Origin of the sequence: Pseudomonas sp. BE134 (genome assembly GCF_031456105.1) — a bacterium.
GTDB lineage: Bacteria > Pseudomonadota > Gammaproteobacteria > Pseudomonadales > Pseudomonadaceae > Aquipseudomonas.
Genome location: NZ_JAVDUA010000036.1, coordinates 1 through 57,270, shown reverse-complemented (window position 1 = coordinate 57,270; position 57,270 = coordinate 1). Strand labels below are relative to the sequence as shown.

The following is a 57,270-nucleotide window of genomic DNA, read 5'->3' as shown; positions in this document are numbered from 1 at the left end:
ACGCCAGGCCCACCAAGCAAGCGCTTGGCTTGTGTAATCCGAATTTTCAGCCATCCTTGCCGGGCCGATAGGTGTCGGACTGGCGAAAGGGTTGTTCCAGAGTGGTCGCAGGTGCAAATCACACTTTAGAGGGATCAAGCGCTACTACCTGCTGGCTATAGTCCGCTCACGGATTTTTAAGAACGGAGCAAGCGCACAACAGGGGGCGATGCAATTTGGAGTGACTTCGGGACGCCTTGGCTCCCCGTCACCCAGAACGTTTTTAGAAGTGCTCACAGCCATAACAATAATGCACATGGAGTAGCGTCGATGACATCAGTAAACAAGTTCTGGCGCCGGGCGAAATTGCCCCTGGCGGTCAGTCTCGCCTCTTCGCTCGCCGGGCCTGCATTCGGCGTCAGTTTCAACGTTGGTGAAATCGAAGGTCAGTTCGATTCGTCGCTCTCCCTGGGTATGAGTGTGTCTACCCAGTCGCCGAACAAGAACCTGATCGGTGTCAACAACGGCGGGAAAGGCTTGTCCCAGACCTCCGATGACGGTCACTTGAACTTCAAGAGTGGGCAGGCGTTCTCGAAAATTTTCAAAGGTATCCATGACCTTGAACTGAAATACGGCGACACCGGCGTCTTTGTACGTGGCAAATATTGGTACGACTTCGTTCTGAAAGACGAAGACCTGGAATTCAAGAACATCAGCGACAACGGCCGCAAGGAAGGCGCCAAATCCTCCGGCGGGCAAATCCTCGACGCCTTCGTTTACCACAACTACGCCGTTGCCGATCAGCCGGGTTCCGTGCGTCTGGGCAAGCAGGTGGTGAGCTGGGGTGAAAGTACTTTCATCGGCGGTGGCATCAACTCGATCAACCCTATCGACGTGTCCGCGTTCCGTCGTCCGGGTGCCGAAATCAAGGAAGGCCTGATTCCGGTCAACATGTTCTACGTGTCCCAGAGCCTGACCGAAAACCTGTCGGCTGAAGCGTTCTACCAGCTGGAATGGGACCAGACCGTCGTCGATAACTGCGGCACGTTCTTCTCTCAGCCAGACATCGTTGCCGACGGTTGCGACAACAATCTGCGCGTGCTGAACAAGCGCTCGACGATTCCAGCCATCGCGCTGGGCCCGTTGGCCGCCAACGGCGTCGACGTCAACGAGGAAGGTGTGCTGGTTCGACGTGGCGGCGACCGTGATGCACGGGACGGCGGCCAGTGGGGCGCGTCCTTCAAGTACATGTTCGACCCGCTGGACACCGAGTTCGGTGCCTACTTCATGAACTATCACAGCCGGGCACCGATCTTCAGCGCCACCGGTGCGCCGCAGTCGGTCTATAACACTGCTGCGTCGTTGCCAGGCCCGTTTGCCGCGCTTGCACCTCTGTTGGTAGCCGGTAACTCGCAGTACTTCATCGAATACCCTGAAGACATTCGTCTCTATGGCCTGAGTTTCTCCACCACCCTGTCGACGGGTACGGCGTGGAGCGGTGAAGTCAGCTACCGTCCGAACGCGCCGGTGCAGTTGAACTCCACCGACATTCTGTTTGCCGGTGTACGTCCTTTGGGCGGTGTCCTGGGCAACGCTTCGCTGCTCTCTGCCGCACCGGGTACTGATCTGCATGGCTATCGCCGTAAAGAAATCACCCAGTTCCAGAGCACCCTGACGCACTTCTTTGACCAAGTGATGGGCGCGAGCCGCCTGACCCTGGTCGGCGAAGTGGGCGTGACCCATGTCGGCGGCCTGGAAAGTACCTCTGACGTCCGTTATGGCCGTGATCCGGTCTACGGCCCAGGTGCATTGCCAGCCACTGGCGCTATCGACACTTGCGTGGCGCTCAACACCAGCACCATCAACGGTGCCGGCCCGGGCACTCCCACCAACAACCGCAGCCGCAACTGCGATAACGACGGCTTCACCACGGCGACTTCGTGGGGCTACCGCGGTCGTGCGATCTGGGACTACAACGACGTGTTCGCCGGTGTGAACCTCAAGCCGAACGTGGCCTGGTCCCACGACGTAAACGGTTACTCGCCAGGCCCTGGCGGCAACTTCGAGGAAGGTCGTAAAGCAGTGAGCCTGGGTGTCGATGCTGAATACCAGAACACCTACACCGCGAGCCTGGCTTACACCAACTTCTTCGACGGCAAGTACACCACCGTAGATGACCGCGACTTCGTTGCGCTCAGCGTCGGCGTGAACTTCTAAGCACTGTTTTTTCAGGACAAACACACATATGAAAATAACAAAGAGTCTGTTCAAAGCTGGTGTTCTGGGGCTTTCGCTGCTGGCGACCAGTGTGATGGCGGCGGTCCCTGCGGCCGAAGCCGACAAACTGGGCAAGAGCCTGACCCCAATGGGCGCCGAGATGGCGGGCAACGCCGACGGTTCAATTCCATCCTGGAAGCCAATGGCGAAAAACATCGGCACCGTCGACAGCAAAGGTTTCCTGTCCAACCCGTACGCCAGTGAAAAACCACTGTTCACAATCACCGCGCAGAACGTTGAGCAGTACAAAGCCAAGCTCGCCCCGGGTCAGTACGCGATGTTCAAGCGTTACCCGGAAACCTACAAGATTCCGGTTTACCCGTCCCATCGTGGTTCCACTGTGCCGGCGGACGTGTTCGCTGCCATCAAGAAAAACGCCACCGATACCAAGCTCGTATCCGGCGGCAACGGCCTGGAAAACTTCGAAACCGCGATCCCGTTCCCGATCCCCCAGAGCGGCATTGAAGTCATCTGGAACCACATCACCCGCTATCGCGGTGGCAGCGTGACTCGTCTGGTAAACCAGGCCACACCGCAGCCGAACGGTTCGTACAGCCTGGTGTACTTCCAGGATCAGTTCGTGTTCCGCGACAAGATGAAGGACTACGATCCGAAAAACCCGGGCAACATCCTGTTCTACTTCAAGCAGAAAGTGATCGCGCCGGCACGTCTGGCCGGTGGAGTGCTGCTGGTGCACGAAACCCTCGACCAAGTGAAAGAACCACGTTCGGCGTGGGTCTACAACGCCGGTCAGCGTCGTGTGCGTCGTGCTCCACAAGTGTCCTACGACGGGCCGGGTACCGCCGCGGATGGCCTGCGTACCTCCGACAACCTGGACATGTTCAACGGTGCGCCGGATCGCTACGACTGGAAGCTCGAAGGCAAAAAAGAGATGTACATTGCCTCGAACAGCTACAAGCTCGATTCGCCTACCCTCAAGTACGACGAGATCATCAAGGCCGGTCATATCAACCAGGACCTGGCACGTTACGAGTTGCGCCGGGTCTGGCATGTGGTGGCCACCTTGAAAGAAGGCCAGCGTCACATCTACGCCAAACGTGACTTCTACATCGACGAAGACACCTGGCAAGCTGCAGTGATCGATCACTACGACGGTCGTAATCAGCTGTGGCGTGTGGCAGAAGCGCACGCCGAGGATTACTACAACGTTCAAGTGCCGTGGTACGCCCTGGAAGCCCTGTACGACCTGCAATCGGGTCGCTACCTGGCGCTGGGTATGAAGAACGAAGAGAAGTCTGCTTATGACTTCGGCTTCACCGCTACCACCAGCGACTTTACACCGGCGGCACTGCGTCAGGACGGGGTTCGCTAACCTGCACTGAAAAGAGGTCGCCTCCTCGAAAAACGCCCCGACTGGTTCGGGGCGTTTTTTTTGGAAGTTCATAAAATTCCAGGTAGCAGCTACCGAGCCTGCGAGGCTGCGTCCAGCTGCGGAGCAGTCGTGAAAGCTGATTACGCGGTCTGCCCGAAACACCGCGGTGACCTATTTGACGACTGCTGCGCAGCCGGACGCAGCCTCGCAGGCTCGGCAGCTGCTACGAGTCAAGTGTGGCTATCTGGATTGGCCGCAGCGTCTGCTCGGATACTTTTTGTAGCCATTTGTAGCAATGACCTTCATTCCCTATCCGTTTACCGCTAGTCTGCGGACATCTGCAACGCCGCCATTCGCAATTCAAACAAGAGCTGGCCATGACTGATCTGTCCCCACACCCGGGCCCTGCAACCGTATCCATCGCGGCATTGGACGGGCGCTTTTTTCGGCCCCCGCTGCCCGACGGCCATGTGCTGCGGCCTCGCCTGTGCGAGCGCCTGAGTGCCGGCCTCGGTGGCAGGCTGTTGCTGGTCAGCGCACCCGCCGGGTTCGGCAAGAGCTCATTGGCGGTGGAGTTCTGCCAGGGGCTGCCGGCCCATTGGCAAAGTCTGTGGTTGGGATTGAGCTCTCGAGACAGCGATCCGGGGCGTTTCCTTGAGCGGTTGCTCGAAGGGCTCCAGGATTACTTTCCGACACTGGGCAGCCAGGCGCTGGGGCTGCTGAAAATGCGCCAGCGCCATCAACCGTTCGCCTTTGAAGAATGGCTGGACGGGTTGCTGGACGAACTGGCGATATACCTGTCGCCGAGTACGCCTTTGCTCTTGGTGCTCGATGACTATCATCTGGCGCAAGGCCCGGTACTCGATCGTTGCCTGCAATTTTTCCTCAATCATTTGCCTGATGGCTTGCTCGTCATGGTCACCAGTCGACAGCGCCCGGATTGGCATCTGGCGCGTCTGCGGTTGTCGCGCCAACTGCTCGAACTGCATGAACAAGACCTTCGAATGACCCATGATGAAGCGCTCACATTGCTTGATCGCCACAGCAGTTCCTTGCGGGGCGAGGCGCTGGAAAGTCTGATTGAACGCAGTGAAGGCTGGGTCGCGGGTCTGCGATTCTGGCTACTGGCGGCTTCCGAGGCAGGCAGTGAAGGTGCATTGCCGCAGTCGCTGCACGGTGGGGAAGGGCTGATCCGTGATTACCTGCTGGAAGAAGTCATCGATTGCCTGCCGGCCGAAGTGCAGCAATTCCTTTACGACACGGCACCTCAGGAACGTTTTTGCAGCGAGCTCTGCGATGCGGTTCGCGAAGCCCATGACAGTGCCGAAATTCTGCGTTTCCTTCAGGCACACCAGGTATTCCTGGTACCGCTGGATGAACACGGCCACTGGTACCGCTATCACCATCTGTTTTCCGACCTGCTGCGCACTCGGCCCACCGCCCAGACGATAGTGCCGGCCGCCAGCCTGCATTTGCGTGCGTGTCGCTGGTTCAATGCCCAGGGGCTGCTCGATGAAGCGGTGGAGCAGGCGTTGCGTGCCGGGCATCTGGACGTTGCGGCGAACCTGGTGCAAAACCTTTCGGAAGAACAACTGCTGGCCGAGCAGAACGCCGGCATGTTGCTGCGCTGGAAAATGGACTTGCCCGACAGCTTGCTGATCAGCACACCCAGGCTGATCGTGCTCTACAGCTGGGCGCTGGGGATGGCCTGTCAACTGGATGCGGCGGAGGAACTGGCTGCCCATTTGAGCCGCTTCCTGCCGGCCCCTTCGGCCACCGCGCAGAAGTCGATGCTGGCGCAGTGGCTGGCCCTGAGGGGCATCATCGCCCGGGGGCGTGGCAACCGCGAGCAGACGCTTCTCTATTGCACTGAAGCGTTGCAAAGCCTGCCGGCCAAACGCTACGGACAACGTCTGATGTGTCTCTCGACCCTGTCCAACCTGGCCATCGCCGACGGCGATTTGTGGCGTGCGCGCAGTTTGAACCGTGAGTCGCTGGAATTGGCGCAGCGGGTCGGCAATCCGTTGTTTGAAGCGCTGGCCCATTACGACCGCGCCCGGGTATTGCAGGCACGCGGGGAAATCCTGCGCTCGTTGCAAGAGGTTCGTCAGGGGCTGCAACGCCTGCAAGGGTTATCCGCGCAACGACTTTATGCCATACGCGCTCGCCTGACGTTGTACGAGGGGCTCTTGCTGGCCTTGCGCTTGCAACCACAAGCTGCGCGAGTCCGTTTGCAAGCCGGTTTGAGTGAGGCTCGCGCCTGTCGCGATATCAGCGTATTGATCGGTCATTGCGTGATCGCGCGGCTTGAAGGTAACAGCGGCGAGTTCGCTAACGCCTTCGCCGAATTGGCTGAAGCCGAGCGCCTGATGCACATCTGGGACGTGCCGCCCATTTACTATCTGGCGATGATTACCATGGTCAAGTGCGAGCTCTGGCTGGCCCAGGGCCGCACCGATCTGGCCGAAGCCTGGCTCTCCCGGTTGGGGCAGACCTATAACGGCGAGCACCCGGCAGCACCGCCCGAATTCCATCCCCAGCTGCCGTTGCATATCGAATTGCAACAAGCCTTACTGGACGTCATTCAGGGTCAGCCAATGCTGGCCGAAGGCCGCTTGAATACGCTGCTTGAGCATGGGCAGCAAACGGGGCGGCAGATGCTCAGTGCCATGGCGCTGACTCAGAAAGTGGCCCTGTTACTCGTCAGTGGGCGTGAGCCCGAAGCCCGCAAGGTGCTGGCACAGGCATTGGATGCGTCGACCGGCGGCGCCTTGCAACCGTTCGAGGGGTTGCTGGCTGAACACCCGGACTGGCTACGTGGGCAATTGCAACTGGTTGCTCCGACGGCTGTTTCGCAGAGTCTCGTCGAACAACTGCCGGTCCTGATCGCTCGCCCGGTATTGGAGTCGTGTTCGGGGGCAGAGCAGCTCAGTGCGCGTGAACAGGCGGTTCTGCAACTGATTGCCCAAGGCTGTTCTAACCAGCAAATCAGCGATCAACTGTTCATTTCGCTGCATACGGTGAAGACCCACGCCAGCCACATCAACAGCAAGCTGGGGGTTGAGCGGCGCACGCAGGCGGTGGCACGGGCGAAAGAATTGGGACTGCTCCGGTAGTCTGTTCAAGAATGGCCAGGCGCTTAAAAGACTGCTGCAGTTTTGTGCCAGAATTGCCCATCTCTGATTTTCGAGCTTGTCCCGATGACCCAGCTACCCAGTCTCATTCGCGAAACCTTCCCCGTCGGCCCTTTGCAGTGCAACTGCACCATCATCGGCGACCCGATCAGCAAAAAAGCGATCGTGGTCGACCCGGGCGGCAATCACGAACTGATCCTGGCGCGCCTCGATGCCCTGGGCTTGAAGGTGGTCAGCATCATCCATACCCACGCGCATCTGGATCACTTCCTGGCCTCCGGTCAGTTGAAGGAGAAAACTGGCGCCACCCTGCACCTGCATAAAGAAGATCAGTTCCTCTGGGACAACCTGGAGATGCAATGCCAGATGTTCGGTGTGCCTTACACGCCCGTGCCACCGCCGGATCGCTGGTTGGCCGATGACGAAGAATTGGCCTGCGGTTGCGGTGTAGCGTTGCACACGCCGGGTCATACACCGGGTTCCATGAGTTTCTGGTTTTCAGAAGCCAAGCTGCTGATTGCCGGTGACACGCTGTTTCGGCGTGGAGTAGGGCGCACGGATTTGTGGGGCGGCGATCAGGCGACCATCGTGCGGTCGATCAAGCAGCGGTTGTATACGCTCGACGAAGAGGCGACTGTGGTCACCGGCCATGGTCCGGACACGCGTTTGGGCGATGAAATGCGCGAGAACCCGTTTGTGCGGGCTTGATTTGTAACACGTTTTTCACGCGGGGAATTTTTGACCTGTGCGATGATCCAACCCCGCGCAAAGGTCCAATGCTTAAATCCGTTGCACCACAGAATGCAAAAAAAGTAGGAGCTCTAATGTTCACCACGCGTCGTTTGATTATTGTCGCTACCGCAGTGGCCTTGCTGTCTGGCTGTGCCGCACCTGGCCCTTACGATAACCAGAGCCAGGATACTGGCGGCTCTCAGGGTATGAGCAAAACCGCTAAATATGGTGGTCTCGGTGCTTTGGCCGGTGCTGTGGCGGGTGCCGCCATTAACCATGACAACCGTGGAAAAGGCGCGCTGATCGGCGCAGCGGTGGTGGGTGCTTCCGCCGCCGGTTACGGCTATTACGCCGACCAGCAAGAGAAAAAGCTGCGTGCCAGCATGGCCAACACCGGCGTTGAAGTGCAGCGTCAAGGCGATCAGATCAAACTGATCATGCCAGGCAACATCACGTTCGCCACCGATTCGGCGAACATCGCCCCAAATTTCTATCAGCCGTTGAACAGCCTGGCGGGCTCGCTCAAAGAGTTCAACCAGAACCAGATCGAGATTGTCGGCTACACCGACAGCACCGGCAGCCGCCAGCACAACATGGACCTGTCCCAGAATCGTGCACAGAGCGTGGCGACTTACCTGACGTCGCAAGGCGTGAGCGGTGCCAACCTTTCGGCTCGCGGTGCCGGCCCGGATAACCCGATTGCCAGCAACGCTGATACCAATGGTCGGGCACAGAACCGTCGCGTTGAAGTCAACTTGAAAGCGATTCCGGGTCAGCAGTATCCTCAGTAATACCAGTTTTACCTTTACCAACCTGACTGAACCCCAGGCGTAAAAAAAGAGCCCGCCCGATCCTCAACAGATCGGGCGGGCTTTTTTGTGTCTGTGGGAGTGAGCCTGCTCGCGATGAGGCCGGCGCAGACAACTAAATCATCAGCAATAAAAAGCCCCCGGACAATCACTCGTCCGAGGGCTTTTTGTACAGTCCGAAACCTGATTACTTCTTCAGGCCGTAATGCTCGTCGAGCATGCCCGGCGCGTTCGGGGTCTTGGGCGCGTAGTCGCGAGGAGGCTCCTGGTTGCGCGGCGGTGTCAGGCGTTCGCGTGGGGCCGCTGCCGTATCGGCTTGCAGAGAGGCCAGCAAGCGTTGACGAGTCTGCTCGTCCAGGGCCAGTCGGTTTGCGCCGTCAGCGAGATGATCCTGCACTTCCTGATAACTCTGAGTCATTTTCTTGACCAGGGTTGCAGTGCTGTTGAAGTGGGTGACCACCTCGTTCTGATAACTGTCGAAACGTTCCTGAATGTCATCCAGTTGACGTTGCGTGCTGCTGGGCACGGCACTCGGCACCAGGCGAGCGATCAGGAATCCAATGGCGACACCCACAACCAGGGCAAGAGTCGGTAACAACCAAACTAAGAGCGAGTGTTCCACGAGTCCTTCCTCTATAAACGGCTTTGCTTTACGTTAACGGCTCGAACCTGCGCTGTATACCGCGATTCACTCGCAATAGATTGGCACAGACAATTTGCTAGACGAGTCGACCCGATTCGAGGTCACGGAGTTCCTTCCTTGCTTATGCGCGAAACCCCTGTAGTGATTGATGGCCCGGTCGGCCAACTGGAAGCTCTGCTTCTGGAAAATAAGAGCCTGGATAATGAGCAGCCGCGCGGCCTGGCGCTAATCTGCCATCCCAATCCGGTGCAGGGCGGCACCATGCTCAACAAAGTTGTCTCGACCCTGCAGCGCACCGCGCGCGACGCCGGTTTGATTACCCTGCGGTTCAACTACCGTGGCGTCGGTGCCAGTCAAGGCGCACACGACATGGGCACTGGTGAAGTCGACGATGCTCAAGCCGTCGCCGAATGGCTGCGGGCCAGACACCCGGACTTGCCACTGACGCTGTTGGGTTTCTCCTTCGGCGGTTTTGTTGCAGCAAGTCTCGGCGGACGCCTGGAAGCCAAGGGCGAAACACTGAAACATTTGTTTATGGTCGCCCCTGCGGTCATGCGTCTGGGCGATCAGGATCAACTGCCGCACCAAAGCGAGTTGACCCTGATCCAGCCGGAAACCGACGAAGTGATCGATCCGCAGCTGGTTTACGACTGGTCCGAAAAACTCGAGCGCCCCCATGAGCTGCTGAAAGTGGCAGAATGCGGACACTTTTTTCATGGCAAGCTGACCGATCTCAAGGATCTGATCCTGCCGCGTCTTTCGAATTGATTGCAGTCTGACAAGCGATTACCCATGACGACTCGTACCCGTATCCTCACCGGCATCACCACCACCGGCACGCCACACCTGGGCAACTACGCCGGCGCCATCCGCCCGGCGATCGTCGCCAGCCGTGACAGCAATGCCGATTCGTTCTATTTCCTGGCCGACTACCACGCCCTGATCAAATGCGATGACCCGCTGCGCATCCAGCGCTCGCGTCTGGAAATCGCCGCGACCTGGCTGGCCGGTGGCCTGGATGTGGACCGCGTGACGTTCTATCGCCAGTCCGACATTCCGGAAATTCCCGAGCTGACCTGGCTGTTGACCTGCGTCGCCGCCAAGGGCTTGCTCAACCGTGCACACGCCTACAAGGCTTCGGTGGACAAGAACGTCGAGACCGGCGAAGACCCGGACGCCGGTATCACCATGGGCTTGTATAGCTACCCGGTGCTGATGGCTGCAGACATTCTGATGTTCAACGCGCACAAGGTGCCGGTCGGTCGAGACCAGATCCAGCACGTGGAAATGGCCCGTGACATCGGCCAGCGCTTCAACCACTTGTTCGGTCAGGGCAAAGAATTCTTCACCATGCCCGAGGCGCTGATCGAGGAAAGCGTCGCCACGCTGCCAGGCCTCGACGGTCGCAAGATGTCGAAGAGCTACGACAACACCATCCCGTTGTTCAGCAGCGCCAAAGAGATGAAGGACGCGATTTCGCGGATCGTCACCGATTCGCGCGCGCCGGGCGAAGCCAAGGACCCGGACAATTCGCACCTGTTTACGCTGTTTCAAGCGTTCGCTACGCCGACGCAGTCCGAGGAGTTCCGCAGCGAACTGTTGCAGGGCCTGGGCTGGGGCGAGGCGAAGAACCGTCTGTTCCAACTGCTGGACAGCGAGTTGGGCGAATCCCGCGAGCGTTATTACCAGCTGATGGAACGTCCGGCGGACCTGGAAGACATGCTGCAGATCGGCGCCCAAAAGGCCCGTGCCGTGGCCACTCCGTTCCTCAACGAACTGCGTGAAGCGGTCGGCTTGCGTTCTTTCGTGGCGCAGACGCAAGTCGCCGCTACCACCAAGAAAAAAGCCGCGAAAGCCGCACGTTTCGTCAGCTTCCGTGAAGACGACGGCAGCTTCCGCTTCCGTCTGCTGGCGGCCGATGGCGAGCAACTGCTGCTGTCGCGCAACTTCGCCGACGGCAAAACCGCCGGGCAGGTGACCAAGCAGCTGCAAGCGGGCCAGCCTCTGGACGTGCGCAGCGAAGACCTGAGCTTCAACGTCTGGCTGGAAGGCGAGTGCGTGGCAGACAGCCCGACATTCACCGACAGCGCAGCTCGCGACGTTGCCATCGACGCCTTGCGCGTTGCGCTGACGCCGGTTCAGGAATAAATCAGCGGCTCGGCCCGACCAAGGGCTGATTGCCATTCCCCGGGGCCGTCGCTACAGTGACGGCCCGTTTTTGTTGCCTTGCTAACGAATTATGACGCCCCTAGAACGATATCAAGCTGATCTGAAGCGCCCGGAATTTTTCCACGATGCTGCGCAGGAAACTGCTGTGCGCCATTTGCAGCGCCTGTACGACGATCTGGTCGCGGCCTCGCAGAACAAGCCAGGTCTGCTCGGCAAGCTGTTTGGCAAAAAAGAGCAGGCGCCGGTCAAGGGCCTGTACTTCTGGGGCGGCGTGGGTCGCGGCAAGACTTACCTCGTCGACACCTTCTTCGAAGCGCTGCCTTTCAAGGAAAAGACCCGAACTCACTTCCACCGCTTCATGAAGCGTGTGCACGAAGAGATGAAAACCCTCGGCGGCGAGAAAAACCCGCTGACCATCATCGCCAAGCGTTTCTCCGACGAGTCGCGAGTGATTTGCTTCGATGAATTCTTCGTCTCCGACATCACCGATGCCATGATCCTCGGCACGCTGATGGAAGAGCTGTTCAAGAATGGCGTGACCCTGGTTGCGACCTCGAACATCGTGCCGGACGGTCTGTACAAGGACGGCCTGCAACGCGCGCGCTTCCTGCCGGCCATCGCGCTGATCAAGCAGAACACCGACATCGTCAACGTCGACAGTGGCGTCGATTACCGCCTGCGTCATCTTGAGCAAGCGGAGCTTTTCCACTTTCCGCTGGATGACGCCGCTCAGGACAGCCTGCGCAAGAGCTTCCGCGCGCTGACGCCGGAATGCACGGCCGCAGTCGAGAACGACGTGCTGATGATCGAGAATCGCGCCATCCGCGCCGTACGCACATGCGATGACGTGGCCTGGTTCGACTTCCGCGAACTGTGCGATGGCCCGCGTAGCCAGAACGACTACATCGAGCTGGGCAAGATCTTCCACGCAGTGTTGCTCAGCGATGTCGAGCAGATGAGCGTAACCACTGACGACATCGCCCGTCGCTTTATCAACATGGTCGACGAGTTTTACGACCGTAACGTCAAACTGATCATTTCTGCCGAGGTTGAGCTCAAAGACCTCTACACCGGCGGCCGCTTGAATTTCGAGTTCCAGCGTACGCTCAGCCGACTGCTGGAAATGCAATCTCACGAATTCCTGTCCCGGGCGCACAAGCCGTAGGACTTATTCGAAATACAAACAAGGGCCTGCAGATGCAGGCCCTTTTTTTGTGTGCCGGGTCTAATCGTTCCCACGCTCTGCGTGGGAATGCCGCCATGGACGCTCCGCGTCCGCTTCGAATATGACGCGGAGCGTCACGCGATGCATTCCCACGCGGAGCGTAGGAATGATCGGTCTGTGGATTAAGCGGCTTGCTGAAACTGCTGCCGATACTGGTTCGGCGACAACTCGGTGTGCTGACGAAAGAGCCGAGCAAAGAAGCTCGCATCGTCGTAACCGACCTCGTAACTGATGGTCTTGATGCTCTTGCGGCTGGCGGACAGCAGGCCCTTGGCGGTTTCGATGCGCAGTCGTTGCAGGTAATGCAGCGGCTTGTCCCCGGTCGCGGTCTGGAAGCGGCGCATGAAGTTGCGGATGCTCATGCCGTGTTCGCGGGCTACGTCTTCGAAGCGGAACTTGTCGGCAAAATGCTCTTCGAGCCAGTGTTGGATCTGCAGGATGATCACATCCTGGTGCAACTTCTGGCCGCCAAAACCGATACGGCCCGGGGAATAGCTGCGCTGTACTTCGTAGAGGATATCCCGCGCCACGGCTTGCGATACGTTGGCGCCGCAGAAACGCTCGATCAGGTAGACGTAAAGGTCACAGGCCGACGTCGTGCCGCCGGCGCAATACAGGTTGTCGGCGTCGGTCAGGTGTTTGTCCTGTTTGAGGTGAACCTGTGGGAAGCGCTCGGCGAAGGCGTTGAAAAAACGCCAGTAAGTGGTCGCTTCCTTGCCATCGAGCAAGCCCGCCTCGGCGAGCCAGAACACCCCGGTAGCTTCGCCGCACAACACTGCGCCGCGGGCATGTTGCTCACGCAACCACGGCAGGACCTGGGGGTAACGTTTGCAGAGCGTGTCGAAGTCATCCCAGAAGGCGGGGAGGATGATGATGTCAGTGTTTTCCAGGCCGCCGTCTACCGGAATGATCACATCGCTGAAGCTATTGACCGCCTTGCCATCGGGACTGACGAGTCGGATTTCGAACGACGGTGTCAGGCCTTGGCCCAGTTGTTTGCCATGGCGCAGGCTGGCCATGTGGAAAAAATCTTTGGCTTGCAGAAGGGTGGAAGCGAAAACCCGGTCGATCGCCAGGATGCTGACGCGCCGCAGGGGCGTGGAGACTTGCTTAGACATAATTCAACTTTATTTTTATAGGAGAAAGTGGTCATCAAACGGCTGGATCGTCTTATTTTTTGTCTGATGTGTCCAGTGTCCTGTGTCGAATGCGGGGCTTAGTCTCTGAAGATCAACTCCTCTAACAATAACGACAGGTGCCGCATGATCCCCAGAACCTTGTTCAGCTCCGATCACGAACTTTTCCGTGACAGCGTGCGAACGTTCCTCGAGAAAGAGGCTGTGCCGTTTCATGGACAATGGGAAAAACAGGGCTATATCGACCGCAAACTCTGGAACAAGGCAGGGGAGGCGGGGATGCTGTGTTCGCATCTGCCGGAGGAATACGGCGGGCTGGGAGCGGATTTTTTGTACAGTGCGGTAGTGATCGAGGAGGTCGGGCGCCTGGGGCTGACCGGGATCGGTTTTTCCCTGCATTCGGACATTGTGGCGCCGTATATCCTGCATTACGGCAGTGAAGCGCTGAAGCACAAGTACCTGCCGAAACTGGTGTCGGGCGAGATGGTCACGGCGATCGCCATGACCGAGCCAGGGGCTGGTTCCGATCTGCAAGGGGTGAAAACCACGGCGGTACTGGATGGCGATGAGTACGTCATCAATGGTTCGAAAACCTTTATCACCAATGGCTTTCTGGCTGACCTGGTGATTGTCGTGGCCAAGACCGATCCAAAGGCCGGCGCCAAGGGCACCAGCCTGTTTCTGGTGGAGGCGGGTACGCCGGGTTTCGACAAAGGCAAGCGCCTGGAAAAGGTCGGGATGAAGGCGCAGGACACTTCGGAGCTGTTCTTTCAGGACGTTCGTGTGCCCAAGGAAAACCTGCTGGGGCAGGCCGGGATGGGCTTCGCTTACCTGATGCAGGAATTGCCGCAAGAGCGTCTAACCGTGGCCATCGGCGGGCTTGCGTCGGCTGAAGCGGCGTTGCAGTGGACGCTGGACTACACTCGCGACCGCAAGGCGTTCGGCAAGGCCATTGCCGATTTCCAGAACACTCGCTTCAAACTGGCGGAGATGGCGACCGAGATCCAGATCGGCCGGGTTTTCGTCGATCGCTGCCTGGAACTGCACCTGCAAGGCAAGCTGGATGTGCCAACGGCGGCGATGGCCAAGTATTGGGGCACGGACCTGCAATGCAAGGTGCTCGACGAGTGCGTGCAGTTGCATGGCGGCTATGGCTTTATGTGGGAATACCCCATCGCCCGGGCATGGGCGGATGCGCGGGTGCAGCGGATCTATGCCGGCACCAACGAGATCATGAAGGAGATTATTGCGCGGTCGCTGTAATGCTGCGTGATCGTTCCCACGCTCTGCGTGGGAATGCCGCCATGGACGCTTTGCGTCCGCTTTGGAAGTGACGCGGAGCGTCACGGGATGCATTCCCACGCAGAGCGTGGGAACGATCACCGTCTTGGATTACGGTGCCGGGTTCGGGTGATCCTTGTGAATCGCCTCAATCCCTTCCAGCACTTCGTCCGAAAGTTTCAGCTCGAAGCTCGCTAAATTGCTTTCAAGCTGCTCAAGCGTCGTTGCACCGATGATGTTGCTGGTGACGAACGGCTGTTGATTCACGAATGCCAATGCCATCTGTGCCGGGTCCAGGCCGTGTTCACGGGCCAATGCCACGTAACGGCTGCACGCCGCTTCCGATTGTGGATTGAAATAGCGGCTGAAGCGGCTGTAGAGGCTCAGGCGGCCCTTCGGCGGGCGCGCGCCACCTTCGTACTTGCCTGACAGGAAACCGAACGCCAGCGGCGAGTAAGCGAGCAAGCCGCATTGTTCACGAATGGCAATTTCTGCCAAACCGACTTCGAAGCTGCGGTTGAGCAGGTTGTAGGGATTCTGGACCGACACGGCGCGCGGCCAGCCGCGGGCTTCGGCCAAGGCGAGGAAGCGCATGGTGCCCCATGGTGTTTCATTGGACAGGCCAATGTGGCGGATCTTGCCGGCCTTGACCTGCTCGTCCAGTGCTTCGAGCGTATCTTCCAACGGCGTGAGGTTGGCTTCGCTCTTGTGTTTGTAGCCCAGCTGGCCGAAGAAATTGGTGCTGCGTTCCGGCCAATGCAGTTGGTAAAGGTCGATGTAATCGGTTTGCAGGCGCTTGAGGCTCGCGTCCACGGCTTCAGTGATGTGCTGGCGGTTGTGACGCAGGTTTTTGTCGCGGATGTAGTCGATGGTGTTACCGGGGCCGGCTATCTTGCTGGCCAGGATCCAGTCGGCGCGATCGCCGCGAGTTTTGAAGTAATTGCCGATATAGCGCTCGGTGGTGGCGTAGGTGTCGGCCTTGGGCGGCACCGGATACATCTCGGCAGTGTCGATGAAATTGATCCCGGCACCTTTGGCCCGTTCAATCTGGGCGAAGGCTTCAGCTTCGCTGTTTTGCTCGCCCCACGTCATGGTTCCGAGGCAGATAGCGCTCACGTTCAGATCGGTTCGGCCTAGCTGTCGATAGTCCATCAGGTGCTCCTTGGGCAAAACAATCATAAAAGCAGGTTGAAATATTTTTCGCAATCTGCATAATTGCGCACCTCTTTCTGCAGTGGAAGTGATGCGCCGCCGCCGAAGAATCTTGCCGTTGAACGGACGCGCCGACCCGAGCCCCCGAAAGCGTCTGTATCCGGCTGCCTTTGACTTGTCAAAGTACGCACTATTCAGTAAGATCCGCCGTCTAATTTACAGGGCGGCCCCTGAGGCTATAAAGAATGAAAACTTTTACTGCTAAACCGGAAACAGTACAGCGCGACTGGTTTGTCGTCGACGCTGCAGGTCAGACCCTGGGTCGTCTGGCCACCGAAATCGCGAGCCGTCTGCGTGGCAAGCATAAAGCTGAGTACACTCCTCACGTTGACACCGGCGATTACATCGTCGTTATCAATGCCGAGCAGATTCGTGTAACCGGTGCTAAAACCACCGACAAAATCTACTACTCCCACTCCGGTTTCCCGGGCGGCATCAAGTCGATCAACTTTGAAAAGCTGATCGCCAAAGCCCCTGAGCGCGTGATCGAGACCGCGGTCAAAGGCATGCTGCCTAAGAACCCGCTGGGTCGCGACATGTATCGTAAGCTGAAAGTCTATGCGGGCGCTGTACACCCTCATACTGCTCAGCAGCCCCAAGAACTGAAGTTTTAACGGAATAGTTCATTATGTCGGCGACTCAAAATTACGGCACTGGCCGTCGCAAGACCGCAACCGCACGCGTTTTCCTGCGTCCGGGCACTGGTAACATCTCCATCAACAACCGTTCGCTGGATAATTTCTTCGGCCGCGAAACTGCCCGCATGGTAGTTCGTCAGCCGCTGGAATTGACTGAGACTGTCGAGAAGTTCGACATCTACGTCACCGTGATCGGTGGTGGTGTAAGTGGTCAAGCTGGCGCAATCCGCCACGGTATCACTCGCGCACTGATGCAGTACGACGAAACCCTGCGTGGCGCTCTGCGCAAAGCTGGCTTCGTTACTCGCGATGCTCGTGAAGTTGAACGTAAGAAAGTCGGTCTGCGTAAAGCGCGTAAGCGTCCGCAGTACTCGAAGCGTTAATTCGCTTTCACGTTCAAAAAAGAACGCCCAGTTTCCTCACGGAGCTGGGCGTTTTTTTATGCGTGCGATTTAAAAAAGAATTGCGCTGTGACAACTTGCCACATCCGTAGAGCCCCTATACTACAGGGCTTGGCAGTGGAGCCCTTCGGTAATTACCTTGTCAGAATTGGGGCTTTTCATTACCATTCGGCAAAATTTTTATAAGTGCATAGATTTACTTAGTAGATGCCTGATTTAACAGGCCACAAAGCTGATGGGAGAGGACTGAATGAGCAATGACGGCGTGAATACAGGCCGGCGTCGCTTCTTGGTAGCAGCCACATCCGTGGTGGGTGCTGCAGGAGCGGTGGGGGCTGCGGTCCCGTTCGTGGGGTCATGGTTTCCCAGTGCCAAGGCGAAAGCCGCAGGTGCACCGGTGAAAGTGAATGTCAGCAAAATCGAGCCAGGCCAGCAGATGATTGCTGAGTGGCGCGGCCAGCCGGTGTTCATTGTCCGCCGTACAGAGGAAATCCTGGGGAATCTGAAAAAGATCGAAGGCGAGCTCGCCGATCCTGAGTCCAAGCAATCGACGCAACCGGACTACGTCAACCCCGAAACACGTTCGATCAAGCCAGAAGTTCTGCTGCTGATCGGTATTTGTACCCACTTGGGTTGTTCGCCTACTTTCCGTCCGGAAGTGGCCCCTGCGGATCTTGGTCCGAAATGGGTAGGTGGATATTTCTGCCCTTGCCACGGCTCCCATTACGATCTGGCTGGCCGCGTCTACAAGTCGCAACCTGCGCCTTTGAACCTGCCAGTTCCACCGCATTCCTATGAGACCGACGAGATCATTGTCATCGGCGTCGATACGGAGAAAGCGTGATGAGCAAGTTCATGGATTGGGTTGATGCGCGCTTTCCCGCGACCAAAATGTGGGAAGACCATCTCAGCAAGTATTACGCCCCGAAGAACTTCAACTTCTTCTATTTCTTTGGCTCCCTGGCGCTGCTCGTTCTGGTTAACCAGATCGTCACCGGTGTCTGGCTGACCATGAGCTACACCCCGTCGGCAGAAGAGGCGTTTGCTTCCGTCGAATACATCATGCGCGACGTCGAGTACGGCTCGATCCTGCGTCTGCTGCACTCCACCGGAGCTTCGGCGTTCTTCATCGTGGTTTATCTGCACATGTTCCGAGGCTTGCTCTACGGTTCGTACCAGAAGCCGCGTGAGCTGGTGTGGGTCTTCGGCATGCTGATCTACCTGGCGCTGATGGCCGAAGCCTTCATGGGGTACTTGCTGCCGTGGGGTCAGATGTCCTACTGGGGCGCCCAAGTGATCATCTCGCTGTTCGGTGCCATCCCGGTTATCGGTAACGACCTGACCCAGTGGATTCGTGGTGACTACCTGATTTCCGGTATTACCCTGAACCGCTTCTTCGCCCTGCACGTTGTTGCCTTGCCGATCGTGATCCTGGGTCTGGTGGTGCTGCACGTTCTGGCGTTGCACGAAGTCGGTTCGAACAACCCGGACGGCGTCGACATCAAGAAATACAAAGACGAAAACGGCGTACCGCTGGACGGCATTGCCTTCCACCCGTACTACACCGTGAAAGATATCGTCGGCGTTGTGGTGTTCCTGTTCATCTTCTGCTCGATCGTGTTCTTCTTCCCGGAAATGGGCGGTTACTTCCTCGAGAAGCCGAACTTCGAAGTGGCGAACGCCTTCAAGACCCCAGAGCACATCGCTCCGGTCTGGTACTTCACCCCGTTCTACGCGATTCTGCGAGCGGTTCCGGACAAGCTCCTGGGCGTTATCGCCATGGGTGCAGCCATCGCCGTGCTGTTCGTCCTGCCGTGGCTGGACCGCAGTCCGGTCAAGTCGATGCGCTACAAAGGCTGGCTGAGCAAGATCTGGTTGTGGGTGTTCTGCATCTCGTTCGTGATCCTGGGTGTGCTGGGCGTGTTGGCTCCAACGCCAGGCCGGACGCTGTTGTCGCAGGTGTGTACGTTCCTGTACTTCGCCTACTTCATTCTGATGCCGTTCTACACCAGGCTTGAGAAGACCAAACCGGTTCCGGAAAGGGTGACTGGCTGATGAAAAAGCTATTTGCTGTACTGATTCTTGCGGCTATGCCTGCTCTGTCCTTCGGGGCGGAACACGGTGGTCCTGAGCTGAAAAGCGTCGACATCGACGTTTCTGACAAGGCAGCCTTGCAGGATGGCGCACGTACATTCGCCAACTACTGCATGGGCTGCCACAGCGCCAAGTTCCAACGGTACGAGCGTGTTGCCGATGATATTGGCGTTCCCCATGATCTGATGCTCTCGAAGCTGGTGTTCACTGGTGCCAAGATTGGCGACCACATGAACATCGGCATGCAGCCGGCGGACGCCAAGGCCTGGTTCGGCGCGGCTCCGCCCGACCTGACGCTGGTGGCTCGCGTTCGTGGTACTGACTGGCTCTACGGCTACCTGACGTCCTTCTATGAAGACCCGTCGCGTCCATGGGGCGTGAACAACAAGGTCTTCCCGAACGTCGGTATGCCTAACGTCATGGCCGCCTTGCAAGGTCGTCAGGTCGTGGGATGCAAACAGGTTCAGATCGTCGAAGACGGCAAGAAGCAATTTGATCCACTGACCGGTACCGCGCTGACCCATGAAGCGTGCGATCAGTTGACCATCGTGCCGAAAAGCGGTGCTCTGACCGAAGAGCAGTTCGATGAGAAGGTCAAGAATCTGGTAACCTTCCTGGCTTACTCGGCTAACCCGGTTAAGCTGCAACATCAGCGCATCGGTACCTACGTCTTGCTGTACCTGGCGTTCTTCTTCGTATTCGCTTATTTGCTCAAGCGCGAATACTGGAAAGATGTGCACTGATAAAGCTTCAAGCAATTGCTGTTAATCGCGCGCGCCCAAGGGCGCCTCTGAAGGTGTAACGAGCCTGGTGATCCAGGCGTTACGGGAGGCGTCCTCTGGGCGCGCTCGTTTTTCCGCTTCCGATAATTTCAACAAGCGAGGAGGACCGCCATGGGCGTGACCAATCGGTTGGCCTGTTACTCCGACCCCGCCGACCACTATTCCCACCGAGTGCGTATCGTACTTGCAGAGAAGGGTGTCAGCGCCGAGATCATTTACGTGGAAGCTGGTCGTCAGCCGCCTAAACTGATTGAGGTGAACCCTTACGGAAGCCTGCCTACCCTGGTCGATCGTGACCTGGCGTTGTGGGAGTCGACCGTGGTGATGGAATATCTGGATGAGCGTTACCCGCACCCGCCTTTGTTGCCGGTTTATCCAGTGGCGCGTGCCAACAGCCGTCTGCTGATTCATCGTATTCAGCGTGACTGGTGTGGCCTGGTGGATCTGATCCTGGATTCACGGACCAAGGAAGCAGCCCGGGTCGTAGCTCGTAAAGAGCTGCGCGAAAGCCTGACTGGCGTGTCGCCGTTGTTCGCCGACAAGCCGTTTTTCCTCAGTGAGGAACAAAGTCTGGTGGATTGCTGCCTATTACCAATACTCTGGCGCTTGCCGATTTTGGGTATTGAACTGCCGCGGCCAGCCAAGCCGCTGCTTGATTATATGGAGCGCTCGTTTGCGCGTGAGGCTTTCCAGGCAAGTCTGTCTGGTGTCGAACGCGATATGCGCTAAGGCTTAAGGAGCCGCTATGAACTCCAGTCGACCTTATCTGGTCCGCGCGCTCTACGAGTGGATTGTGGACAACGATTGCACCCCGCACATGCTGGTCAATTCCGAGTATCCGTCGGTGCAGGTACCTCAGGGTTTTGCCAGTGACGGACAAATTGTCTTGAACGTGTCGCCGCAAGCCGTGCGTCATCTGCACATGGATAACGAGGCGGTCAGTTTCGAAGGGCGTTTCGGTGGCGTGCCGCACACCTTGTACGTGCCTATCGCCTCGATCCTGGGGATTTACGCCCGGGAGAACGGCCAGGGCATGGTGTTTGATCTGGAATCGCCTATGGAAGACGAGGAAGAGATCGAGCCGGATGATGATATTCCGCCACCCGACAGCGAGCCGCCGCGTCCCAGCGGTCGACCCAGTTTGAAAGTGGTGAAGTAAAAAAAAGGCGATCCGGATGGATCGCCTTTTTTATGTCTGCGGTTTGGGTATCAGTCGATGTACTCAAACAGCTTCACAACCTTCTGCACACCGGAAACGCCCTGTACCAGGTTGGTAGCCTGAGTGGCTTCCTGTTTGGTCAGCAGGCCCAGCAAGTAGACGATGCCGTTTTCGGTCACAACCTTGATGCGCGAACCAGGAATGTAGGGGTCGGTGAGCATCTGGGTCTTGATCTTGGTGGTCAGCCAGGTGTCGTTCTGGCGCGCCAGCAACGAGGAGGGCGGCAGAATCTGCAATTCGTTGTGGACGGTTTTTACGCGTTGCACAGCGGCAGCAGCCTGTTCGGCTTTAGCCTTGAGGTCGGCGCGAGGCGTCTGACCGGCGAGCAATACCACGCCGTTGAAGCTGGTGACGACAATATGCGACTCGTTGTCCAGGGCGGGGTCGGCCTTGGCCACGTTTACGCCGACTTTGGTATCGATCAGGGAGTCGTCGATCTTGCTGCCAAAGGTGCGCGTGCCACGGTCATCTTCAATCGGCGCTTCACGGCTGGCGTTAACCACCGAAGTGCAGCCGCTGATGCCGAGGCACAGGGTCAAGGCCATCAGGCCTAGGCGATTAGGGGTCATTCTTCACTCCCGAACAATTGGCTGTCGATCAGATCGCAAAGGCAATGGATCGCCAGCAGGTGGACTTCCTGAATACGTGCGGTGACATTGGCCGGTACGCGAATCTCGACGTCCTCGGGCAAAAGCAGTGACGCCATGCCGCCGCCATCGCGACCGGTCAATGCTACGACAACCATTTCGCGATCATGTGCGGCCTGGATCGCCTGAATTATGTTTGCCGAGTTACCGCTGGTGGAAATCGCCAGCAATACGTCGCCCGGTTGACCAAGCGCGCGGATCTGTTTGGAGAAAATTTCGTTGTAGCTGTAGTCGTTGGCAATCGAGGTGATGGTCGAACTGTCAGTGGTCAGCGCGATGGCGGGCAGGCTCGGGCGTTCCCGTTCGAAGCGGTTGAGCAGCTCCGACGAAAAATGCTGGGCGTCGCCAGCGGAACCGCCGTTACCACAGGAAAGCATTTTGCCCTCATTGAGCAGGGCGTTGACCATCACTTGGCTGGCTTGCTCGATGTGCGGTGCAAGTACGTCCATCGCCATTTGCTTGGTGTCGATACTGGCCTGAAAAAGCTGGCGAATTCGGGATTGCATGTCCATCTGTGTGACCTTAATTAGCGCGGCTACTCGGCACATGAATGTGCAGCCCGCAATGCAAAGAGCAAAAGTGTTGGGTGAAGATGTCCGGCTCGGCGCGCAAGCGATCAGCTGTCGAAGGCATTCTGCAACCAGTTCAACTGATCAAGGTTGCTGTCGATGGCAACCACGTCGAAGCGGCAAGGGGAATGGGCCCAACGCGACTCGCGCTGAAGAAAATACTGCGCAGCAAAAATCAGTTTTTGCCGTTTGCGCTCATCGATGCTATCGAGCGCGCCACCCCATTGGGTGTTTTTTCTGTAGCGGACTTCAACGAATACTACTGTATCGCCATCAAGCATGACCAGATCAAGCTCGCCGCGTTTACACAACCAGTTCTGCGCCAACAGGCGCAGACCTTGTTGTTGAAGATGCTCGAGCGCATGGCGCTCGGCATCTTTACCGCTTTGCTGGCGTGACCGGTCGGGCATCAGTTCGGGGTGCCTGGCAGGCGTTGAACCTGGCCATTGACGAACTGAGCCCACGGCAGCTGACGCACGACGCGTTGGTTCTGGGTCAGGCTCAGACTGCCCGACTGGCCTTCGAGGCGGCTGTCCGGCAAGGCTTTGAGTTGCCCCAGGCGTGGTGCCAGGCGGTAAGCATCGACGCCCATGGCATACAGGCGACCGAGGCTGCCGGCGGCTTGAGGCCATTGAGCCGTAACCTGTCTGCGCAGTGGATCATTGGCGTCCAGCAACCACGGGGTTTCGCAGAAGCGAATGCCGTTCATGTCGTTGTACTGATTCACGTCGCCGCTGGCGCTGTACACGTGGGAGGTGGCGTAGACCGGTACGTCACCGGCGTATTGGAAGTTGAGGGTCGGTTTGATCTGTTGAGCCTGTTGCGGAGTGGAGGCCAGGAAGATGAATTCGATGTCCTGGCTGCGTGACGGCTGGGCGGCAACTTGCGAACCGACGGTGCTTTGCAGGCTTTTTGCGCGGCCTTCGCTCTGGCGCAGCTGGAACATGTCAGCAATCTGCTGGGCCAGTTGAACCGGCTGGTCTACGCGTTCGGTGGCAACGATAGTGCCGCCGTTGGCTTGCCAGTCCTGGCTGAATGCCCGGATCACGCGATCGCCCCATTCGCCTTTGGGCACCATGATCGCAGCGCGATGCAGGCCATCGGCGCGCGCGCGGCGAGACACTTCGCGGGCTTCGTCTTCAGCGGCCAGACCAAACTGGAACAGTTGGGGTGGGCCTTGTTCGCCTTCGCTGTAGTTCAGTGCCAGGGTGGTGATCGGCAATTGCGGGCGGGCGCTAAGCTGTTTAACCAGTGGTTTTTCCAGCGGGCCGACCACCAGTTGCACGCCGTCGGCCTGGGCCTTGCGGTAGAACTCGTCCATCGACGTCAGCTTCGAACTGTCATAAAACTCGATGGCGGGTGGCTTCTGTCCGGTTTGCTGAGCCTGGTAGTAAGCAGCCATGAAGCCTTCGCGCAATGCTTTGCCGACCGATGCCAGCTGGCCGTCTTGTGGCAGCAGCAGGGCAATCTTGCTCAGGGGTTGGCTGGCCAGCTCCTTGAGGTTGGTCAATGCCTGCGGCAGTTGAATGGCGGCCGGGTGTTTAGGGTTTTGGGCGCGCCAGTTATCGATTGCGGCTTGCTGTTGCTCCAGTGTCCCGGCCGTTTTCACCGCCAGTGCCAGGCCCATCCAGCCCCCGAGGTCGTCGGAGGTGGTTGGCTGCAGTTGTTCGACGGGCAGGGAGGCAATCAGGGTCCAGATCGCATCGTGGTTTTTGCTCGCCGCGTCACCGCTCAGCATGGGAGCAATGAAAATACGCACCCGTGCGGCGGCCAGCGTCTGGCCATCTGCTTCGAGGGCGCGGGCGTGAACAGTGCCGGTGCGAACCTGTTGCTCGGCCGGCAGTTCACCCAGGCGTTGCAGGCTCGGATGGCTCAAAGCCGTCAGTGCTGCTTTGGGCTGATTGCGCACCATGGCCAGCTCCGCCGCCAGTGTACTGGCGAAGACTTGTGGGCCTGGCTTGAGTTGCTCGACCGGAACCTGCTGCAGGATTTGCGCGGACTGGCCGGCGTTCCCTTGGCGGTAGGCCACGTCTGCGGCGCTCAGGCGCAACAGGGCAGCTTCCTCCGGATCTTTGCTTTGATTGGCCTGCGCGAGCAACTGCTCGACGCTGGCATTCGGGGTCCGTGGAACTTCGCCAAGGCTGGAGGAGGGCGAGCTGGCGCAAGCCGCCAGCAAGGCAGCGAGGCAGAGGGCAGTGAACAGCCGCAGGCAAGCGATCATGTAGTGTTCCTGTTACTCGATCAAATTAGCGTGGAATTGTACCCAAGCACTGGCCGGGGCGCGATGTTGCTGGCGTGAATCGATCAATTTAGCTCGTGTAAATGTTGCAGTACTGCACAAACGGCGAAAAAACCCGGGAAGGGCCAAGCGTATCGCAAGCGCCGCTACGCGCTACAATGTCACTTTTTACCGATCATGAGGTGTGCGTTTTGACTGCTCCAGGTGCTTTGAATTCCGCTGCTGGCTCGCTTTATGTGGTGGCGACGCCCATCGGCAACCTGGACGACATCAGTGCGCGTGCGCTGAAGATCCTTCGTGAGGTGGCGTTGATTGCCGCTGAGGACACTCGCCACTCCCAGCGATTGATGCAGCATTTCGGTATCCCTACACCCTTGGCCGCCTGTCATGAACACAATGAACGGGATGAAGGTAGTCGCTTTATTACGCGTCTGCTGGCAGGCGACGATGTGGCGCTGATATCCGATGCCGGCACTCCGTTGATTTCCGATCCCGGTTATCACTTGGTGCGTCAGGCCCGTGCTGCTGGGATCAATGTGGTGCCAGTGCCGGGAGCCTGCGCGTTGATCGCGGCGCTGTCGGCGGCGGGTTTGCCATCCGACCGGTTTATCTTCGAGGGCTTCCTGCCGGCCAAGGCGGTCGGTCGCCGGGCTCGTCTTGAGCTGGTAAAGGAAGAGCCGCGCACGCTGATTTTCTACGAGGCTCCGCACCGCATTCTTGAATGTCTGCAAGACATGGAGCTGGTGTTCGGCGGCGAGCGTCAGGCGTTGCTGGCTCGTGAGATCACTAAAACCTTCGAAACCCTCAAAGGCCTGCCATTGGCCCAATTGCGCGAGTTCGTCGAGTCGGACAGTAATCAGCAGCGCGGTGAGTGTGTGGTGCTGGTGGCTGGCTGGGCCGCGCCCGAGACCGAAGATGCGGTCAGTAGCGAAGCGATGCGCATCCTCAACCTGTTACTCGAAGAGATGCCGCTCAAGCGTGCGGCCGCCTTGGCCGCGCAAATCACTGGCGAGCGCAAGAATGTGCTGTATCAGGTCGCTCTCGATAAACAGAAGGGCGAGTAAAACCCGACGTGCTGGAGGGGTCAAAGGCGTTTAGCGCTTGTTCTTCGGCCGCTCTGCCGTTAACCTTCGCGGCGGAGAGTCGATCGGACAGTCGCTGCCCTCTATGAAAATTAGGGGGGGGAGGAAAGTCCGGGCTCCATAGGGCGAAGTGCCAGGTAATGCCTGGGAGGCGTGAGCCTACGGAAAGTGCCACAGAAAATAACCGCCTAAGCGCTTCGGCGCCGGTAAGGGTGAAAAGGTGCGGTAAGAGCGCACCGCACGTCTGGCAACAGTTCGTGGCTAGGTAAACCCCACTTGGAGCAAGACCAAATAGGGTCCCAAGGCGTGGCCCGCGCTGGGACCGGGTAGGTTGCTAAAGATGTCCAGTGATGGCCATCGTAGACGAATGACTGTTCAAGACAGAACCCGGCTTACAGATCGACTCTCCACCTTTTTTTCCTCCCTGTTTGAATCTTTGAGCAGGGCGCTGGTGATTGCATTTCCCCTCCTTTCAGAATCATCAGCAGAAGCACTTTCGTAAGACCAAAAAAATCTTACTCTTAACAAACTACTTTAACTTTCGAGCGCAGCCATCTGAGTTGTCTCAAGTTATTGGGTGCAATGACACGTCAGATTTCCGTATCACCCCCTCCTACGCTCCTAAATCTCAGTTCTGTAAGGGTTTTCCTTTAATCCGCGCCTTGACGGTGCGGTGGCCGCATTCCTATAGTGTGCGCAAGTGGCGGAAAGTGGCATGAAGTGGGTTTTTTGAACGTAAAACGCTAAAATTTGGAGAAACGCTGACGTGTTTCGCGGAGCTAACGCTATCAGTCTCGATGCAAAGGGCCGTCTCGCCATGCCGAGCCGGTACCGTGACGAGCTCGTTTCGCGTAGTTCCGGGCAGTTAATCGTCACAATCGACGCCGTTGATCCATGTTTGTGTGTTTACCCCCTCGATGAGTGGGAAGTTATTGAAACCAAACTGCGCGCACTGCCTTCGCTTCGCGAAGAGAACCGCCGCCTGCAACGTTTACTGATTGGTAATGCCGTCGACCTCGAACTCGATGGCAGTGGTCGTTTTCTGGTTCCACCGCGTCTTCGTGAATATGCCAAGTTGGATAAGCGCGCGATGTTGGTAGGCCAACTGAACAAGTTCCAATTATGGGACGAGGATGCCTGGGATGCGGTTTCTGCCGCTGACCTGGCTGCTATTCAACAACCGGGCGCCATGCCTGATGAACTGCGTGATTTGATCCTGTGACTATTGATAGCGGCTTTAACCACATCACCGTGCTGCTTGACGAAGCCGTCGAGGCTCTCGCCGTACGTCCTGATGGCTGCTATCTGGACGGCACGTTCGGGCGCGGCGGGCACAGCCGGCTGATCTTGAGCCAGCTGGGGCCTGATGGTCGGTTGCTCGGATTTGATAAAGATCCTCAAGCAATTGCCACCGGGCAGACGCTAGCGGCCGAAGACGGCCGCTTTGTCGTTGTGCAGCGCAGCTTTGCCGAGCTGGGTTCGGAAGTCGCCGAGCGCGGCCTGGCGGGCAAGGTCAGCGGCGTTTTGCTCGACCTCGGCGTGTCTTCGCCGCAGCTCGACGACCCTGAGCGCGGCTTCAGCTTCCTCAATGACGGCCCGCTGGACATGCGCATGGACCCTTCCCGTGGGATCAGTGCTGCGGAGTTCGTCAACACCGCACCGGCGGAAGAAATCGCCCGCGTGTTCAAGGAATACGGTGAAGAACGGTTCTCCGGTCGCATGGCCCGAGCCGTGGCCGAGCGCCGCGACATCAAGCCGTTCGAACGCACCGCTGATCTGGCCGAAGTCCTGAAAGTCGCCAACCCGGCGTGGGAAAAAGGCAAGAACCCGGCGACCCGTGCGTTCCAGGGTCTGCGAATTCATGTCAACAACGAACTGGGCGATCTGGAAGCCGGTCTCGAAGCCGCACTCGAATGCCTGGAAGTCGGCGGCCGTCTGGTCGTTATCAGCTTCCACTCCCTGGAAGATCGCATCGTCAAATTGTTCATGCGCAAGCTGGTTAAAGGCGAAGCCGACAACCTGCCGCGCAACTTGCCGGTTCGCCACGTTGCGTTCGAACCGAAAATCAAAGTCCATGGCAAAGCGCAGACGGCCTCCGACGCCGAACTCAAAGCCAACCCACGTTCCCGTAGCGCCGTCATGCGCGTGGCGGAGAAGCTGCGGTGAGCAAGCTTTTCGCCAAGCCACTGCCCGGCGGAAGCTTTTTCATGCTGCTGTTGTTTGCCGGCGTGCTCGTTTCAGCGATCGGCGTGTCGTACAGCGCTCACTGGAACCGTCAACTGTTGAACTCGCTGTATAACGAGTTGAGCGTGCGCGACAAGGCGCAGGCCGAGTGGGGTCGTTTGATCCTTGAGCAGAGCACCTGGACCGCCCATAGCCGTATTGAAGTGCTGGCCTCCGAACAGCTGAAGATGCGCATTCCAGGCGCAGCTGAAGTGAAGATGGTGGCGCCATGATGAAACTCGAAGGCGCAATGTTCCCATGGCGTTTTCGCGTGGTCGTGGGTTTGCTCGGCATCATGGTCGCGGCGATTTCCTGGCGCATCATCGATCTGCAAGTCGTCGACCGGGCCTTCCTTAAAGGTCAGGGCGATGCGCGCAGCGTTCGTCATATTCCGATTCCGGCGCACCGTGGCCTGATCACCGACCGTAACGGCGAGCCTTTGGCCGTGAGTACCCCGGTCACCACGCTGTGGGCCAACGCCAAGGAAATGCAAACGGCCAAAGAGAAGTGGCCGGCACTGGCGGCTGCCCTGGGTCAGGACCCCAAAGCCCTGGCTGAACGTCTCGAAGCCCAGGCCAACAAAGAATTCATTTACCTGGTTCGCGGGCTGACTCCGGAGCAGGGCCAGTCCGTGCTCGACCTGAAAGTACCGGGCGTCTACGGCATTGAAGAATTCCGGCGTTTTTACCCGGCCGGTGAAGTCACCGCGCACATGGTTGGATTCACCGACATCGATGACCACGGTCGAGAAGGGGTCGAACTGGCCTATGACGAATGGCTCGCCGGGGTCCCCGGCAAGCGTCAAGTCATCAAGGATCGGCGCGGAAGGCTGATCAAGGATGTCCAGGTCACCAAAAACGCCAAGGCCGGCAAGCCCTTGGCGTTGTCCATTGACCTGCGCCTGCAATACCTGGCCAACCGCGAACTGCGTAACGCGATCATCGAGAACGGCGCCAAGGCGGGCAGCCTGGTGATCATGGATGTGAAGACCGGCGAGATCCTGGCCATGGTCAACCAGCCGACCTACAACCCGAATAACCGTCGCAACCTGCAGCCGGCGATGATGCGTAACCGCGCGATGATCGACGTGTTCGAGCCGGGTTCGACCATGAAAGCCGTTTCCATGAGCGCCGCGATTGAAACCGGGCGCTGGAAACCCAGCGATACCGTCGAGGTGTATCCAGGCTCCTTGCAGATTGGCAAGTACACCATCAAGGACGTATCGAAGACCGAAGGTCCGGTACTCGACCTGACCGGCATCCTGATCAATTCCAGTAACGTCGGCATGAGCAAGGTCGCGTTCGATATCGGCGGCGAGACGATTTACCGTCTGGCGCAAAAACTTGGCCTCGGCCAGGACACCGGTCTCGGCTTCCCGGGCGAGCGCGTCGGCAATCTGCCGAACTACCGCGAATGGCGCAAGGCTGAAACCGCCACGCTGTCCTACGGCTACGGGGTTTCCGTGACTGCGATTCAACTGGTCCACGCCTTCTCGGCGCTGGCCAACGACGGTCGCCTCGCACCCTTGACCCTGATCAAAACCGACAAGGCGCCGCAGACCACGCAGGTGCTGCCGGAAGCCGTCTCGAAAACCATGCAAACCATGCTGACCCAAGTGATCGAAGCGCCGCGCGGTGTCTTCCGTGCGCAAGTGCCGGCGTATCACGTGGCTGGCAAGTCGGGTACTGCGCGCAAGACCTCTGTCGGCAGCAAAGGCTACGCCGAGAACTCTTACCGCTCGCTGTTCGCAGGCTTCGGACCGATGAGCGATCCGCGTTACGCCATCGTCGTGGTTATCGATGAACCGACCAAGGCCGGTTACTTCGGTGGTCTGGTCTCGGCGCCAGTGTTCAGCAAGGTGATGTCCGGGACACTGCGCCTGATGAACATTACGCCGGACAACCTGCCACCGACTGAAACTGCGAATGCAACTCCCGTCGTACCGCTGAAAGCCAATGGAGGGCGCGGCTGATGTCTCTGAGTCTGAACAAGATTTTTGCCCACGCCGGTCGCGATCTGCTGATCCGCGAATTGGCGCTCGACAGCCGCAACGTGCGCGCTGGCGACCTGTTTCTCGCCGTCCCGGGCGGGCGCTTCGACGGTCGCGCGCACATCGCCGATGCCCTGCAACGCGGCGCTGCCGCCGTGGCTTATGAAGTCGAAGGTGCGACTGTATTGCCGATCACCGAGGTCCCGCTGATTCCGGTCAAAGGCCTGGCGGCGCAACTGTCGGACATCGCCGGACGCTTTTATGGCGAGCCGAGCCGTCACTTGAATCTGATTGGCGTGACCGGCACCAATGGCAAAACCAGCGTGACTCAACTGGTGGCACAGGCGCTCGATCTTCTGGGTCAGCACTGTGGCATCGTCGGCACGCTGGGCTCCGGTTTCTACGGCGCGCTGGAAAGCGGCTTGCACACCACACCGAACCCGATCGCCGTGCAAGCGACCCTGGCCGACCTGAAAAAGGCCGGCGCCAAAGCCGTTGCCATGGAAGTCTCTTCTCATGGTCTGGATCAGGGCCGCGTGACCGCACTGGCGTTTGACGTGGCGGTGATGACCAACCTGTCCCGCGATCACCTCGATTACCACGGCACCATGCAGGCCTACGGCGAAGCCAAGGCCAAGCTGTTTGCCTGGAACGATTTGAAGTGCCGGGTGGTGAACCTGGACGACGAATTCGGCCGCCAACTGGCCGCCGAAAAGTGTGAGTCGCGTTTGATCACCTACAGTCTGGAAGACACCAGCGCCTACTTGTATTGCCGTGAAGCGCATTTCGACGATGAAGGCGTGCGCGCTACGTTGGTCACGCCTCAGGGCGAGCACCATTTGCGCAGCACCTTGCTCGGTCGCTTCAACCTGAGCAATGTGCTGGCCGCCGTCGGCGCCTTGCTCGGTCTGGACTATGCGCTGGACGAAATCCTCCACGTCCTGCCGAAGCTCGAAGGCCCGGCCGGTCGCATGCAGCGCCTGGGTGGCGGTACTCAGCCGCTGGTGGTGGTCGATTACGCGCACACTCCGGACGCGCTCGAAAAAGTCCTGATGGCCCTGCGTCCACACGCCAAAGGTCGCTTGCTGTGCCTGTTCGGCTGCGGCGGCGATCGTGATCGCGGCAAGCGTCCGCTGATGGCTGAAGTGGTTGAACGTCTGGCCGACGGCGTGCTGGTGACCGATGACAATCCGCGCACCGAAGACCCGGCTGTGATCTTCGATGACATCCGCGCCGGTTTCAAGGCTGTGGATAAAGTGACTTTCGTGGCTGGCCGTGGCCAGGCGATTGCCCAGTTGATCGCCGGCGCTTCGGTGGATGACGTGATTGTGCTGGCCGGTAAAGGTCATGAGGACTATCAGGAAATCAACGGCGAGCGTCACGCCTTCTCCGATCTGGTCGAGGCCGATCATGCCCTGAGCGCGTGGGAGGTGGCCCATGCTTAAAGCCTTGAAACTGAGCGAACTGACCGGCGCGCTGAATGCTCGCCTGATTGCTGCGGACGCCACGTTCGAAGGCGTCAGCATTGACAGCCGCGCGATCCAGCCCGGCCAACTATTTATTGCCCTGACCGGTCCGCGCTTCGACGGTCACGACTACTTGAACGACGTCGCGGCCAAAGGTGCCGTCGCTGCGTTGGTCGAGCGCGAAGTCGCCGACAGCGCAATGCCACAGCTACTGGTCAAAGACACCCGTCAGGCGCTCGGTCAACTGGGCGCACTGAACCGTGCCGGGTTCACCAACCCTGTCGCGGCCATCACCGGTTCCAGTGGCAAGACCACGGTCAAGGAAATGCTCGCCAGTATCCTGCGCACGCGCGGTCCGGTATTGGCCACCCGTGGCAACCTGAACAACGACCTTGGCGTGCCGCTGACCTTGCTCGAACTCGCGCCGGAACACACCGCTGCCGTGATCGAACTCGGTGCCTCGCGCCTTGGCGAAATTGCCTACACCGTGGGCATGACCAAACCTCATGTGGCCATCCTCAACAACGCCGGTACCGCCCACGTTGGTGAGTTTGGCGGGCCGGAAAAAATCGTTGAAGCCAAAGGCGAAATTATTGAAGGGCTCGAGGCCGATGGCATCGCCGTTCTTAATCTCGACGACAAGGCCTTTGAAATCTGGAAGGCTCGCGCGGCCGGTCGCAAAGTGCTGTCGTTTGCCCTGAGCAATCTCAGTGCCGACTTCTACGCCAGTGACCTGGACCGCGATGCTCGCGGCTGCCCGGCGTTCAACCTGCACACGCCTGATGGGGTGGAGCGCGTTCAACTGAACCTGCTCGGTACGCATAACGTCGCCAACGCCATGGCTGCTGCCGCTGCCGCTCATGCCCTCGGCGTTTCGCTGTTTGGCATCGCCACGGGGCTGGCCGCCGTGCAACCGGTCAAGGGTCGCACCGTCGCGCAACTGGCCACCAACGGCATGCGCGTTATTGATGATACGTACAACGCAAATCCGACCTCCATGTGCGCCGCCGTTGATATACTCGCCGGCTTTTCCGGTCGCACCGTCCTGGTGCTCGGGGATATCGGCGAGTTGGGCGATTGGGCGGAGCAGGGGCACCGCGATGTGGGTGAATACGCCCGCGGCAAGGTGTCTGCGCTGTATGCCGTCGGACCCAACATGGTTCACGCCGTAAACGCTTTCGGTCCACAGGCCTTTCACTTCAGCACTCAGGCTGAACTGATCAAGGCCTTGGGCGCCGAGCAAGACACCAACACCACTATTTTGATCAAGGGTTCGCGCAGCGCTGCGATGGAAAACATCGTCGCGGCTTTGTGCGGGTCCAGTCTGGAGAAACATTAATGCTGCTGCTGCTAGCGGAGTATCTGCAACAGTTCTACAAAGGCTTCGCGGTCTTTCAGTACCTGACCCTGCGCGGGATTCTCGGTGTGCTGACCGCGCTGGTTTTGTCCCTGTGCTATGGCCCGTGGATGATCCGTACCTTGCAGAACCGTCAGATCGGTCAATCCGTACGCAACGACGGCCCACAATCGCACCTCTCCAAGTCCGGCACGCCAACCATGGGTGGCGCGCTGATTCTGTCGTCCATCGGCGTCAGCACCTTGCTTTGGGCTGACCTGAGCAACCGTTATGTCTGGACTGTACTGTTGGTGACGTTGCTGTTCGGCGCCATCGGCTGGGTCGACGATTATCGCAAAGTGATCGAGAAGAACTCCCGTGGCTTGCCGAGCCGCTGGAAGTATTTCTGGCAATCGGTATTTGGTCTGGGCGCAGCGATCTTCCTTTATATGACCGCCGCTACCCCGGTAGAAACCACCCTGATCCTGCCGATGCTCAAGGATTACAGCATTGCGCTGGGCGCAGGCTTTATCGTGCTGACCTACTTCGTGATCGTCGGTTCGAGCAACGCAGTCAACCTGACTGACGGCCTCGATGGTCTGGCCATCATGCCGACTGTAATGGTCGGCGGCGGTCTGGGGATCTTCTGCTACCTGTCGGGTAACGTGAAATTCGCTGAGTACCTGCTGATCCCTTATGTGCCGGGCGCGGGTGAACTGATCGTGTTCTGCGGCGCGTTGATCGGTGCGGGCCTCGGGTTCCTGTGGTTCAACACCTATCCGGCCCAGGTTTTCATGGGCGATGTCGGCGCACTGGCGCTGGGCGCGGCGCTGGGCACCATCGCGGTGATCGTCCGTCAGGAAATCGTCCTGTTCATCATGGGCGGCGTGTTCGTGATGGAGACCCTGTCGGTGGTCATTCAGGTTGCTTCTTTCAAGATGACCGGTCGCCGGGTGTTCCGCATGGCACCGATTCACCACCACTTTGAACTCAAGGGCTGGCCCGAGCCACGCGTGATCGTCCGTTTCTGGATCATCACCGTGATTCTCGTGCTGGTTGGCCTTGCCACTCTGAAGCTGAGGTAGAAACTCGTGTCTCTGATCGCTTCTGACCACTTCCGCATCGTTGTCGGCCTCGGCAAGAGCGGCATGTCCCTGGTTCGCTTCCTGGCGAACCGGGGCACGTCGTTTGCTGTGGCCGATACGCGGGAAAATCCACCGGAACTGGCCACGCTCAAGCGTGACTATCCGCACGTGGAAGTGCGTTGTGGCGAGCTGGACGTCGAGTTCCTGTGCCGTGCCGACGAGCTCTACGTGAGCCCCGGCCTGGCGTTGGCGACCCCGGCCCTGCAGGCTGCCGCTGCCCGTGGCGTGAAATTGTCCGGCGACATCGAGTTGTTTGCGCGTAACGCGAAGGCACCGATTGTCGCCATCAGCGGTTCCAACGCGAAAAGCACCGTCACCACCCTGGTCGGCGAGATGGCGGCTGCGGCAGGCAAGCGCGTGGCCGTCGGTGGCAACCTCGGTACGCCGGCACTGGACCTGCTCAGCGATGACATCGAGCTGTACGTGATGGAACTGTCGAGTTTCCAGCTGGAAACCACCGATCAACTTAACGCCGAAGTGGCGACCGTGCTCAACGTCAGCGAAGACCACATGGATCGTTACAGCGGTCTGCCGGCCTATCATCTGGCCAAGCACCGGATCTTCCGTGGCGCCAGGCAGTTTGTGGTCAACCGTCAGGACGCCCTGAGCCGTCCGTTGATGGGCGAGGGCCAGCCGTGTTGGACCTTTGGTCTGGGCAAGCCTGATTTCAAGGCCTTCGGTATCCGCGAAGAAGAGGGCGAGAAATACCTGGCCTTCGAATTCCAGAACCTGATGCCGGTGCGCGAACTGAAAATCCGTGGTGCCCACAACCAGTCCAATGCCCTCGCGGCCTTGGCGCTGGGCCACGCTGTCGGTCTGCCATTCGACGCCATGCTCACGGCCCTGCGCTCCTTCGCCGGACTTGAGCATCGTTGCCAGTGGGTCCGTGATCTGGATGGCGTCGGCTATTACAACGACTCCAAGGCCACTAACGTCGGCGCTGCACTGGCGGCCATCGAAGGCCTGGGTGCGGACATCGAAGGCAAGATCGTGCTGATCGCCGGCGGCGACGGCAAAGGTGCAGAGTTCAATGATCTGCGCGATCCGGTGGCTGCCAACTGCCGCGCCGTGATCCTGATGGGCCGTGACTCCGACAAGATCGGCGAGGCCATCGGCGATGCCGTGCCGCTGATTCGCGTCAGCTCGCTGGTTGAAGCCGTAGCGAAATGCCGTACGGCTGCCGAACCCGGTGACGTGGTGCTGCTGTCACCTGCCTGCGCCAGTTTCGACATGTTCAAGAACTACGAAGACCGCGGTCACCAGTTCGTCCAGGCAGTGGAGGAACTGGCATGAGCCTGAAAAACATCATCAAGCCTTATCCGTCGCCCATCATCACCGGGCGCGGCATCGACCTCGATTTTCCGATGCTCGCCGGTTGCCTGGCATTGATCGGCCTGGGGCTTGTCATGATTGCATCTGCATCGACCGAGGTAGGGGCGGTGCAGTCGGGCAGTGCCCTGTATTACATGATTCGCCACCTTATTTACGTGGTGCTGGGCTTGGGTGCCTGCATCGTCACCATGATGATTCCGATTGCCACCTGGCAACGCCTGGGCTGGCTGATGCTGCTGGGTGCGTTCGGTCTGCTGGTGATGGTGATCGTTCCGGGGATTGGCCGTGAAGTGAACGGTTCGATGCGCTGGATCGGTTTCAGTTTCTTCAACGTCCAGCCTTCCGAGATCGCCAAGGTGTTCGTGGTGATCTACCTCGCCGGTTATCTGGTGCGTCGCCAGAAAGAAGTGCGTGAAAGCTGGATGGGCTTCTTCAAGCCGTTCATCGTGCTGTTGCCGATGGCGGGGCTGTTGCTGATGGAGCCGGACTTCGGTGCCACCGTCGTGATGATGGGGGCGGCTGCGGCGATGCTGTTCCTGGGCGGGGTCGGACTGTTCCGGTTTTCCTTGATGGTGGCCCTGGCCGTCGGGGCGGTGGTGTTGTTGATTCAAATGCAGCCGTATCGAATGGCGCGCCTGACCAACTTTGCCGATCCATGGGCCGACCAGTTCGGTGCCGGCTATCAGCTGTCGCAGGCATTGATCGCCTTCGGTCGCGGCGAGTGGCTGGGTGTTGGCCTGGGCAACAGCGTGCAGAAACAGTTCTACCTGCCTGAAGCCCACACCGACTTCGTGTTCTCGGTACTGGCCGAAGAACTGGGTGCCGTGGGTTCGTTGTGCACCGTGGCGCTGTTCACCTTTGTCTGTATTCGTGGCATGTACATTGGTTATTGGGCCGAGAAGGCCAAGCAATTCTTCGCTGCCTACATCGCGTACGGCCTGTCGTTCCTGTGGATTGGTCAGTTCCTGATCAACATCGGCGTGAACGTCGGTCTGCTGCCGACCAAAGGCCTGACGCTGCCATTCCTCAGTTATGGCGGTAGCTCGCTGGTGATTTGCGGTGCCTGTCTCGGCTTGTTGCTGCGCATTGAGTGGGAGAGTCGAACCCACCTGGGCAGTGAAGAGATGGAGTTCCATGAGAGCGACTTCGCCGAGGAGCCGACCCATGGGCGCTAACGTATTGATCATGGCCGGCGGCACCGGGGGGCATGTATTCCCTGCGCTGGCCTGTGCTCGCGAATTCCAGGCCCGCGGCTACACCGTGCATTGGCTGGGGACGCCGCGTGGCATTGAAAACGACCTGGTGCCGATGGCCGGTATCGAGCTGCATCGGATCAACGCCAGCGGTCTGCGCGGCAAGGGCAAGCTGTCCTTCCTCAAGGCACCGTTCATGTTGCTCAAATCCGTCTGGCAAGCGCGGGCGATCATTCGTCAGCTGCGGCCGGTGTGCGTGGTGGGCTTCGGTGGTTATGTGACCGGACCTGGCGGTGTTGCTGCCAAACTGTCTGGTGTACCGGTGATCGTTCATGAGCAGAACGCCGTGGCCGGTACCGCCAATCGGTTGCTGGTGCCGTTGGCCGCCCGGGTCTGTGAAGCGTTCCCCGACACCTTTACCCTGTCGGACTGCCGTCGGACCACCGGTAACCCGGTGCGCACCGAGCTGTTCCTCGAAACAGCGCGACCTGCCCTGGCCGGTCGCAAGGCTCGTTTGCTGATCCTGGGCGGAAGCCTGGGCGCAGAACCGTTGAACAAATTGCTGCCTGAAGCCCTGTCGCAAGTCGCCCCCGACCTGCGCCCGGACGTGTTCCATCAGGCCGGCAAAAACCACGATGAAGTGACTGCAGAGCGCTATCGCGCGGCTGGCGTCGAGGCGCAAGTGCAGCCTTTCATCAAAGACATGGCCCAAGCCTATGGCTGGGCCGACCTGGTGGTGTGCCGCGCAGGCGCGTTGACCATCAGTGAACTGGCCGCCGCCGGTCTGCCCTCGATGCTGGTGCCTTTGCCCCATGCGATCGACGATCACCAGACCCGCAACGCTGATTATTTGGCCCGTGAAGGCGCTGCCTTCCTGATGCCGCAAAGAACGACTGGCGCAGCGGATCTTGCCGCTCGCCTGACAGAGGTCCTGATGCAACCACAACGACTCAACGATATGGCTACCGCGGCACGCCGCCTGGCCAAACCCGATGCCACCCGTAACGTGGTCGATACCTGTCTGGAGGTGGCCCATGGTTGAGAATCAGAAAGCCATGCCGCAACCGGAGATGCGCCGCATCCGTAAAATTCACTTCGTCGGCATCGGCGGCGTGGGCATGTGCGGCATCGCTGAAGTGTTGTTGAACCTGGGCTATGACGTGTCCGGTTCCGACCTGAAAGCGTCGCCCGTGACCGAGCGCCTGGAGTCTTTCGGCGCGCAGATCTTTATCGGCCACCGCGCCGAGAACGCCGCGTCGGCCGATGTGCTGGTGGTGTCGAGCGCCGTCAACACCTCCAACCCGGAAGTCGCGACTGCACTGGAACGCCGTATTCCGGTGGTGCCTCGCGCCGAGATGCTGGCAGAACTGATGCGCTACCGTCACGGTATCGCCGTCGCCGGTACGCACGGTAAAACCACCACCACCAGCTTGATCGCTTCGGTGTTCGCGGCCGGTGGCCTGGACCCGACGTTCGTCATTGGTGGTCGTCTGAATGCCGCGGGCACCAATGCCCAGCTCGGCACCAGCCGTTACCTGATTGCCGAAGCCGACGAAAGCGACGCCAGTTTCCTGCACTTGCAGCCGTTGGTGGCTGTGGTCACCAACATCGACGCCGATCACATGGCGACCTACGACGGTGACTTCAACAAACTGAAGAAAACCTTCGTCGAGTTCCTCCACAACCTGCCGTTCTATGGGCTGGCCGTGGTGTGCCTGGACGATCCGGTGGTGCGTGAAATCCTCCCTCTGGTCAAACGCCCGACCGTCACTTACGGCTTCGGCGATGACTGCGACGTGCGCGCCATCAATGTGCGTCAGCAGGGCATGCAGACCTTCTTCACGGTGCTGCGCCCTGAGTGCGAGCCGCTGGATGTCTCGGTGAACATGCCGGGCAACCACAACGTATTGAACGCGCTGGCCACTATCTGCATCGCTTCTGATGAGGGTGTCAGCGATGAAGCCATCGTCCAGGGCCTGTCCGGGTTCCAGGGTGTTGGCCGTCGCTTCCAGGTCTACGGCGAACTGCCGGTCGAAGGCGGCAACGTGATGCTGGTCGACGATTACGGTCATCACCCGACCGAAGTCGCTGCCGTGATCAAAGCCGTGCGCGGTGGCTGGCCGGAGCGTCGTCTGGTGATGGTCTACCAGCCGCACCGTTACAGCCGCACCCGTGACCTGTACGACGATTTCGTCAATGTACTGGCTGACGCCAACGTCCTGCTGTTGATGGAAGTCTACCCGGCCGGCGAAGAGCCGATCCCGGGCGCCGACAGCCGCAAATTGTGCAACAGCATCCGTCAGCGCGGTCAGCTGGACCCGATCTACATCGAGCGCGGCGTCGACCTCGCGCCATTGGTCAAGCCACTGCTGCGTGCTGGCGACATCCTGCTGTGCCAGGGCGCCGGTGATATCGGTGGCCTTGCTCCGAAACTATTGAACAGTCCGTTGTTCGCTGGCGCCGTTGCCGCGCCAAGCGTGGGGAAGTTGAAATGACTGCTGCTTACGCCAACCTCGTCTCCACTGTCGCGCCGAAAGATTTCGGCCGCGTTGCCGTGCTGTTCGGCGGCAAGAGTGCCGAGCGGGAAGTTTCCCTGAAGTCGGGTAACGCGGTCCTCGCGGCACTGCAAAGTGCCGGTGTGGATGCGTTCGGTCTCGATGTCGGTGATGACCTGTTGCAGCGTTTGCTCAACGAAAAAATCGACCGCGCCTTCATCATCCTCCACGGTCGTGGCGGTGAAGACGGCAGCATGCAGGGCCTGCTCGAATGCCTGGGCATTCCGTACACCGGCAGCGGCATTCTGGCCTCGGCGCTGGCCATGGACAAGCTGCGCACCAAACAGGTCTGGCACAGCCTGGGTATTCCGACGCCGCGTCATGCCGTATTGAGCAGCGAGGCCGATTGTATTTCGGCAGCGACGGAACTGGGCTTCCCTTTGATCGTCAAACCGGCGCATGAAGGTTCAAGTATCGGTATGGCCAAAGTGAATTGCGCGTCCGATTTGATCGGCGCCTGGAAAGCGGCCAGTACCTACGATTCGCAAGTGTTGGTCGAGCAATGGATTCAGGGTCCGGAGTTCACCATCGCCACCCTGCGTGACCAGGTGTTGCCTCCAATTGCCTTGGGCACGACGCACAGCTTCTACGACTACGACGCCAAGTACATCGCCAACGATACCCAGTACCGCATTCCGTGCGGGCTCGACAGCACCAAGGAAAAGGAACTCATGGACCTCACGGCGAAAGCCTGCGAGGCGCTGGGTATCGCCGGTTGGGGCAGGGCAGACGTGATGCAGGATGCCGATGGGCAGTTCTGGTTCCTGGAAGTGAACACCGCACCGGGTATGACCGATCACAGCCTGGTGCCGATGGCGGCCCGTGCTGCCGGTCTGGATTTCCAGCAACTGGTTCTGGCCATTCTGGCAGCCAGTGTTGTCGGCAACACTGCCGGTAACCAAGAGTCGGCGAGAGGTTAGGACCATGCAAGGCGCATCGCTAAGACATCAGCCCCCTCCAGCACCCGGCCGCAAGCCGGTGCCACGGGGGGCCAGCCGAATGGTGGCAAAAGAGCCGATGTCGATGCGCCTGCCGAAAGCCAATTTTGGTTTTCTCAAAGCCTTGTTCTGGCCGGTGCTGTTGGTCGCTCTGGGGTTTGGTACTTACGAAGGCGCGCAGCATTTGCTGCCGTACGCCGACCGGCCAATCACCAAGATCAACGTGCAAGGCGATTTGAGTTACATCAGCCAGCAAGCCGTGCAGCAGCGAATCGCCCCGTACGTGGCGTCGAGCTTCTTCACCATCGACCTGGAGAGCATGCGCACCGAGCTTGAAACGATGCCATGGATTGCTCACGCCGAAGTGCGCCGGGTGTGGCCGGATCAAGTGGTGATCCGCCTGGAAGAACAACTGCCGGTGGCCCGTTGGGGCGATGAATCGCTGTTGAACAACCAGGGCCAGGCGTTCACCCCGCGTGAGCTGGCGAACTACGAACACTTGCCACAGCTGTTCGGCCCCCAACGGGCTCAACAGCAGGTGATGCAGCAATACCAGGTGCTGAGCCAGATGCTCAGGCCGCTGGGCTTCTCGATTGCACGCCTGGAGTTGCGTGAACGCGGCAGCTGGTTCCTGACCACTGGCGCCGGCAGTGCCGGTCCCGGGATCGAACTGCTGCTGGGGCGCGGCAAGCTGGTAGAGAAGATGCGCCGTTTCATCGCCATCTATGACAAGACGCTTAAAGAACAGATTACGAACATTGCGCGCATCGATCTGCGCTACGCCAACGGCCTCGCTGTTGGCTGGCGGGAACCTGTAGCGCCCACGACAGCCCAACCCGCTGTCGCGAAGAATTAAGAAGAGGCAGGACCCATGGCAAACGTGCAAAGCGGCAAAATGATCGTCGGTCTCGATATCGGCACCTCCAAGGTGGTGGCGCTGGTCGGCGAGGTTGCGGACGACGGCACGCTCGAAATCGTCGGGATCGGTACCCATCCGTCCCGTGGCCTGAAAAAAGGCGTGGTGGTGAACATCGAATCCACCGTGCAGTCGATCCAGCGCGCTATCGAAGAAGCGCAGCTGATGGCCGGTTGCCGCATTCACTCGGCGTTTGTCGGTGTGGCCGGCAATCACATCCGCAGCCTGAACTCCCACGGCATCGTCGCCATTCGTGATCGCGAAGTCAGCCCGGCCGACCTTGAGCGCGTCCTCGACGCGGCCCAGGCTGTGGCGATTCCGGCGGACCAGCGCGTGCTGCACACCCTGCCGCAGGATTACGTGATCGATAACCAGGAAGGTGTCCGCGAGCCGCTGGGCATGTCCGGCGTGCGTCTGGAAGCCAAGGTTCACGTGGTCACCTGCGCCGTCAACGCCGCACAGAACATTGAAAAATGCGTGCGTCGTTGTGGCCTGGAAATCGACGACATCATTCTTGAACAACTGGCTTCCGCCTATTCGGTCCTGACCGACGACGAGAAAGAGCTGGGCGTTTGCCTGGTGGACATCGGCGGTGGCACCACCGACATCGCGATCTTCACCGAAGGTGCGATCCGTCACACCGCCGTAATCCCGATTGCGGGCGATCAGGTGACCAACGACATCGCCATGGCGTTGCGTACCCCGACCCAGTACGCCGAAGAAATCAAGATTCGCTACGCCTGCGCCCTGGCCAAACTGGCCGGTGCCGGTGAGACCATCAAGGTTCCAAGCGTTGGCGACCGTCCACCGCGCGAGCTGTCCCGTCAGGCCCTGGCCGAGGTGGTCGAGCCGCGTTACGACGAGCTGTTCACGCTGATCCAGGCTGAACTGCGCCGCAGCGGCTACGAAGACCTGATCCCGGCCGGCATCGTGCTGACCGGTGGTACGGCGAAGATGGAAGGCGCCACTGAACTGGCTGAAGAGATTTTCCACATGCCGGTGCGCCTGGGCGTGCCCCATGGCGTCAAGGGTCTGGACGACGTGGTGCGCAACCCGATTTATTCCACCGGCGTTGGCCTGTTGATGTACGGCCTGCAAAAGCAGTCCGACGGGATTTCGTTCTCGGGCATCAGCAGCCGTGACAGCTACAGCAATGAAGAACCGAAAGCCGCCTTGCTCGATCGCATCAAGAGCTGGGTACAAGGCAACTTCTAACGAAGCAGATTCAAGCGGCAAGCAACAAGCCGCAAGAGCAAGCAGTAAAAGCGACAAGCAGCAAAAGCAGTAGGCGAAAAAACTAGAGAACGTAAAGGAGAGGGAAAATGTTCGAACTCGTAGACAACATCCCCGCAAGCCCGGTCATTAAAGTTATCGGTGTTGGCGGTGGCGGCGGAAACGCTGTGAATCACATGGTCAAGAGCAACATTGAAGGCGTTGAATTCATCTGCGCCAACACTGATGCCCAGGCGCTGAAATCCATCGGCGCGCGGACCATCCTGCAACTGGGTACCGGCGTGACCAAAGGTCTGGGCGCCGGCGCCAACCCTGAAGTAGGTCGTCAGGCCGCTCTCGAAGACCGTGAGCGCATTGCCGAAGTCCTGCAGGGCACCAACATGGTGTTCATCACCACTGGCATGGGCGGCGGTACCGGTACCGGTGCGGCGCCAATCATTGCCGAAGTGGCCAAGGAAATGGGGATCCTCACCGTTGCGGTGGTGACTCGTCCGTTCCCGTTCGAAGGTCGCAAGCGTATGCAGATCGCCGACGAAGGCATCCGTCTGCTGTCCGAAAGCGTCGACTCGTTGATCACCATTCCCAACGAGAAGCTGTTAACCATCCTTGGCAAGGACGCAAGCCTGCTGTCCGCATTCGCCAAGGCTGACGATGTGCTGGCCGGTGCCGTTCGCGGTATTTCCGACATCATCAAGCGTCCGGGCATGATCAACGTCGACTTCGCCGACGTCCGCACCGTGATGAGCGAAATGGGCATGGCGATGATGGGCACTGGCTGCGCCAGCGGTCCGAACCGCGCACGCGAGGCCACCGAAGCGGCCATTCGCAACCCGTTGCTCGAAGACGTGAACCTGCAAGGTGCACGCGGCATCCTGGTGAACATCACCGCCGGTCCTGACCTGTCGCTGGGTGAGTACTCCGACGTGGGTAGCATCATTGAAGCCTTCGCTTCCGAGCATGCGATGGTCAAGGTCGGTACCGTTATCGATCCGGACATGCGCGACGAGCTGCACGTGACCGTGGTGGCTACCGGTCTGGGCGCAAAAATCGAGAAGCCGGTGAAGGTCATCGACAACACCGTTCACACCTCGATGGCTTCCCAGCCGCAGCAATCGGCTCCCGCTCGTCAGGAACAACCGGCGGTGAACTACCGTGATCTGGACCGTCCGACCGTCATGCGCAACCAGGCTCAGGCCGGTGCCGCGACTGCCGCGAAGATGAATCCGCAAGATGATCTGGACTACCTGGATATCCCGGCATTCCTGCGTCGTCAGGCTGATTGATGGAATGTATCAGGGCTATGAAGTTGATTGGTGTTCAGCAAAGGTCTGGTCTGCTATCATCGCCAGCCTTTGTTGATACCAGTTCGCAATTTGCGCTGAAGCGGCCCAAGCCATGATTAAACAACGCACACTGAAAAATATTATCCGTGCCACAGGTGTAGGCCTGCACTCCGGGGAGAAGGTATACCTGACCCTCAAGCCCGCGCCTATCGACACCGGCATCGTGTTTTGTCGTGCTGACCTCGATCCTGTGGTGCAGATACCTGCTCGTGCAGAAAACGTTGGCGAAACCACTATGTCGACCACACTGGTCAACGGTGACGTCAAAGTGGACACGGTGGAGCACTTGCTTTCGGCCATGGCTGGCCTGGGCATCGATAACGCCTACGTCGAGCTCTCCGCGTCCGAAGTCCCGATCATGGATGGTAGCGCTGGACCTTTCGTATTCCTGATTCAATCGGCCGGCCTGGAAGAACAGGACGCACCGAAGAAGTTCATCCGGATCCTGCGGGAAGTGACAGTGGAAGACGGCGACAAGCGCGCCACTTTCGTCCCTTTCGAAGGCTTCAAGGTGAGTTTCGAGATCGATTTCGATCACCCGGTTTTCCGTAACCGCACACAAAGTGCAAGCGTGGATTTTTCCAGCACTTCGTTCGTAAAAGAAGTCAGCCGCGCCCGTACCTTTGGTTTCATGAGTGACATCGAGTACCTGCGCAAGCACAACCTCGCACTCGGCGGCAGCGTTGAAAACGCTATTGTGGTCGACGCGGATGGTGTACTGAACGAAGACGGCCTTCGCTATGAAGACGAATTCGTGAAGCACAAGATCCTCGATGCAATTGGTGACCTCTACCTGCTGGGCAATAGCCTGATTGGTGAGTTCAAGGGCTTCAAGTCCGGACATGCATTGAACAACCAGCTGCTGCGCAAGTTGATTGAGCAGACAGATGCTTGGGAAGTCGTGACTTTCGAAGACGCCAGCACTGCACCGATCTCTTACATGCGTCCCGTCGCGGCCGTGTAAGCAAAAACCTCTCTAGTTTTTAAAGGCTGCCTTCGGGTGGCCTTTTTTTATGGGTGCGCCAGGCATGGCGCGTTGCGCGCAAGCGCAACCAGCTGGATGATCGTTCCCACGCTCTGCGTGGGAATGAAGCCCGAGACGCTCCGCGTCTCATCCAGAGCCGGACGCGGAGCGTCCGTTGAGGCATTCCCACGCAGAGCGTGGGAACGATCAGCCACAACAAAAAAAGCCGCTGACAGCAGCGGCTTTGAAGACAACTTTTCAAGGGGAGAGCCGATGAAAAGTGTCGAGGGAAACAGAGTCGTTGTATGAATCAGCTGTCTTTCTCATTCACAGTCTGGCTTGCAGACGTCGATGTTTGAGGGGATTGCGCAGCGTCTGGAGCCTTGGCCGTCATTTCGCTCTGATACTGATCGTAGGCTGTGGTGCGTGCGGCATTTTGCGTGGCGAACGTCTGCGACTCTTCCGCCAGGGCGAATGGAGACAGGAACAAAGAGGACAAAACGAAAGCGCTGGCAATACCCTTGATGTTGGACATCTTTAAAACCTTCTTGCTTGGCAAGTGCTGTTTGGTGCGGGCAAAGATAAGGATCTTGGCCAATGGGAAACAGAGCCAGTTCAAGAAAGGACTATTGCGGTTGAGGCAACAGTAAGAAATGCAACACCGCACCTGTAGCAGCTGGCGAAGCCTGCGTTCGGCTGCGAAGCAGTCGTCAATCCGGGCAACTCGGATCACCTGAAACACCGCAGTGTCTGGTTTCACGACTGCTTCGCAGCCGGACGCAGGCTTCGCCAGCTGCTACAGGTCCGTGTGAGGACTAGACGGGAAGGTGAATTCCGAAAGTATTCATCCCGTGGTCACTGCGCACAAACACATCCCCACCATGCATCAGTGCAATCGCCTTGACGATCGCCAGCCCCAACCCGTGATTGTTGCCGCTATTGCTGCGCGACGCATCCACTCGGTAAAAACGCTCAAACAACCGGGGCAAATGCTCGCTGGCAATCGGTGTGCCGGGGTTGGCGACGCCGATGCTCACCTGATGCTCGTCGACCTCGATTCGCACCTGAATCACTCGCCCTGGTTCAGTGTGCTGAACTGCGTTGCTCAGCAAATTGATCAATGCCCGACGCAGATGCGCGATCTCGATCCGCACCTGCGCATCACCACTGACCTGTACCTGAACCTGTGCATCCTCAAGAATGAAATCCAGGTACTCCAGCGTTGTCGCCACTTCATCGGCGAGCGAGGTGGAGGTCAGTTTGGTGGCCTTGCTGCCCTGATCCGCACTGGCGAGGAACAGCATGTCGTTGATGATCGAGCGCAGCCGTTCCAGTTCTTCGAGGTTCGATTGCAGCACTTCAAAATAGTGCTCGGCGGAGCGCCCACGCGTCAGCGCGACCTGGGTCTGGCCGATCAGGTTAGTCAGCGGCGAACGCAACTCATGGGCGACGTCGGCGTTGAACGACTCCAGCCGTGAATAAGCCTGCTCAACCCGCTCCAGCGTCGAGTTGAACGAATTGACGAACTGGTCCAGTTCCGGCGGCAGCGACGACAATCGCAAACGCCCGGAACGCAGCGGCGGCGCCAGGCGCTGGGCTTCCTGAGACAGTTTGATCAAAGGCTGGAGGCCGATCCGCGCCACCCAATACCCCAACGCAGAAGCCAGTAACACACCGACAATCGCCAGGCTGATCAATGCGATCAGCAAGTGATGTTGAGTTTCGACAAACGTCTCGGTGTCGATGCCGATCATGAAGCGCAACGGTGGGCGTTGATCCTTGGCCGGGAACTGGCTCACCAGCACTTTCAGCGGGTAGGGATGGTCTGGCAACTGCAAGTCACGCATGCCCAGCGGCCCTTCGGCGAAGCTACGGATTTGCGGTGTGAGGTTGCCGTATTCGTAGTGCGGATCGCCGCTGATAATCCAGAAACTGATGCGCTTGTCTTCTTCGCCGAGCAGCTTGAGCTTGTTGTTGATCTTCACCCAATGCTCGGGCGTGCCATACCGGCCGACGGTGGATTCGAGCACGCTGTAGCGCGCGTCCAGTTCGGCTTCGGGCAGCAACCCCAGGCCTTTATCGACCTGCTGATACAGCGCCCAGCCGATCAACAAAAACACCAGCAACGCCACCAGGGTGAACATTCCACTGAGGCGCAGGGCAATCGAATTACTGGACACCACGGCTCTCCAGCACATAACCCATGCCACGAATCGTGTGCAGCAGTTTCTCGTCGAACGGCCCGTCGAGCTTGGCCCGCAGACGCTTGATGGCGACTTCGACGACGTTGGCGTCGCTGTCGAAGTTGATGTCCCAGACCATCTCGGCAATCGCGGTTTTCGAGAGGATTTCACCTTGCCGACGGGCCAGCACACTGAGCAGCGAAAACTCCTTGGCCGTCAGGTCAAGGCGAGTGCCGGCGCGTGTAGCCTTGCGGCTGATCAAATCTATCCACAGGTCGGCGATGCTCACTTGCACCGGTTCGTGGCCGCCGCTGCGCCGGGTCAGCGCTTGCAGGCGCGCCACCAGTTCAAGGAAGGAAAATGGCTTGCCCAGGTAATCGTCAGCGCCGTCGCGCAGGCCTTTGATACGGTCTTCCACCCGCTCGCGGGCGGTGAGCATGATCACTGGGGTTTGCTTGCGTGCACGCAAAGCGCGCAACACGCCGAAGCCGTCGAGGCCTGGCAGCATGACGTCAAGGACGATTACCGCGTAGTCACTTTCCAGCGCCAGGTGCAGGCCTTCCACGCCGTCCCGCGCCACGTCCACGGTGTAACCCTGTTCCGTCAGGCCGCGGTGTAAATAGTCCGCGGTTTTTTCTTCGTCTTCGATGATCAGAACGCGCATGACCCCGCCTCAGTCTGTGGTCGCCAGCGCCGGTATCGGGGCTGGTTCAGGTCGATGGAAAAGCCGCTCAAGCCACAAGTATATGACCGGAGTGGTGAACAGCGTCAGCGCCTGGCTCACCAGCAAGCCGCCGACCACCGCGATGCCCAGTGGCTGACGCAGTTCAGCGCCGGTGCCGTAGCCGAGCATCAGTGGCAGGGCGCCGAGCAGGGCGGCGAGGGTGGTCATGATGATCGGCCGGAACCGTGTGATACAGGCCTCGAAGATCGCCTCTTCCGGTGGCAAGCCACGGTTGCGCTGGGCGTCGAGCGCGAAGTCGATCATCAGGATGCCGTTTTTCTTGACGATACCGATCAGCAGCACCAGCCCGATCAGCGCCATGATCGAAAAGTCCTGGCCGCAAATCCACAACATGATCACCGCCCCGAGCCCCGCCGAGGGCAGCGTCGAGATGATGGTCAGCGGGTGCACGAAACTCTCGTAGAGCACGCCGAGAATGATATACACCGCCAGCAGCGCCGCCAGAATCAACCACGGCTGGCTGGCCAGCGAGCTCTGAAATGCCTGGGCCGCACCCTGGAAGTTGCCGCTCATGGCCGCCGGCATGCCGATATCGACCTTGGCCTGGTTGAGCATGATCACCGCATCGCCCAACGCTACGCCGGGCGCGAGGTTGAATGACAAGTTGGCCGCCGGGAACATGCCGTCATGGGCGATGGACAGCGGGCCGACCGTAGGAGCATCAAATTTGGCCAGCGCCGACAGTGGCACCATTTCCCCGCTGAGTGGCGAGCGCAGGTAGAAATAGTTGAGGCTTTCGGCCTTGCCGCGTTGTTTGGTGTCCAGTTCCAGAATCACGTTGTACTGGTTGATCTGGGTCTGGAATTCATTGACCTGGCGCTGACCAAACGCATCGTACAGCGCTTCGTCGACATCACTGGCGGTCAGGCCGAAACGCGCCGCGGCGCTGCGATCGATGCTGATGTGGGTAATGCTGCCGCCCAGTTGCAGGTCGTTGGAAATGTCGCGGAACGCCGGGTTGCTGCGCAATTTTTCCGTCAGGCGCTGGGTCCAGGTGCTGAGGGTCGCGCCGTCGTTGCTTTTGAGCACGTATTGGTACTGGGCGCGGCTTGGGCCGGAGCTGAGGTTGATGTCCTGGCCGGCGCGCAGGTACAACACGATGCCCGGGACCTTCATCAGTTGCGGACGAATCCGGTCGATGAACTGACTGGCCGAGACGTCGCGATCACCGCGTTTTTTCAGGGAGATCCAGAAGCGGCCGTTGGCGATGGTCTGGTTACTGCCAGACACACCGACCGAGTGGGAAAACGCCGCGACTGCGGGATCCGCCGCGACGATTTCGGCCATCGCCAAGTGTTTTTTTACCATGTCGCCGTAGGAAATATCGGCGGCGGCTTCGGTCGTCCCGAGGACAAACCCGGTGTCCTGCACTGGGAAGAAACCCTTGGGGATAAAAATGTAACCGGCGACGGCCAGACCCAGCGACAAGCAGAAAACCCCGAGCATCAATTTTTGATGGATAAGGGCGCGACGCAGCCATTTTTCGTAGCCGGCCAGCAAGCGTTCGCCGAACGTGGGTTTGCTGTGGGCGTGATGCACCGGCGCACGCATAAACATCGCGGCCAGGGTTGGCGCCAGCGTCAGCGACACCACCACCGAAATCATGATGGTTGAAGTGGCCGTCAGGGCGAACTCCTTGAACAACCGCCCGACCACGCCGCCCATGAACAGCAGCGGAATAAACGCCGCGACCAGCGAGAAACTGATCGAGACCACGGTAAAACCAATCTCGCCGGCACCCTTGATCGCCGCTTCGCGAATGCCGTCGCCGGCCTCAAGGTGCCGGTGAATGTTCTCCACCACCACAATCGCATCGTCGACCACAAACCCAACGGCCACCACAATCGCCACCAGGGTCAGGTTGTTCAGGCTGAAGCCCATGATGTACATCAGGGCGAAACTCGCGATCAGGGAAACGCCCAGCACCGCGGACACAATCAGGGTCGCCGACCATTGGCGCAGGAACAGCGCCATCACCGCCACCACCAGCAGGATCGCGATCAGCAGGGTGATTTCCACTTCATGCAAAGACGCGCGGATGGTCTGGGTGCGGTCGACCAGTACGTTGACCTGCACCGAAGCGGGGAGCATGGCTTGCAGTGTGGGCAGTGCGGCTTGTATGCGGTCCACGGTCTCGACGATGTTCGCGCCCGGTTGCCGGAAAATCACCAGGTTCACCCCGGGCTTACCGTCGGCCCAGGCCTGAATGTAGGCATCTTCCGAACCGTTGACGACTTTGGCGACATCCCTCAGATGAACCGGGGCGCCGTCCTTGTAGGAAACGATGAGTTGGCTGTATTCCTCGGGGTGAAACAGCTGGTCGTTGGTCGACAGTGTCGAAATACTCGACTCGCCGTACAACGCCCCTTTGGCCAGGTTGAGGCTGGTGTTCTGGATGGCCAGGCGAATGTCGGCGAGGGTCAGGCCGATGGCCGCCAGTTTGTCCGCCGAGGCTTGGACGCGAATCGCCGGACGTTGCTGACCGGTGATGTTGATCTGGCCTACACCATCGATCTGGCTGATCTGACGCGACAGCAGGGTTTCCACCAGGTCGCTGAGTTCAGTGCCGGGCATTTGCGTGGAGTTGATGCTGAGGATCAGCACCGGGCTGTCGGCCGGGTTGACCTTGCGCCAGGTCGGCAGGTTGGGCATGTCCTTGGGCAGTTTGCCGGCAGCGGTGTTGATCGCGGCCTGGACTTCCTGGGCGGCGGTGTCGATGCTTTTGTCGAGGGTGAATTGCAGGATCAGGATGGTCGAGCCCAAGGCGCTGCTCGATGTCATTTGGGTCACGCCGGGAATGGAACTGAATTGCACTTCAAGCGGCGTGGCCACTGATGACGCCATGGTTTCCGGGCTGGCGCCGGGCAGTTGCGCGGCCACCTGAATGGTCGGGAATTCGGCTTCCGGCAGCGGCGCAATCGACAGGCGCGGATAGGCGATGGCGCCGAGCAGCACCAGGGCAAAGGTCAGCAGGATGGTGGCGACCGGGTGATCGATGCACCAGGCAGAGATCGAGCCGTGACCTTTCATGGCTTCGGCTCCGATTGCACCACCTGCGGTGGTTCGGTCAGCACCTGCACGGTCGACCCCGGCTTGAGTCGCGACTGGCCATCAGTGACCAGCACATCGCCCGGTTTCACGCCTTTGATGATGTCCTGGCCGCTGCCTTGCGCAACCACCTGCACGGTGACGGCTTCAACCTTGTCACCGTTGACCCGGTACACGAAGTGTTGATCGAGGCCCCGTTGTACGACAGTGGGCGGCACCACCAGGGCATCTTTCTCCAGGGCGGTCTGAATTTTTACCGTCACCAGCAGCCCCGGCCAGAGTTTCTGCCCGGGGTTGTTGAATTCGGCCTTGGCGCGGATGGTCCCGGTGTTGGCGTTGATCTGGTTATCGATCAGGGTCAAGTGACCTTCGCCCAGCAGGTTGCCGGTTTCGCCGTCGGTGTCGGCGCCAATGTAGGCTTTTACCCGTGCGCGCTGCGGGTCGCCGATCAGCCCTTGCAGGGTCGGCAGCATGTGCTGCGGCAGGGAGAACTCGACGGCAATCGGGTCGATCTGCGTCACCGTGAACAGGCCCTGGGCATCGGTCATGCGCAGGAAGTTGCCTTCATCCACGGTACGAATACCGACGCGCCCGCTGACCGGGGAGCGAATCTGCGTGTAGGAGAGTTGCACCTGCGCGGCGTCGATCGAAGCCTGATTGCCTTGGGCGGTGGCCTTGAGTTGATTGACCAGCGCTTGTTGCTGGTCGTAAGTCTGTTTCGACACCCCGTCGTCAACGCTGAGCAACTTGTAACGCTTGAGATTGACCAGCGCCACTTGCAACTGCGCCTGGCTTTCGCCCAGCTGGGCACGAGCCTGATCGAGGCTGGCGCGGATCGAACGGTCGTCGATGGTGGCGAGCAGGTCACCTTTACTCACCAACTGGCCTTCCTTGACCAGGATTTTGGTGAGAATGCCGTCGATCTGCGGGCGCACCACGACGCTGTGCAGGGACAGCACCGAACCGATGCCGCTGACGTAACGCGGCACGTCTTTTTCAACGACGTTGACCACGCGCACCGGAATCGCGGTAGGAGCAGCGAGTTTGCCCGTGGCGGGCTTGGTGACGTACCAGGACCCCAGCGCTGCCAAGGCTATAAGCAGACCTGCGATCAAGGCGGATTTTTTCTGAATTCGCATGCGAGTGGGGCGCCGGGCTAATGGGTCAGGGTATTTTCAGGTTTATACCCTCTTTATAACCCTGTCAGCCCGTCAGGAGGGTGACTGGTAACTGACGGGGTTGTCAGTTTGGGCGTTTAGATCAGCGGCGGACGGCGTACCAGTCAACACAAAACCTGACGGACTCGCTTGTCGCGTGAAGCTTGCAGCTCTCGACACAGGTATACTGCCGCCTTTCGCGGCTCGCTGACCGGGCCCGACTCTATGTGCATCACCCGGAGCTTTCATGACTTCCCCGACACAACCGCCGGTTGCCGACGCTTTGAGCGACGACCAGGCAGACCTGCCAGACAGCGTCGACTCCAGCGCAGACAGCGAAACCAACGCCGCGATCCCGGCGTTCAAATTCCCGTTCAAACCGGGTGATCTGGCCGCTGCGAAGAACGCCAGCCAGCCTTGGTACAAGAATGGCGCGAAGAATGGCCATACCAAGACCCCTGGCGCGGCGCCTCCGGGGACGCGTCGTTCGATGGGTAAGCGCTGAGTTTTGACTTGAGCGGTGTCTGAGCTGCCGCTTTCGCGAGCAGGCTCGCTCCCACAGTGGATCTTCGTCGTACAAAACATCTGTGACCTGTGACGTTCAACTGTGGGAGCGAGCCTGCTCGCGATGGGGCCATACCGACGACATCTCTCTTCAATCAAGCTGCCCGCATCGAAGTAAACGCAAAGTTCACCGGCGCATCAGTCGCCCTGTGCGTACCTATCGCCTACTGGACCTTGGCGGTCGAGCGGATGGAGTCCCATTCGGTGATGTAGGCGGTTTTTGTCTGCTTGTTATAGAGGCAAAGCTCGGTGCCTTGCTGGCCTTTCATGTGTTTTTGCGGGTATTGGCCTTGTAGCAGGAGGGCGGTGTAACCGACCCGGTCATCGAACTGCGCCGCGTTGCCGACCGGTTTGGCATTTTTCAGGCCGCTGGCCTTGGTGCAGCTGGCGAGGACTGCCTTGTCATAGGCGGCCCAGGCATCTGGGCTGGAGGCTTGGGCGAGGGAGGCGAGGGCGGTGAGGCAGAGGAAGGTCAGGGTTGCGGCTTTCATGGTTTAAGCGTCCTTGGCAGTCATGGAATGGCCGACGTTGGAGTGTCTCAGACTGGAACCGGTTCCCGGCGGACCACATACATCCCGACGCTTTCATACAACCGCTGCGCCCGAAGGTTGTCTTCCAATACTTTCAAATCGACAAACCCTTCCCGGCGTTGCTGAAATACGTTGAATGCCTGCAGCAGCAATGCGCGGCCAAGCCCGAGGCGTTGCGCTCGCGGATGCACCACCAGGTTTTTGACGTAGGCGCTGGTCCAGCACTGGCACACGCCGACGACACCGTCGGCATCAAGCGCTATGAAACACAGGGTGGGATCGTATTCGGGGTCTGTCTCAAAGCGTTGTTGCCACACCTCCAGCGCCGGCACGCGGCCGCCGCCGTCCTGAAAACCCTGTTCCATCAAGCAATGAACGGCTGCTGCTGATTCAGGGCGGTATTGGGTGAGGACAATTCCTTGAGGCCAGGTAATCGCCGGGACAGCCTGCGCGAGGTTGCGCCGCATCAAAAAACAAAAGCCCTCGGCCACCTCAATGACCTTGTTCAGCGACGGCCTTGGCCGCGTCGATCAGGCATTTGGTCAGTTCTGGCGAAGAGAACTTGGTCAGCACTGCGTTGGCTCCGGCCAGACGCGCCTTTTCGCTGTTCATCGCACTGTCCAGCGACGTATGCAACAACACATACAGGTGCGAGAAATCCGGCGTTTCGCGCAACGTACGGGTGAAAGCGTAGCCGTCCATCTCCGACATTTCGATGTCCGAGACGATCAGGTTGATCTGCTGGGCCGTGCCTTGCAGGTCGAGCAGGCAGTCGATGGCTTCCTTGGCGCTGCGCGCGGTGTAGCATTGCAGGCCAAGGTTGCGCAGGGTGTGCACGGATTGTTGCAGGGCGACCTGGCTGTCATCGACCACCAGAATACGCGCGCTGCCCAAGACTTCCGCGTCTTCCATGCTCAGCTCGGTCGGGGCGCTTTCGATCTGCGCCGGCGCAATGCCGTGGATGACTTTTTCGATGTCCAGCACTTGTACCAATGTGCCGTCGACCGAGGTCACGCCGGTGATGTACGAACGCACGCCGCCGGAACCAAAGGGGGGCGGGCGGATGTCGGTGGTCAGGCAGTGAACGATCTTGCTCACGGCCTGAACATGCAGGCCCTGCTTGGAGCGACTGACATCGGTGACGATCAGGCAGCCACCGTTCGGGTCTTCCAACGGGCGCTCGCCGATGGCGCGGCTCAGGTCGATCACCGACAACGACGCGCCGCGCAGGGTGGCGATGCCTTTGACGTGGGGATGCGACTCCGGCAGCCGGGTCAGCGGCGGGCAGGGGATGATTTCACTGACTTTCAGCAGGTTGATCGCCATCAGCTTGCCGCTGCGCAAGGTAAACAGCAGAAGCGAAAGTGAATCTGCGCGGGCTTTGGTGGAGGACATAAAAACCTTCTGTGGAAAAGGTGATAGGCGATCGCGGGATGGCCCACAACTATCGATATCGGGTTATCGACTTGTAGTGGGCAGGCTTTAGGGACATTCAATCGCACGCCGGCGAATGCATTCTTTGTAGCAGCTGCCGAGCCTGCGAGGCTGCGTCCGGTTGTGAAGCAGCCGTAAACCCTGAATCCCGGATGTATCAGATACAACGCAGCCAATGGATTGCGAGGACTGCGTCCTCGAACGCAGCCTCGCAGGCTCGGCAGCTGCTACAAATCTCCTCAACCAGCTCTGACTCAGCACTCTCCCCGTAGCAGCTGACGAGCAACGCGAGGCTGCGTCTGGGATTTGCCTGACAAAACGCGATTGCCCGGTGAGGTTCAAGACGGTATCTACAGGGACCGAGTTATTTCATCCCCAACCGCTTGGCCATGCGCCCCAGATTCGCCCGGTCCAGGCCCAGTTCGCGCGCTGCGCTCGCCCAGTTGTTGTGGTGCCGCTCAAGGCAGACACTGATCAATTGCCGCTGATAGTTCTCCGTGGCTTCACGTAAATCGCCAGACACCAACACTGCAGGGCTGGCCACTGCTTGCTCGGTAACGGTCTCGACCCGGCCCGTGGGCAAGTCCAGGTCCGCCGCGCTCAAACTGAGAATCTTCGGTCGGTCCTTGCAGTTACCCAGTGCTTTGAGCGCACTTCGGCCAATCAAATGCTCCAGCTCCCGCACGTTCCCCGGCCAGTTGTAGGCCATCAATGCGGCCTGTGCATCGCTGTTCAAACGCAGGCTGTTGAGGCCCATGCGCGAGCGGTTCTGCTCCAGGAAAAAGCCACTGAGCAGCAACACATCCCGTCCGCGATCGCGCAGCGCCGGTACCAGCAAGGGATAAACGCTCAAGCGGTGGTAGAAGTCGGCACGGTAGCGGCCGTTGCGCACTTCCTCGGCCAGGTCGCGGTTGGTCGCCGCGATCAGGCGCACGTCCACCTGGTGTTCCTTGTCCGAGCCCAAACGCTGCAATTGCCCGCTTTGCAGGACGCGCAGCAACTTGGCCTGCACGGTCAGTGACAGCTCGCCGACTTCATCGAGAAACAGCGTGCCGCCATTGGCCAGTTCGAACTTGCCGCGACGATCATTCGTCGCCCCAGTGAACGCACCTCGCACGTGGCCGAACAGTTCGCTCTCGACCAGAGTATCCGGCAGGGCCGCGCAGTTAAGGCTGATGATTGGTTTGTCGGCCCGCGCAGAGGCGGCATGAATCGCCTGCGCGACCAGTTCTTTGCCGACACCGGTTTCGCCGGTGATCAGTACGGTCAGGTCACTGCCACCCACCAGGCTAATCTCTTCCACCAGACGTTTGTGCGCCTTGCTCTGGCCGATCATTTCGCGGTCCTGCTGACCGCTGGCCTGACGGTAAACCTCGGCGCGCTGGTGTTCGTCTTCGACACGATTGGCCAGGCGTTCGATGCGTTCGGCGGCGTTGACCGTGGCCGCCGCGAGGCTGGCAAAGGCTTGCAGGGCATCCAGTTCAATGGGTTCAAATTGTTCCGGGTCGAGGGCGTCGAGGGTCAGCAAACCCCATGGACGCTCGTCTATAAACAGCGGGCAACCCATGCAGTCGTGGACTTCCAGATGATCGTCGAGCCCATCGACCAGTCCGTCGTAAGGGTCAGGCAGGTCGCTGTCGGCGGCGAAGCGGGTGGGACCGTGGCTGCTGAGCAAGGCCTCGAAGCGCGGGTGTTCGCTGACTTTGAAGCGCCGGCCCAGGGTGTCAGTGCTTAACCCGTCGACGGCCAGCGGCACCAGCCATTCGCCGTCAAGGCGCAGCAGGGCAGCGGCATCACAGGGAAGCAGGGCGCGCATGGCTTCGAGCAGACGTCGATAGCGCTCCCCTTCGGGCAATTCGCGGGACAGGTCGGAAACCAGAGGCAGCAGGGCGGTGAGCAGGGATTTTGCAGTCATAGTGACTCCATGTAGTCACCTGGACTATAAAACAGCTCGTGTCGATATGACTACTGTGTTTTTAAGTTATTGATTTATAACGATTATAGTTTTGGCATGGAATCTGATATGTATTAAGAAATACACACAAAGCTCCGGAGTCGTCCTTATGCTTAGCGTTCAAGACCGTGCCATCGTCAAATCCACCGTGCCACTGCTGGAAAGCGGCGGTGAAGCGCTGATCACGCACTTCTACCGCATGATGCTCTCTGAGTACCCCGAAGTCCGCCCGCTGTTCAACCAGGCCCACCAGGCCAGCGGTGATCAACCACGCGCACTTGCCAACGGTGTGTTGATGTACGCACGGCACATCGACCAGCTCGACCAGTTGGGCGACCTGGTGGCCAAGATCATCAACAAGCACGTGGCCCTGCAAATCCTGCCGGAACACTACCCAATTGTCGGCTCCTGCCTGCTGCGTGCCATCGCCGAAGTGCTGGGCGAGGAAATCGCCACCCCTGAAGTCATTGCGGCCTGGGGAGCGGCTTATGGTCAGCTTGCCGACATTTTAATCGGCGCTGAAGGCAGCATTTACGACCAGAAAGAACAAGCACCCGGTGGCTGGCGCGGGGCGCGGGAATTCATCGTCGCGGCCAAGGTCGAGGAAAGCGCGGAAATCACTTCGTTCTACTTGGAACCCGCCGACAAAGGTCCGATCCTTGCGGCGGAACCTGGCCAGTACATCGGCATGAAACTGATCCTGGAGGGCGAAGAGATTCGTCGCAACTACTCGTTGTCGGAGCTGGCGAACAAGGGCCACTACCGCATCAGCGTCAAACGTGAAACCGGTGGGCGTGCGTCTAACCACTTGCACGATCATCTGCAGGTCGGTTCGAGCATTCAGTTGTTCCCGCCATCGGGCGATTTCACCCTGACGGCCAACGACAAACCGCTGGTGCTGATCAGCGGTGGCGTCGGCATCACGCCAACCCTGGCAATGCTTGAAGCCGCGTTGGCCACCGAGCGCCCGGTACATTTCATCCACTGCGCGCGCAACGGCAGTGTGCATGCCTTCCGCGACTGGATTGATGGGTTGGCCGAGCGTCATCCGCAACTCAAGCGCTTCTATTGCTACGACGAAGATGATGGTGTCAGCGCTGCGGCGCACAAGGTCGGGTTGTTGAGCCAGGAGCAATTGGGCGAGTGGCTGCCCGAGCAGCGTGACCTGGATGCGTACTTCCTGGGGCCTAAAGGGTTCATGGCCGCGGTCAAGCGCCACCTCAAGGCCTTGGGGGTTCCAGAGAAGCAAAGCCGTTATGAGTTCTTTGGGCCGGCTGCGGCGTTGGAGTAACTGGGCGCGGCGACTCGGGAGACCGAGTCGCCTGCTTCGCGAGCAGGCTCGCTTGTATGTTTAGACTTGAAGGGGTGGGCGGGACTAAAAGCTCGATTCCGACTCTAGCCAGTACGGACCGTGGGAGAC

At 59.3% G+C, this 57,270-nt stretch carries 51 protein-coding genes and 1 other RNA gene; 36 read left to right on the top strand and 16 right to left on the bottom strand.

Annotation, left to right across the window (positions count from 1 at the left end):
- Positions 1-309 precede the first annotated feature (309 nt).
- The 5 genes from J2Y56_RS24970 (at position 310) to J2Y56_RS24950 (ending at position 8,246) form a co-directional block, all read left to right on the top strand.
- Positions 310-2,196: a DUF1302 domain-containing protein gene (locus J2Y56_RS24970; RefSeq protein ID WP_310353313.1), complete on the top strand. Its 1,887-nt coding sequence runs from the start codon at positions 310-312 to the stop codon at positions 2,194-2,196.
- A gap of 28 nt (positions 2,197-2,224) precedes the next feature.
- A complete protein-coding gene (locus tag J2Y56_RS24965; protein WP_310336539.1) occupies positions 2,225-3,589 on the top strand; it encodes a DUF1329 domain-containing protein in 1,365 nt (454 codons plus the stop codon).
- 377 nt (positions 3,590-3,966) lie between these two features.
- Positions 3,967-6,705: a LuxR C-terminal-related transcriptional regulator gene (locus tag J2Y56_RS24960; protein ID WP_310353310.1), complete on the top strand. Its 2,739-nt coding sequence runs from the start codon at positions 3,967-3,969 to the stop codon at positions 6,703-6,705.
- An 84-nt stretch (positions 6,706-6,789) separates the two neighbouring features.
- The gene (locus J2Y56_RS24955; protein WP_310353308.1) at positions 6,790-7,431 is read left to right on the top strand and encodes an MBL fold metallo-hydrolase; all 642 of its coding nucleotides are present in this window, start codon (positions 6,790-6,792) and stop codon (positions 7,429-7,431) included.
- A 116-nt stretch (positions 7,432-7,547) separates the two neighbouring features.
- On the top strand, positions 7,548-8,246 hold the full coding sequence (locus J2Y56_RS24950; protein WP_007947107.1) for an OmpA family protein: 699 nt from the start codon (positions 7,548-7,550) through the stop codon (positions 8,244-8,246).
- A 205-nt stretch (positions 8,247-8,451) separates the two neighbouring features.
- Here the strand turns inward: J2Y56_RS24950 and J2Y56_RS24945 are convergent, their stop codons facing one another.
- Entirely contained in the window at positions 8,452-8,886 is a 435-nt protein-coding gene (locus J2Y56_RS24945; RefSeq protein ID WP_007947108.1) for a YhcB family protein, read from the bottom strand.
- A 144-nt stretch (positions 8,887-9,030) separates the two neighbouring features.
- Between J2Y56_RS24945 and J2Y56_RS24940 the strand changes: the two genes are divergently transcribed.
- The 3 genes from J2Y56_RS24940 to zapE all read left to right on the top strand — a co-directional run bounded on the left by J2Y56_RS24940 (position 9,031) and on the right by zapE (position 12,241).
- Positions 9,031-9,675 carry an alpha/beta hydrolase gene (locus J2Y56_RS24940; RefSeq protein ID WP_007947110.1) on the top strand — a complete coding sequence of 215 codons (645 nt, stop codon included), beginning with the start codon at positions 9,031-9,033 and terminating at the stop codon, positions 9,673-9,675.
- A 24-nt stretch (positions 9,676-9,699) separates the two neighbouring features.
- Complete coding sequence (locus J2Y56_RS24935) at positions 9,700-11,055, top strand: tryptophan--tRNA ligase (protein WP_310353304.1); 1,356 nt, start codon at positions 9,700-9,702, stop codon at positions 11,053-11,055.
- 91 nt (positions 11,056-11,146) lie between these two features.
- Positions 11,147-12,241: a cell division protein ZapE gene (gene zapE / locus J2Y56_RS24930; protein ID WP_033049434.1), complete on the top strand. Its 1,095-nt coding sequence runs from the start codon at positions 11,147-11,149 to the stop codon at positions 12,239-12,241.
- 182 nt (positions 12,242-12,423) lie between these two features.
- Here zapE and J2Y56_RS24925 read toward each other — a convergent pair whose 3' ends face one another.
- Complete coding sequence (locus J2Y56_RS24925; protein WP_177323438.1) at positions 12,424-13,320, bottom strand: GlxA family transcriptional regulator; 897 nt, start codon at positions 13,318-13,320, stop codon at positions 12,424-12,426.
- 243 nt (positions 13,321-13,563) lie between these two features.
- Here J2Y56_RS24925 and J2Y56_RS24920 point away from each other — a divergent pair, with 243 nt between their 5' ends.
- On the top strand, positions 13,564-14,700 hold the full coding sequence (locus J2Y56_RS24920) for an acyl-CoA dehydrogenase family protein (RefSeq protein WP_007947114.1): 1,137 nt from the start codon (positions 13,564-13,566) through the stop codon (positions 14,698-14,700).
- A gap of 129 nt (positions 14,701-14,829) precedes the next feature.
- On the opposite strand, the gene J2Y56_RS24915 is transcribed toward J2Y56_RS24920, so the two are convergent.
- Complete coding sequence (locus tag J2Y56_RS24915) at positions 14,830-15,870, bottom strand: NADP(H)-dependent aldo-keto reductase (protein ID WP_310353300.1); 1,041 nt, start codon at positions 15,868-15,870, stop codon at positions 14,830-14,832.
- 245 nt (positions 15,871-16,115) lie between these two features.
- Here J2Y56_RS24915 and rplM point away from each other — a divergent pair, with 245 nt between their 5' ends.
- The 7 genes from rplM (at position 16,116) to J2Y56_RS24880 (ending at position 21,004) form a co-directional block, all read left to right on the top strand.
- Complete coding sequence (gene rplM, locus J2Y56_RS24910) at positions 16,116-16,544, top strand: 50S ribosomal protein L13 (RefSeq protein WP_007905295.1); 429 nt, start codon at positions 16,116-16,118, stop codon at positions 16,542-16,544.
- A 14-nt stretch (positions 16,545-16,558) separates the two neighbouring features.
- Positions 16,559-16,951: a 30S ribosomal protein S9 gene (gene rpsI, locus J2Y56_RS24905; protein ID WP_002555064.1), complete on the top strand. Its 393-nt coding sequence runs from the start codon at positions 16,559-16,561 to the stop codon at positions 16,949-16,951.
- 268 nt (positions 16,952-17,219) lie between these two features.
- Positions 17,220-17,813, top strand: a complete 594-nt coding sequence (petA, locus tag J2Y56_RS24900; protein WP_007943719.1) for a ubiquinol-cytochrome c reductase iron-sulfur subunit — start codon at positions 17,220-17,222, stop codon at positions 17,811-17,813.
- The gene (locus J2Y56_RS24895; RefSeq protein ID WP_007943720.1) at positions 17,813-19,024 is read left to right on the top strand and encodes a cytochrome bc complex cytochrome b subunit; all 1,212 of its coding nucleotides are present in this window, start codon (positions 17,813-17,815) and stop codon (positions 19,022-19,024) included. Before petA ends, J2Y56_RS24895 begins: the two co-directional genes overlap by 1 nt.
- Complete coding sequence (locus J2Y56_RS24890) at positions 19,024-19,806, top strand: cytochrome c1 (RefSeq protein ID WP_007943724.1); 783 nt, start codon at positions 19,024-19,026, stop codon at positions 19,804-19,806. Before J2Y56_RS24895 ends, J2Y56_RS24890 begins: the two co-directional genes overlap by 1 nt.
- Before the next feature lie 150 nt (positions 19,807-19,956).
- Complete coding sequence (locus J2Y56_RS24885; RefSeq protein ID WP_007905304.1) at positions 19,957-20,574, top strand: glutathione S-transferase N-terminal domain-containing protein; 618 nt, start codon at positions 19,957-19,959, stop codon at positions 20,572-20,574.
- A gap of 16 nt (positions 20,575-20,590) precedes the next feature.
- Complete coding sequence (locus J2Y56_RS24880; protein WP_007943725.1) at positions 20,591-21,004, top strand: ClpXP protease specificity-enhancing factor; 414 nt, start codon at positions 20,591-20,593, stop codon at positions 21,002-21,004.
- 50 nt (positions 21,005-21,054) lie between these two features.
- Here J2Y56_RS24880 and J2Y56_RS24875 read toward each other — a convergent pair whose 3' ends face one another.
- The 4 genes from J2Y56_RS24875 to J2Y56_RS24860 form a co-directional block, all read right to left on the bottom strand.
- On the bottom strand, positions 21,055-21,633 hold the full coding sequence (locus J2Y56_RS24875; RefSeq protein ID WP_007943726.1) for a BON domain-containing protein: 579 nt from the start codon (positions 21,631-21,633) through the stop codon (positions 21,055-21,057).
- On the bottom strand, positions 21,630-22,223 hold the full coding sequence (locus J2Y56_RS24870) for a phosphoheptose isomerase (protein ID WP_007943727.1): 594 nt from the start codon (positions 22,221-22,223) through the stop codon (positions 21,630-21,632). The genes J2Y56_RS24875 and J2Y56_RS24870 overlap by 4 nt, the downstream gene beginning before the upstream one ends.
- Before the next feature lie 104 nt (positions 22,224-22,327).
- Entirely contained in the window at positions 22,328-22,690 is a 363-nt protein-coding gene (locus tag J2Y56_RS24865; protein WP_007943728.1) for a YraN family protein, read from the bottom strand.
- Positions 22,690-24,501, bottom strand: coding sequence for a penicillin-binding protein activator (locus tag J2Y56_RS24860; RefSeq protein ID WP_310353295.1), 1,812 nt, complete (start codon positions 24,499-24,501; stop codon positions 22,690-22,692). The genes J2Y56_RS24865 and J2Y56_RS24860 overlap by 1 nt, the downstream gene beginning before the upstream one ends.
- Positions 24,502-24,677: 176 nt before the next feature.
- Here J2Y56_RS24860 and rsmI point away from each other — a divergent pair, with 176 nt between their 5' ends.
- From rsmI to lpxC, 18 genes are all read left to right on the top strand, one after another.
- Positions 24,678-25,583 (top strand): 16S rRNA (cytidine(1402)-2'-O)-methyltransferase, encoded by a 906-nt coding sequence (gene rsmI / locus J2Y56_RS24855; protein WP_162830871.1) that lies wholly within the window; start codon positions 24,678-24,680, stop codon positions 25,581-25,583.
- 75 nt (positions 25,584-25,658) lie between these two features.
- Positions 25,659-26,012, top strand: an RNA gene (gene rnpB / locus J2Y56_RS24850) — RNase P RNA component class A.
- A 355-nt stretch (positions 26,013-26,367) separates the two neighbouring features.
- On the top strand, positions 26,368-26,823 hold the full coding sequence (gene mraZ, locus J2Y56_RS24845) for a division/cell wall cluster transcriptional repressor MraZ (RefSeq protein ID WP_007943733.1): 456 nt from the start codon (positions 26,368-26,370) through the stop codon (positions 26,821-26,823).
- Positions 26,820-27,767, top strand: a complete 948-nt coding sequence (gene rsmH, locus J2Y56_RS24840) for a 16S rRNA (cytosine(1402)-N(4))-methyltransferase RsmH (RefSeq protein ID WP_007943734.1) — start codon at positions 26,820-26,822, stop codon at positions 27,765-27,767. Before mraZ ends, rsmH begins: the two co-directional genes overlap by 4 nt.
- Positions 27,764-28,057 (top strand): cell division protein FtsL, encoded by a 294-nt coding sequence (gene ftsL / locus J2Y56_RS24835; protein WP_007943735.1) that lies wholly within the window; start codon positions 27,764-27,766, stop codon positions 28,055-28,057. The genes rsmH and ftsL overlap by 4 nt, the downstream gene beginning before the upstream one ends.
- On the top strand, positions 28,057-29,796 hold the full coding sequence (locus J2Y56_RS24830) for a penicillin-binding protein 2 (RefSeq protein WP_162830872.1): 1,740 nt from the start codon (positions 28,057-28,059) through the stop codon (positions 29,794-29,796). The genes ftsL and J2Y56_RS24830 overlap by 1 nt, the downstream gene beginning before the upstream one ends.
- Positions 29,796-31,259, top strand: coding sequence for a UDP-N-acetylmuramoyl-L-alanyl-D-glutamate--2,6-diaminopimelate ligase (locus tag J2Y56_RS24825; RefSeq protein ID WP_007943739.1), 1,464 nt, complete (start codon positions 29,796-29,798; stop codon positions 31,257-31,259). Before J2Y56_RS24830 ends, J2Y56_RS24825 begins: the two co-directional genes overlap by 1 nt.
- Positions 31,252-32,619, top strand: coding sequence for a UDP-N-acetylmuramoyl-tripeptide--D-alanyl-D-alanine ligase (gene murF, locus J2Y56_RS24820; protein ID WP_310353291.1), 1,368 nt, complete (start codon positions 31,252-31,254; stop codon positions 32,617-32,619). The genes J2Y56_RS24825 and murF overlap by 8 nt, the downstream gene beginning before the upstream one ends.
- Positions 32,619-33,701, top strand: a complete 1,083-nt coding sequence (gene mraY / locus J2Y56_RS24815) for a phospho-N-acetylmuramoyl-pentapeptide-transferase (RefSeq protein ID WP_007943474.1) — start codon at positions 32,619-32,621, stop codon at positions 33,699-33,701. Before murF ends, mraY begins: the two co-directional genes overlap by 1 nt.
- Positions 33,702-33,707: 6 nt before the next feature.
- Complete coding sequence (murD, locus tag J2Y56_RS24810; RefSeq protein ID WP_007943475.1) at positions 33,708-35,054, top strand: UDP-N-acetylmuramoyl-L-alanine--D-glutamate ligase; 1,347 nt, start codon at positions 33,708-33,710, stop codon at positions 35,052-35,054.
- Positions 35,051-36,268, top strand: coding sequence for a putative lipid II flippase FtsW (gene ftsW / locus J2Y56_RS24805; RefSeq protein WP_007943476.1), 1,218 nt, complete (start codon positions 35,051-35,053; stop codon positions 36,266-36,268). Before murD ends, ftsW begins: the two co-directional genes overlap by 4 nt.
- On the top strand, positions 36,258-37,328 hold the full coding sequence (gene murG / locus J2Y56_RS24800; RefSeq protein ID WP_310353289.1) for an undecaprenyldiphospho-muramoylpentapeptide beta-N-acetylglucosaminyltransferase: 1,071 nt from the start codon (positions 36,258-36,260) through the stop codon (positions 37,326-37,328). The genes ftsW and murG overlap by 11 nt, the downstream gene beginning before the upstream one ends.
- Entirely contained in the window at positions 37,321-38,781 is a 1,461-nt protein-coding gene (gene murC / locus J2Y56_RS24795; protein WP_310353286.1) for a UDP-N-acetylmuramate--L-alanine ligase, read from the top strand. The genes murG and murC overlap by 8 nt, the downstream gene beginning before the upstream one ends.
- Positions 38,778-39,761: a D-alanine--D-alanine ligase gene (locus tag J2Y56_RS24790; protein WP_007943483.1), complete on the top strand. Its 984-nt coding sequence runs from the start codon at positions 38,778-38,780 to the stop codon at positions 39,759-39,761. The genes murC and J2Y56_RS24790 overlap by 4 nt, the downstream gene beginning before the upstream one ends.
- 4 nt (positions 39,762-39,765) lie before the next feature.
- A complete protein-coding gene (locus J2Y56_RS24785) occupies positions 39,766-40,635 on the top strand; it encodes a cell division protein FtsQ/DivIB (RefSeq protein ID WP_310353283.1) in 870 nt (289 codons plus the stop codon).
- 15 nt (positions 40,636-40,650) lie between these two features.
- The gene (gene ftsA, locus J2Y56_RS24780) at positions 40,651-41,910 is read left to right on the top strand and encodes a cell division protein FtsA (RefSeq protein WP_007943485.1); all 1,260 of its coding nucleotides are present in this window, start codon (positions 40,651-40,653) and stop codon (positions 41,908-41,910) included.
- A gap of 107 nt (positions 41,911-42,017) precedes the next feature.
- The gene (gene ftsZ, locus J2Y56_RS24775; protein ID WP_007943486.1) at positions 42,018-43,211 is read left to right on the top strand and encodes a cell division protein FtsZ; all 1,194 of its coding nucleotides are present in this window, start codon (positions 42,018-42,020) and stop codon (positions 43,209-43,211) included.
- A gap of 112 nt (positions 43,212-43,323) precedes the next feature.
- Positions 43,324-44,235, top strand: coding sequence for a UDP-3-O-acyl-N-acetylglucosamine deacetylase (gene lpxC / locus J2Y56_RS24770; protein ID WP_007943488.1), 912 nt, complete (start codon positions 43,324-43,326; stop codon positions 44,233-44,235).
- A gap of 310 nt (positions 44,236-44,545) precedes the next feature.
- Here the strand turns inward: lpxC and J2Y56_RS24765 are convergent, their stop codons facing one another.
- The 5 genes from J2Y56_RS24765 to J2Y56_RS24745 form a co-directional block, all read right to left on the bottom strand.
- Entirely contained in the window at positions 44,546-44,770 is a 225-nt protein-coding gene (locus J2Y56_RS24765; RefSeq protein WP_310353327.1) for a hypothetical protein, read from the bottom strand.
- A 280-nt stretch (positions 44,771-45,050) separates the two neighbouring features.
- Entirely contained in the window at positions 45,051-46,415 is a 1,365-nt protein-coding gene (locus J2Y56_RS24760; RefSeq protein ID WP_310353280.1) for a heavy metal sensor histidine kinase, read from the bottom strand.
- Entirely contained in the window at positions 46,405-47,082 is a 678-nt protein-coding gene (locus tag J2Y56_RS24755; protein WP_007943491.1) for a heavy metal response regulator transcription factor, read from the bottom strand. The genes J2Y56_RS24760 and J2Y56_RS24755 overlap by 11 nt, the downstream gene beginning before the upstream one ends.
- Positions 47,083-47,091: 9 nt before the next feature.
- Positions 47,092-50,193, bottom strand: a complete 3,102-nt coding sequence (locus J2Y56_RS24750; protein ID WP_310353279.1) for a multidrug efflux RND transporter permease subunit — start codon at positions 50,191-50,193, stop codon at positions 47,092-47,094.
- Complete coding sequence (locus J2Y56_RS24745) at positions 50,190-51,350, bottom strand: efflux RND transporter periplasmic adaptor subunit (RefSeq protein WP_150782412.1); 1,161 nt, start codon at positions 51,348-51,350, stop codon at positions 50,190-50,192. The genes J2Y56_RS24750 and J2Y56_RS24745 overlap by 4 nt, the downstream gene beginning before the upstream one ends.
- A 265-nt stretch (positions 51,351-51,615) precedes the next feature.
- Here J2Y56_RS24745 and J2Y56_RS24740 point away from each other — a divergent pair, with 265 nt between their 5' ends.
- Positions 51,616-51,873, top strand: coding sequence for a hypothetical protein (locus J2Y56_RS24740; protein WP_310353277.1), 258 nt, complete (start codon positions 51,616-51,618; stop codon positions 51,871-51,873).
- Positions 51,874-52,096: 223 nt separating this feature from the next.
- Here J2Y56_RS24740 and J2Y56_RS24735 read toward each other — a convergent pair whose 3' ends face one another.
- The 4 genes from J2Y56_RS24735 to norR form a co-directional block, all read right to left on the bottom strand.
- On the bottom strand, positions 52,097-52,423 hold the full coding sequence (locus tag J2Y56_RS24735) for a hypothetical protein (protein WP_310353274.1): 327 nt from the start codon (positions 52,421-52,423) through the stop codon (positions 52,097-52,099).
- A 47-nt stretch (positions 52,424-52,470) separates the two neighbouring features.
- Complete coding sequence (locus tag J2Y56_RS24730; RefSeq protein WP_033048843.1) at positions 52,471-52,929, bottom strand: GNAT family N-acetyltransferase; 459 nt, start codon at positions 52,927-52,929, stop codon at positions 52,471-52,473.
- 25 nt (positions 52,930-52,954) lie between these two features.
- On the bottom strand, positions 52,955-53,857 hold the full coding sequence (locus tag J2Y56_RS24725; RefSeq protein WP_310353272.1) for a chemotaxis protein: 903 nt from the start codon (positions 53,855-53,857) through the stop codon (positions 52,955-52,957).
- Positions 53,858-54,260: 403 nt separating this feature from the next.
- Complete coding sequence (norR, locus tag J2Y56_RS24720) at positions 54,261-55,811, bottom strand: nitric oxide reductase transcriptional regulator NorR (RefSeq protein WP_310353271.1); 1,551 nt, start codon at positions 55,809-55,811, stop codon at positions 54,261-54,263.
- Positions 55,812-55,959: 148 nt separating this feature from the next.
- On the opposite strand from norR, the gene hmpA reads away from it, so the two are divergent.
- Positions 55,960-57,141 carry an NO-inducible flavohemoprotein gene (gene hmpA, locus J2Y56_RS24715; RefSeq protein ID WP_007948223.1) on the top strand — a complete coding sequence of 394 codons (1,182 nt, stop codon included), beginning with the start codon at positions 55,960-55,962 and terminating at the stop codon, positions 57,139-57,141.
- Positions 57,142-57,270: the final 129 nt, after the last annotated feature.

Excerpts from the sequence above, each read along its gene's own strand:
- J2Y56_RS24970 (WP_310353313.1), top strand. The coding sequence starts at position 310 with ATGACATCAGTAAACAAGTTCTGGCGCCGGGCGAAATTGCCCCTGGCG.
- J2Y56_RS24965 (WP_310336539.1), top strand. The coding sequence starts at position 2,225 with ATGAAAATAACAAAGAGTCTGTTCAAAGCTGGTGTTCTGGGGCTTTCG.
- J2Y56_RS24960 (WP_310353310.1), top strand. The coding sequence starts at position 3,967 with ATGACTGATCTGTCCCCACACCCGGGCCCTGCAACCGTATCCATCGCG.
- J2Y56_RS24955 (WP_310353308.1), top strand. The coding sequence starts at position 6,790 with ATGACCCAGCTACCCAGTCTCATTCGCGAAACCTTCCCCGTCGGCCCT.
- J2Y56_RS24950 (WP_007947107.1), top strand. The coding sequence starts at position 7,548 with ATGTTCACCACGCGTCGTTTGATTATTGTCGCTACCGCAGTGGCCTTG.
- J2Y56_RS24940 (WP_007947110.1), top strand. The coding sequence starts at position 9,031 with ATGCGCGAAACCCCTGTAGTGATTGATGGCCCGGTCGGCCAACTGGAA.
- J2Y56_RS24935 (WP_310353304.1), top strand. The coding sequence starts at position 9,700 with ATGACGACTCGTACCCGTATCCTCACCGGCATCACCACCACCGGCACG.
- zapE (WP_033049434.1), top strand. The coding sequence starts at position 11,147 with ATGACGCCCCTAGAACGATATCAAGCTGATCTGAAGCGCCCGGAATTT.
- J2Y56_RS24925 (WP_177323438.1), bottom strand. The coding sequence starts at position 13,320 with ATGGCCAGCCTGCGCCATGGCAAACAACTGGGCCAAGGCCTGACACCG.
- J2Y56_RS24920 (WP_007947114.1), top strand. The coding sequence starts at position 13,564 with ATGATCCCCAGAACCTTGTTCAGCTCCGATCACGAACTTTTCCGTGAC.
- J2Y56_RS24915 (WP_310353300.1), bottom strand. The coding sequence starts at position 15,870 with ATGGACTATCGACAGCTAGGCCGAACCGATCTGAACGTGAGCGCTATC.
- rplM (WP_007905295.1), top strand. The coding sequence starts at position 16,116 with ATGAAAACTTTTACTGCTAAACCGGAAACAGTACAGCGCGACTGGTTT.
- rpsI (WP_002555064.1), top strand. The coding sequence starts at position 16,559 with ATGTCGGCGACTCAAAATTACGGCACTGGCCGTCGCAAGACCGCAACC.
- petA (WP_007943719.1), top strand. The coding sequence starts at position 17,220 with ATGAGCAATGACGGCGTGAATACAGGCCGGCGTCGCTTCTTGGTAGCA.
- J2Y56_RS24895 (WP_007943720.1), top strand. The coding sequence starts at position 17,813 with ATGAGCAAGTTCATGGATTGGGTTGATGCGCGCTTTCCCGCGACCAAA.
- J2Y56_RS24890 (WP_007943724.1), top strand. The coding sequence starts at position 19,024 with ATGAAAAAGCTATTTGCTGTACTGATTCTTGCGGCTATGCCTGCTCTG.
- J2Y56_RS24885 (WP_007905304.1), top strand. The coding sequence starts at position 19,957 with ATGGGCGTGACCAATCGGTTGGCCTGTTACTCCGACCCCGCCGACCAC.
- J2Y56_RS24880 (WP_007943725.1), top strand. The coding sequence starts at position 20,591 with ATGAACTCCAGTCGACCTTATCTGGTCCGCGCGCTCTACGAGTGGATT.
- J2Y56_RS24875 (WP_007943726.1), bottom strand. The coding sequence starts at position 21,633 with ATGACCCCTAATCGCCTAGGCCTGATGGCCTTGACCCTGTGCCTCGGC.
- J2Y56_RS24870 (WP_007943727.1), bottom strand. The coding sequence starts at position 22,223 with ATGGACATGCAATCCCGAATTCGCCAGCTTTTTCAGGCCAGTATCGAC.
- J2Y56_RS24865 (WP_007943728.1), bottom strand. The coding sequence starts at position 22,690 with ATGCCCGACCGGTCACGCCAGCAAAGCGGTAAAGATGCCGAGCGCCAT.
- J2Y56_RS24860 (WP_310353295.1), bottom strand. The coding sequence starts at position 24,501 with ATGATCGCTTGCCTGCGGCTGTTCACTGCCCTCTGCCTCGCTGCCTTG.
- rsmI (WP_162830871.1), top strand. The coding sequence starts at position 24,678 with ATGTCACTTTTTACCGATCATGAGGTGTGCGTTTTGACTGCTCCAGGT.
- J2Y56_RS24830 (WP_162830872.1), top strand. The coding sequence starts at position 28,057 with ATGAAACTCGAAGGCGCAATGTTCCCATGGCGTTTTCGCGTGGTCGTG.
- J2Y56_RS24825 (WP_007943739.1), top strand. The coding sequence starts at position 29,796 with ATGTCTCTGAGTCTGAACAAGATTTTTGCCCACGCCGGTCGCGATCTG.
- murF (WP_310353291.1), top strand. The coding sequence starts at position 31,252 with ATGCTTAAAGCCTTGAAACTGAGCGAACTGACCGGCGCGCTGAATGCT.
- mraY (WP_007943474.1), top strand. The coding sequence starts at position 32,619 with ATGCTGCTGCTGCTAGCGGAGTATCTGCAACAGTTCTACAAAGGCTTC.
- ftsW (WP_007943476.1), top strand. The coding sequence starts at position 35,051 with ATGAGCCTGAAAAACATCATCAAGCCTTATCCGTCGCCCATCATCACC.
- murG (WP_310353289.1), top strand. The coding sequence starts at position 36,258 with ATGGGCGCTAACGTATTGATCATGGCCGGCGGCACCGGGGGGCATGTA.
- murC (WP_310353286.1), top strand. The coding sequence starts at position 37,321 with ATGGTTGAGAATCAGAAAGCCATGCCGCAACCGGAGATGCGCCGCATC.
- J2Y56_RS24790 (WP_007943483.1), top strand. The coding sequence starts at position 38,778 with ATGACTGCTGCTTACGCCAACCTCGTCTCCACTGTCGCGCCGAAAGAT.
- J2Y56_RS24785 (WP_310353283.1), top strand. The coding sequence starts at position 39,766 with ATGCAAGGCGCATCGCTAAGACATCAGCCCCCTCCAGCACCCGGCCGC.
- ftsA (WP_007943485.1), top strand. The coding sequence starts at position 40,651 with ATGGCAAACGTGCAAAGCGGCAAAATGATCGTCGGTCTCGATATCGGC.
- ftsZ (WP_007943486.1), top strand. The coding sequence starts at position 42,018 with ATGTTCGAACTCGTAGACAACATCCCCGCAAGCCCGGTCATTAAAGTT.
- lpxC (WP_007943488.1), top strand. The coding sequence starts at position 43,324 with ATGATTAAACAACGCACACTGAAAAATATTATCCGTGCCACAGGTGTA.
- J2Y56_RS24765 (WP_310353327.1), bottom strand. The coding sequence starts at position 44,770 with ATGTCCAACATCAAGGGTATTGCCAGCGCTTTCGTTTTGTCCTCTTTG.
- J2Y56_RS24755 (WP_007943491.1), bottom strand. The coding sequence starts at position 47,082 with ATGCGCGTTCTGATCATCGAAGACGAAGAAAAAACCGCGGACTATTTA.
- J2Y56_RS24750 (WP_310353279.1), bottom strand. The coding sequence starts at position 50,193 with ATGAAAGGTCACGGCTCGATCTCTGCCTGGTGCATCGATCACCCGGTC.
- J2Y56_RS24745 (WP_150782412.1), bottom strand. The coding sequence starts at position 51,350 with ATGCGAATTCAGAAAAAATCCGCCTTGATCGCAGGTCTGCTTATAGCC.
- J2Y56_RS24740 (WP_310353277.1), top strand. The coding sequence starts at position 51,616 with ATGACTTCCCCGACACAACCGCCGGTTGCCGACGCTTTGAGCGACGAC.
- J2Y56_RS24735 (WP_310353274.1), bottom strand. The coding sequence starts at position 52,423 with ATGAAAGCCGCAACCCTGACCTTCCTCTGCCTCACCGCCCTCGCCTCC.
- J2Y56_RS24730 (WP_033048843.1), bottom strand. The coding sequence starts at position 52,929 with ATGCGGCGCAACCTCGCGCAGGCTGTCCCGGCGATTACCTGGCCTCAA.
- J2Y56_RS24725 (WP_310353272.1), bottom strand. The coding sequence starts at position 53,857 with ATGTCCTCCACCAAAGCCCGCGCAGATTCACTTTCGCTTCTGCTGTTT.
- norR (WP_310353271.1), bottom strand. The coding sequence starts at position 55,811 with ATGACTGCAAAATCCCTGCTCACCGCCCTGCTGCCTCTGGTTTCCGAC.
- hmpA (WP_007948223.1), top strand. The coding sequence starts at position 55,960 with ATGCTTAGCGTTCAAGACCGTGCCATCGTCAAATCCACCGTGCCACTG.